46 protein-coding genes and 15 pseudogenes (2 of these 61 cut by a window edge) are annotated in these 57,671 nt (G+C 35.9%); 37 read left to right on the top strand and 24 right to left on the bottom strand.

Annotated elements, in window-relative coordinates:
• Positions 1-3,028: pseudogene (ccsA, locus tag N7U66_RS00595) on the bottom strand (cytochrome c biogenesis protein CcsA); it reaches 303 nt to the left of the window's first position.
• 89 nt (positions 3,029-3,117) lie between these two features.
• On the bottom strand, positions 3,118-3,459 hold the full coding sequence (locus tag N7U66_RS00590; protein WP_267676895.1) for a group III truncated hemoglobin: 342 nt from the start codon (positions 3,457-3,459) through the stop codon (positions 3,118-3,120).
• 125 nt (positions 3,460-3,584) lie between these two features.
• Between N7U66_RS00590 and N7U66_RS00585 the strand changes: the two genes are divergently transcribed.
• The 10 genes and pseudogenes from N7U66_RS00585 to N7U66_RS00540 all read left to right on the top strand — a co-directional run bounded on the left by N7U66_RS00585 (position 3,585) and on the right by N7U66_RS00540 (position 15,310).
• Entirely contained in the window at positions 3,585-4,346 is a 762-nt protein-coding gene (locus N7U66_RS00585) for a Rossmann-like and DUF2520 domain-containing protein (RefSeq protein WP_267676894.1), read from the top strand.
• Positions 4,333-4,864, top strand: a pseudogene (locus tag N7U66_RS00580) (KdsC family phosphatase). Before N7U66_RS00585 ends, N7U66_RS00580 begins: the two are co-directional and overlap by 14 nt.
• A 358-nt stretch (positions 4,865-5,222) precedes the next feature.
• On the top strand, positions 5,223-6,131 hold the full coding sequence (locus N7U66_RS00575; RefSeq protein ID WP_267676893.1) for a geranylgeranylglycerol-phosphate geranylgeranyltransferase: 909 nt from the start codon (positions 5,223-5,225) through the stop codon (positions 6,129-6,131).
• Positions 6,132-6,133: 2 nt separating this feature from the next.
• Positions 6,134-6,728, top strand: a pseudogene (locus tag N7U66_RS00570) (Maf family nucleotide pyrophosphatase).
• Positions 6,729-6,759: 31 nt separating this feature from the next.
• The gene (locus tag N7U66_RS00565; RefSeq protein ID WP_313791352.1) at positions 6,760-7,488 is read left to right on the top strand and encodes a septum formation inhibitor Maf; all 729 of its coding nucleotides are present in this window, start codon (positions 6,760-6,762) and stop codon (positions 7,486-7,488) included.
• A 216-nt stretch (positions 7,489-7,704) separates the two neighbouring features.
• Positions 7,705-8,235 carry a mechanosensitive ion channel domain-containing protein gene (locus N7U66_RS00560; RefSeq protein ID WP_267676892.1) on the top strand — a complete coding sequence of 177 codons (531 nt, stop codon included), beginning with the start codon at positions 7,705-7,707 and terminating at the stop codon, positions 8,233-8,235.
• Between the two features lie 17 nt (positions 8,236-8,252).
• Positions 8,253-9,332, top strand: a pseudogene (corA, locus tag N7U66_RS00555) (magnesium/cobalt transporter CorA).
• A 216-nt stretch (positions 9,333-9,548) separates the two neighbouring features.
• A pseudogene (locus N7U66_RS00550) lies at positions 9,549-12,074 on the top strand (PIG-L family deacetylase).
• A gap of 205 nt (positions 12,075-12,279) precedes the next feature.
• Positions 12,280-13,988: pseudogene (locus tag N7U66_RS00545) on the top strand (sodium:solute symporter).
• 113 nt (positions 13,989-14,101) lie between these two features.
• Positions 14,102-15,310, top strand: a pseudogene (locus tag N7U66_RS00540) (cation:proton antiporter).
• Positions 15,311-15,534: 224 nt separating this feature from the next.
• Here N7U66_RS00540 and N7U66_RS00535 read toward each other — a convergent pair.
• Together N7U66_RS00535 and N7U66_RS00530 are read right to left on the bottom strand one after the other, a co-directional pair.
• Positions 15,535-16,332: a hypothetical protein gene (locus N7U66_RS00535; protein WP_267676890.1), complete on the bottom strand. Its 798-nt coding sequence runs from the start codon at positions 16,330-16,332 to the stop codon at positions 15,535-15,537.
• Positions 16,333-16,345: 13 nt separating this feature from the next.
• The gene (locus N7U66_RS00530; protein WP_267676889.1) at positions 16,346-16,975 is read right to left on the bottom strand and encodes a hypothetical protein; all 630 of its coding nucleotides are present in this window, start codon (positions 16,973-16,975) and stop codon (positions 16,346-16,348) included.
• Between the two features lie 609 nt (positions 16,976-17,584).
• Between N7U66_RS00530 and N7U66_RS00525 the strand changes: the two genes are divergently transcribed.
• The 3 genes from N7U66_RS00525 to N7U66_RS00515 all read left to right on the top strand — a co-directional run bounded on the left by N7U66_RS00525 (position 17,585) and on the right by N7U66_RS00515 (position 18,910).
• The gene (locus N7U66_RS00525) at positions 17,585-17,758 is read left to right on the top strand and encodes a Lacal_2735 family protein (protein ID WP_267678580.1); all 174 of its coding nucleotides are present in this window, start codon (positions 17,585-17,587) and stop codon (positions 17,756-17,758) included.
• Positions 17,759-17,795: 37 nt separating this feature from the next.
• Positions 17,796-18,704 carry an SDR family oxidoreductase gene (locus tag N7U66_RS00520; protein WP_267676888.1) on the top strand — a complete coding sequence of 303 codons (909 nt, stop codon included), beginning with the start codon at positions 17,796-17,798 and terminating at the stop codon, positions 18,702-18,704.
• Between the two features lie 74 nt (positions 18,705-18,778).
• Positions 18,779-18,910: a hypothetical protein gene (locus tag N7U66_RS00515; RefSeq protein WP_267676887.1), complete on the top strand. Its 132-nt coding sequence runs from the start codon at positions 18,779-18,781 to the stop codon at positions 18,908-18,910.
• Here the strand turns inward: N7U66_RS00515 and N7U66_RS00510 are convergent.
• Positions 18,907-19,689 carry an alpha/beta fold hydrolase gene (locus tag N7U66_RS00510; RefSeq protein ID WP_267676886.1) on the bottom strand — a complete coding sequence of 261 codons (783 nt, stop codon included), beginning with the start codon at positions 19,687-19,689 and terminating at the stop codon, positions 18,907-18,909. The genes N7U66_RS00515 and N7U66_RS00510 overlap by 4 nt on opposite strands.
• 78 nt (positions 19,690-19,767) lie before the next feature.
• Positions 19,768-20,909, bottom strand: a pseudogene (locus N7U66_RS00505) (cysteine desulfurase family protein).
• Between the two features lie 169 nt (positions 20,910-21,078).
• Here N7U66_RS00505 and N7U66_RS00500 point away from each other — a divergent pair.
• Positions 21,079-21,888 (top strand): hypothetical protein, encoded by an 810-nt coding sequence (locus N7U66_RS00500; protein ID WP_267676885.1) that lies wholly within the window; start codon positions 21,079-21,081, stop codon positions 21,886-21,888.
• Between the two features lie 126 nt (positions 21,889-22,014).
• On the opposite strand, the gene N7U66_RS00495 is transcribed toward N7U66_RS00500, so the two are convergent.
• Positions 22,015-22,551 carry a DNA mismatch repair protein MutS gene (locus N7U66_RS00495; protein ID WP_313791350.1) on the bottom strand — a complete coding sequence of 179 codons (537 nt, stop codon included), beginning with the start codon at positions 22,549-22,551 and terminating at the stop codon, positions 22,015-22,017.
• 33 nt (positions 22,552-22,584) lie between these two features.
• Positions 22,585-22,782: a hypothetical protein gene (locus tag N7U66_RS00490; protein ID WP_267676884.1), complete on the bottom strand. Its 198-nt coding sequence runs from the start codon at positions 22,780-22,782 to the stop codon at positions 22,585-22,587.
• A 187-nt stretch (positions 22,783-22,969) separates the two neighbouring features.
• Here N7U66_RS00490 and N7U66_RS00485 point away from each other — a divergent pair, with 187 nt between their 5' ends.
• From N7U66_RS00485 to N7U66_RS00475, 4 genes are all read left to right on the top strand, one after another.
• Positions 22,970-24,622 (top strand): hypothetical protein, encoded by a 1,653-nt coding sequence (locus N7U66_RS00485; RefSeq protein WP_267676883.1) that lies wholly within the window; start codon positions 22,970-22,972, stop codon positions 24,620-24,622.
• On the top strand, positions 24,606-24,767 hold the full coding sequence (locus tag N7U66_RS22395; protein WP_390886608.1) for a T9SS type A sorting domain-containing protein: 162 nt from the start codon (positions 24,606-24,608) through the stop codon (positions 24,765-24,767). Before N7U66_RS00485 ends, N7U66_RS22395 begins: the two co-directional genes overlap by 17 nt.
• Before the next feature lie 91 nt (positions 24,768-24,858).
• Complete coding sequence (locus N7U66_RS00480; RefSeq protein ID WP_267676882.1) at positions 24,859-25,143, top strand: DUF2752 domain-containing protein; 285 nt, start codon at positions 24,859-24,861, stop codon at positions 25,141-25,143.
• Complete coding sequence (locus N7U66_RS00475; protein ID WP_267678579.1) at positions 25,143-25,475, top strand: CCC motif membrane protein; 333 nt, start codon at positions 25,143-25,145, stop codon at positions 25,473-25,475. Before N7U66_RS00480 ends, N7U66_RS00475 begins: the two co-directional genes overlap by 1 nt.
• Positions 25,476-25,546: 71 nt before the next feature.
• On the opposite strand, the pseudogene rocD reads toward N7U66_RS00475, so the two are convergent.
• Positions 25,547-26,826 (bottom strand): annotated as a pseudogene (gene rocD, locus N7U66_RS00470) (ornithine--oxo-acid transaminase).
• A 216-nt stretch (positions 26,827-27,042) separates the two neighbouring features.
• Here rocD and rlmD point away from each other — a divergent pair.
• From rlmD to N7U66_RS22390, 3 genes and pseudogenes are all read left to right on the top strand, one after another.
• Positions 27,043-28,456: pseudogene (gene rlmD / locus N7U66_RS00465) on the top strand (23S rRNA (uracil(1939)-C(5))-methyltransferase RlmD).
• Positions 28,457-28,469: 13 nt separating this feature from the next.
• Complete coding sequence (locus N7U66_RS00460) at positions 28,470-29,015, top strand: DUF6452 family protein (RefSeq protein WP_267676881.1); 546 nt, start codon at positions 28,470-28,472, stop codon at positions 29,013-29,015.
• A pseudogene (locus N7U66_RS22390) lies at positions 28,981-29,699 on the top strand (DUF6048 family protein). Before N7U66_RS00460 ends, N7U66_RS22390 begins: the two are co-directional and overlap by 35 nt.
• An 18-nt stretch (positions 29,700-29,717) precedes the next feature.
• Here the strand turns inward: N7U66_RS22390 and N7U66_RS00450 are convergent.
• Complete coding sequence (locus N7U66_RS00450; RefSeq protein ID WP_267676880.1) at positions 29,718-30,878, bottom strand: THUMP domain-containing class I SAM-dependent RNA methyltransferase; 1,161 nt, start codon at positions 30,876-30,878, stop codon at positions 29,718-29,720.
• 90 nt (positions 30,879-30,968) lie between these two features.
• Between N7U66_RS00450 and N7U66_RS00445 the strand changes: the two genes are divergently transcribed.
• The 3 genes from N7U66_RS00445 to N7U66_RS00435 all read left to right on the top strand — a co-directional run bounded on the left by N7U66_RS00445 (position 30,969) and on the right by N7U66_RS00435 (position 32,866).
• Entirely contained in the window at positions 30,969-31,700 is a 732-nt protein-coding gene (locus N7U66_RS00445; protein ID WP_267676879.1) for a class I SAM-dependent methyltransferase, read from the top strand.
• A complete protein-coding gene (locus tag N7U66_RS00440) occupies positions 31,701-32,372 on the top strand; it encodes a ZIP family metal transporter (protein WP_267676878.1) in 672 nt (223 codons plus the stop codon).
• A 65-nt stretch (positions 32,373-32,437) separates the two neighbouring features.
• Positions 32,438-32,866 (top strand): DUF4268 domain-containing protein, encoded by a 429-nt coding sequence (locus N7U66_RS00435; protein ID WP_267676877.1) that lies wholly within the window; start codon positions 32,438-32,440, stop codon positions 32,864-32,866.
• Between the two features lie 352 nt (positions 32,867-33,218).
• Here the strand turns inward: N7U66_RS00435 and trhA are convergent, their stop codons facing one another.
• Positions 33,219-33,845, bottom strand: coding sequence for a PAQR family membrane homeostasis protein TrhA (gene trhA / locus N7U66_RS00430; protein ID WP_267676876.1), 627 nt, complete (start codon positions 33,843-33,845; stop codon positions 33,219-33,221).
• Positions 33,845-34,542 (bottom strand): annotated as a pseudogene (locus N7U66_RS00425) (DUF4294 domain-containing protein). Before N7U66_RS00425 ends, trhA begins: the two are co-directional and overlap by 1 nt.
• A 123-nt stretch (positions 34,543-34,665) precedes the next feature.
• On the opposite strand from N7U66_RS00425, the gene N7U66_RS00420 reads away from it, so the two are divergent.
• From N7U66_RS00420 to N7U66_RS00385, 8 genes are all read left to right on the top strand, one after another.
• Positions 34,666-35,754: a M42 family metallopeptidase gene (locus N7U66_RS00420; RefSeq protein ID WP_267676875.1), complete on the top strand. Its 1,089-nt coding sequence runs from the start codon at positions 34,666-34,668 to the stop codon at positions 35,752-35,754.
• 220 nt (positions 35,755-35,974) lie between these two features.
• Positions 35,975-36,718, top strand: coding sequence for an aminotransferase class V-fold PLP-dependent enzyme (locus tag N7U66_RS00415; protein WP_267676874.1), 744 nt, complete (start codon positions 35,975-35,977; stop codon positions 36,716-36,718).
• On the top strand, positions 36,702-36,866 hold the full coding sequence (locus N7U66_RS00410) for a hypothetical protein (protein WP_267676873.1): 165 nt from the start codon (positions 36,702-36,704) through the stop codon (positions 36,864-36,866). The genes N7U66_RS00415 and N7U66_RS00410 overlap by 17 nt, the downstream gene beginning before the upstream one ends.
• Positions 36,867-36,973: 107 nt before the next feature.
• A complete protein-coding gene (locus N7U66_RS00405) occupies positions 36,974-37,531 on the top strand; it encodes an NUDIX hydrolase (protein ID WP_267676872.1) in 558 nt (185 codons plus the stop codon).
• A gap of 354 nt (positions 37,532-37,885) precedes the next feature.
• Complete coding sequence (locus tag N7U66_RS00400; protein WP_313791347.1) at positions 37,886-38,554, top strand: PrsW family intramembrane metalloprotease; 669 nt, start codon at positions 37,886-37,888, stop codon at positions 38,552-38,554.
• A 90-nt stretch (positions 38,555-38,644) separates the two neighbouring features.
• Entirely contained in the window at positions 38,645-39,130 is a 486-nt protein-coding gene (locus N7U66_RS00395; RefSeq protein ID WP_267676871.1) for an acetyl-CoA carboxylase biotin carboxyl carrier protein subunit, read from the top strand.
• A gap of 98 nt (positions 39,131-39,228) precedes the next feature.
• Positions 39,229-40,668 carry an acetyl-CoA carboxylase biotin carboxylase subunit gene (locus tag N7U66_RS00390; protein WP_267676870.1) on the top strand — a complete coding sequence of 480 codons (1,440 nt, stop codon included), beginning with the start codon at positions 39,229-39,231 and terminating at the stop codon, positions 40,666-40,668.
• A 6-nt stretch (positions 40,669-40,674) separates the two neighbouring features.
• The gene (locus tag N7U66_RS00385; RefSeq protein WP_267676869.1) at positions 40,675-42,216 is read left to right on the top strand and encodes an acyl-CoA carboxylase subunit beta; all 1,542 of its coding nucleotides are present in this window, start codon (positions 40,675-40,677) and stop codon (positions 42,214-42,216) included.
• A 39-nt stretch (positions 42,217-42,255) separates the two neighbouring features.
• Here N7U66_RS00385 and N7U66_RS00380 read toward each other — a convergent pair whose 3' ends face one another.
• From N7U66_RS00380 to N7U66_RS00370, 3 genes and pseudogenes are all read right to left on the bottom strand, one after another.
• Positions 42,256-42,888, bottom strand: coding sequence for a MarC family NAAT transporter (locus N7U66_RS00380; protein ID WP_267676868.1), 633 nt, complete (start codon positions 42,886-42,888; stop codon positions 42,256-42,258).
• An 82-nt stretch (positions 42,889-42,970) separates the two neighbouring features.
• Positions 42,971-43,420: a DinB family protein gene (locus N7U66_RS00375; protein ID WP_267676867.1), complete on the bottom strand. Its 450-nt coding sequence runs from the start codon at positions 43,418-43,420 to the stop codon at positions 42,971-42,973.
• 14 nt (positions 43,421-43,434) lie between these two features.
• Positions 43,435-45,205, bottom strand: a pseudogene (locus N7U66_RS00370) (ABC transporter ATP-binding protein).
• Positions 45,206-45,326: 121 nt separating this feature from the next.
• Between N7U66_RS00370 and N7U66_RS00365 the strand changes: the two are divergent.
• The 5 genes from N7U66_RS00365 to N7U66_RS00345 all read left to right on the top strand — a co-directional run bounded on the left by N7U66_RS00365 (position 45,327) and on the right by N7U66_RS00345 (position 50,237).
• Positions 45,327-46,532 (top strand): multidrug effflux MFS transporter, encoded by a 1,206-nt coding sequence (locus tag N7U66_RS00365; protein ID WP_267676866.1) that lies wholly within the window; start codon positions 45,327-45,329, stop codon positions 46,530-46,532.
• 292 nt (positions 46,533-46,824) lie between these two features.
• Positions 46,825-47,220, top strand: coding sequence for a hypothetical protein (locus N7U66_RS00360; protein ID WP_267676865.1), 396 nt, complete (start codon positions 46,825-46,827; stop codon positions 47,218-47,220).
• On the top strand, positions 47,217-48,350 hold the full coding sequence (locus N7U66_RS00355) for a PhoX family protein (RefSeq protein ID WP_267676864.1): 1,134 nt from the start codon (positions 47,217-47,219) through the stop codon (positions 48,348-48,350). The genes N7U66_RS00360 and N7U66_RS00355 overlap by 4 nt, the downstream gene beginning before the upstream one ends.
• A gap of 72 nt (positions 48,351-48,422) precedes the next feature.
• Positions 48,423-48,686, top strand: coding sequence for a hypothetical protein (locus N7U66_RS00350; protein WP_267676863.1), 264 nt, complete (start codon positions 48,423-48,425; stop codon positions 48,684-48,686).
• A gap of 69 nt (positions 48,687-48,755) precedes the next feature.
• Positions 48,756-50,237 (top strand): cytochrome-c peroxidase, encoded by a 1,482-nt coding sequence (locus N7U66_RS00345; protein WP_267676862.1) that lies wholly within the window; start codon positions 48,756-48,758, stop codon positions 50,235-50,237.
• Between the two features lie 39 nt (positions 50,238-50,276).
• On the opposite strand, the gene N7U66_RS00340 is transcribed toward N7U66_RS00345, so the two are convergent.
• The 9 genes and pseudogenes from N7U66_RS00340 to N7U66_RS00300 all read right to left on the bottom strand — a co-directional run.
• Positions 50,277-50,483 carry a phage tail protein gene (locus tag N7U66_RS00340; RefSeq protein WP_267678578.1) on the bottom strand — a complete coding sequence of 69 codons (207 nt, stop codon included), beginning with the start codon at positions 50,481-50,483 and terminating at the stop codon, positions 50,277-50,279.
• A 182-nt stretch (positions 50,484-50,665) separates the two neighbouring features.
• Positions 50,666-50,968: a GIY-YIG nuclease family protein gene (locus N7U66_RS00335; RefSeq protein ID WP_267676861.1), complete on the bottom strand. Its 303-nt coding sequence runs from the start codon at positions 50,966-50,968 to the stop codon at positions 50,666-50,668.
• A gap of 273 nt (positions 50,969-51,241) precedes the next feature.
• Positions 51,242-52,305: pseudogene (locus tag N7U66_RS00330) on the bottom strand (proline iminopeptidase-family hydrolase).
• An 83-nt stretch (positions 52,306-52,388) separates the two neighbouring features.
• A complete protein-coding gene (locus N7U66_RS00325) occupies positions 52,389-52,748 on the bottom strand; it encodes a hypothetical protein (protein ID WP_267676860.1) in 360 nt (119 codons plus the stop codon).
• A gap of 73 nt (positions 52,749-52,821) precedes the next feature.
• Entirely contained in the window at positions 52,822-52,947 is a 126-nt protein-coding gene (locus tag N7U66_RS00320) for a hypothetical protein (protein WP_267676859.1), read from the bottom strand.
• A gap of 134 nt (positions 52,948-53,081) precedes the next feature.
• A pseudogene (locus N7U66_RS00315) lies at positions 53,082-54,439 on the bottom strand (McrC family protein).
• On the bottom strand, positions 54,432-57,035 hold the full coding sequence (locus N7U66_RS00310) for an McrB family protein (RefSeq protein ID WP_267676858.1): 2,604 nt from the start codon (positions 57,033-57,035) through the stop codon (positions 54,432-54,434). The pseudogene N7U66_RS00315 and the gene N7U66_RS00310 overlap by 8 nt, the downstream one beginning before the upstream one ends.
• Positions 57,036-57,037: 2 nt before the next feature.
• On the bottom strand, positions 57,038-57,508 hold the full coding sequence (locus tag N7U66_RS00305; RefSeq protein ID WP_267676857.1) for a hypothetical protein: 471 nt from the start codon (positions 57,506-57,508) through the stop codon (positions 57,038-57,040).
• Positions 57,509-57,662: 154 nt separating this feature from the next.
• Positions 57,663-57,671 carry the 3' end of a hypothetical protein gene (locus tag N7U66_RS00300; RefSeq protein WP_267676856.1) on the bottom strand. The gene runs 399 nt beyond the window's last position, so only the last 9 of its 408 coding nucleotides appear in the window; its start codon lies off the right edge, out of view; its stop codon occupies positions 57,663-57,665.

Raw genomic sequence — 57,671 nt, 5'->3', positions numbered from 1 at the left:
ACGTCCCCAACTCTCATTGGCCCATTGGCCTCCCGGAAAGTTCCCTATGGTTAACATCACTAAGCCAACGGTTAATGCCATTTCATTTATTATCGTCAACTCTTTGATATTCAAGAGCATTTTTTCTTTATTCTTTTTAGTGGTAAAAATCATCAAAAGCAATACCACAACACCTAAAATCATTCCCAAAGTAAACGGGCCATAACTGGCCACAATAACGGCCACGTGAATCATTAGCCAATAACTGTCTAACACCGGCTGTAAATTTGCGATTGCAGGGTCCATCCAGTTCCAATGCGCAATCATTAAAATCATTGATGTCACAAAAGCTGCTGCGGCAATAGTAAGGTCTGATGTTTTTCGATAAAAAGTATAGGTAAATACACTTAAGAAAGCGGCTAGTATTTTACTCTTTATAGACGTTTTTTTAGCTGCTCCCATTAATAAACCAAAAAGCATGGTTGCCCAAGCGACATAAATCATAGATTCATAAGCATCACTCCAAGGCGCATGCCCTGAAATATACCAGCGTGCAACTAATCCTAAAGTGTGTAGAATGAAAAGCCCTATTATTATTGCTTTTAATAACGTTACTACTATATTTATTTTTTTGCTTTTATCTTTAAATATCTGAACAATTAGAACGACAAAAAGCAAAGCCCCAGCGTACATATACCAACTGAACAACTTCTTAAAAATATCGTATTTATTATAGAGAATTTCGGTTTTAATTTTGTCATCACTTAACATGACGGCGCTGCCTAGACTCTTTTGATTCTTTTTAAACGCGGCTAATAATTTATTAGGTTCCGTATAATCCCCGGACTGCTTAGATGCATTTAGCCGATACAAATACACATCAAAACTTCCCGCTATAAACCCGGCGTAAATAGAATCTGAAATCTTTTCTTTGAAGCCTTTTTTCTTATATTCATCAGCAGAAATCCATTTATTATTTTCGTCTTCAGGTACCGGAAAAATCCTTAACGAAGTCCCTTGTATGGTGTTATATAATAAGTTTACACGCTGATCTGTTTCTTTAAACTCTTTTTGAAATCCAGTAGGTATTTGCGCTTTGTAGGCTTCTTCTAGATAGGGTTGTAATTTGTAATCGCCACGATTAGTGAAAAAATGCCCCAACGTGGCATAATTTTCACTCGCATCTAAGCCAATAATTTTTCTAATGCTATCGGCTTTTTTAGCCTTTAAATAAATAATAGGCACATTATACCAAAGCAGCGGACTTTCTTGTATTGATAAAAACACCTGATCTGCCGTAAAACCTTCATAAGTATCATTTTTACTTAGCTTTCTTAAAAATTCTGAAGCATAGGTATTCACAGGCATCATGCGCCCACCAATATCTTGAATAACCAGTTCGCCAAAGTGCTCAGCCTCTTCTTTAGGCACCACGTTCGCCTTTAAAATAGAGTCCACCTTTATTTTATTTTCAGCAAATGAGAACTCCTGCTCTTCTCTAATATTGACTGTTTCTTCTGTAACCGTTGCATGCGCCGAGTGATCATGTCCATCGCCTTCACTATGCTGTTCTTGAGCAAATCCTGATAAGGTAACCCCTAATACTAAAATGGTGACTAGTTTACTTTTCTTATCCTTTACTTTATCTAATGCACGTTTTAAATCGGCGAAACGTGTGTTCTTATCAAACAAGATGGCCATTAATCCGAAATATAAAAGGAAATACCCGAAATAGGTAAACCAAGTCCCCCAACGGTCATGATTCACAGAAAGAATGGTGCGTTTTTCATTATTGTCGAATCCGGATTGAAAGAAACGGTAGCCACGATGATCTAAAACGTGGTTCATAAAAATTTTATAATCGAAACTCTCTTTTTCTTCATCTACAATAGTGACCTGACTAGAAAACGCAGAATAGCTGTTTTCTGTCCCTGGGTATTTCTCTGCTACGAAATCGTTTAGTTTAATACTAAAAGGCAGTTCTAAAACCTTAGAACCAAATTTTAAATCGAAGGCTAAACCACCCACAGTCACTTTTTTCCATTGGTTGTTAGTCCCAACACCACCAAGCAAATTCACTTTCTTGCTTTCGCCGTTAGCAGTGACATTAACCACGATGCCATCTTCATCACTCTTCAATAGTTTTGATTTTTTTACCACATCAAAGTAGCCTTTAACAACAGGTTTAGGGAATACCATTTGCATATTTCCAATAACATAACGTGAGCGTAAGACTAAAGGTTGAAGACTGTCTTTAACCAACTTCCCTTGTTGCATCGTTGCCATAGTAAGGTATTCTCCTTCAAAAGGAGACTTTATATTTAACGAATCCCCTTGGTAAGTAATATTTATGGCTCCCTCTGTGGGCTTATTTAAAGCGATTAAAACATTATGAATACTCTGTAACTCCCCTACTTTAAGAAAATGATTGTGTGGTGCCCCATCGCCGGCCTCTACAATTTTTAAATACCCATCACCAGTGTCATCCGGAATGATGTCTTCTTCAGCGTTAGACACAAACTTATCTAAGGTAATGCTTACTGGTGTATCCCCATATTTAGTATGAAGATTTAGTGTATTGTCTATGCGTTCAGAAAAATCTACTTTTTCTTCAACACGCAAGCGTTGTGGCACGCCATCAATTTCATAATCCCCATTGATTAATGCAGAAACGTATGTTTTCTCTGAGAGAAACGTGTTTTCAGTCTCCCCTTCAAAAATGGGCATTTTACCTTCATAACCAATATATCTCGGTAATAAAGGCTCCTAGTAATATAAAAATAAAAGCCAAGTGCAAAGTTAACGTGGCCCACTTTGCTTTTTTATATAAGCGGAATCTAAAAATGTTTCCAAGAAAGTTAATCACAAAAAAAGCCATAATGGCTTCAAACCATAAGGTATTATAAATCCAATACCGCGAAAATGGTGTTGGAGAAGTATCTTGTCCGGCATCCATAAAAGTCCCAACACCCATAGCGAGGGCAAAAAGAAAAAATAAAATGGCTGTTAAACGTGTAGAAAAGAGGATGTTTGCGAGTTTATTTTGCATAATAATCAAGGCTGTATTTAGCTCGGGCAAAGATAGCGGTTTTTGTTTGTTTTTAAAGACAGGAGTTGGCGTAAATAAGTGTTAAAATTCTATTTGTTTTTTGCTCTCGCTTCAAAAATTTTTAAATACATAAAAGTTCCCATTTTTCGAGCTCTTCGTTTAGCATTATCGGCGACGTCTCCCATAAATAAAACATCTATAGTCTGTATCCAATAATTCAACCAAATACCAAAATGTAACTCGGTAATACTATGGTTATTTTCTTTATCTACCGTCACGTGTACTTCTAACGGATTTCCTAAATACTTTTTCTCTAGTTTTCCGGACATAAATAAACTAGATTCCCAAAATGTAGTTAGGTGCTGTAAATGCGCTTCCCAATCGTGTATTTTACCATTAAAGAAAGGACCAAGAACACTATCTTTTCTCACTTTTGTGTAAAACAGAGACACCAATTGATAAATATCTTCCCGAGATTGTATGTCTTTTTTTCCATTGTTTACAAAGATAGCTTAAACGTCTTTTATATGACTACAGAGATACTTATTTTAGCGGCATGATTTCAGTAGTACTTTTAGGCGCAGGAAATGTGGCCACTCATTTATATAAGGCATTTTCCACTTCGGGAGATGTGAACATAAAACAATGGTATAATCGCCATTTAAAAACGATTGATCATTATAAAAATGACGTCTCCGTTACCGATGATTTATCACAACTAATGGCCGCAGATGTTTATATTTTAGCCGTTAGTGATGACGCTATTGAAACACTTTCAGAGCATTTACCTTTTGAGAACAGATTGGTCGTTCATACCTCCGGAAGCACGAGTTTATATGCTGTTGACAAAAAGCAAAAACGCGGGGTCTTTTATCCGCTACAAACGTTTTCTAAAGACGCGGCAGTCGATTTTACTAAAATACCATTGTGTATAGAAACCTTACAAAAAGAAGACTTGTCTACTCTAAAAGCTTTAGCAAAGGCTATTGGTAGTAAAAGCCACAAAGTAAATAGCGACCAACGCCAAGGGCTTCATTTAGCAGCTGTTTTTGTAAATAATTTCACCAATCAATTATACCGTTTGGCGCACGAAATTACTGAGGCCAATGGTGCCGAATTTGATATTTTAAAGCCTTTAATTCAAGAAACAGCTAAAAAGATTGAAACGCTTTCCCCCTATATGGCTCAAACCGGACCCGCCTTACGTGATGATAAAAAAACCATTAAAAGACATTTAAAACAACTGGAAAGTGAGCATCATAAAGCGGTTTACGAGTTGTTAACCAAATCTATTCAAAAAACACATGGCAGACGATAAAAGCTACAAAGAATCCTTAGAACATATTACTACTTTTATATTTGATGTAGATGGCGTTTTAACAGATGGCTCACTTCTTATTACTACAACGGGCGACATGCTACGTAGTATGAATGTAAAAGATGGGTATGCCTTAAAACAAGCACTAAATAAAAAGTATAATATTTGTATTATTTACGGTGGTACAAACGAAGGGGTTCGTGAGCGTTTAAAGCATTTAGGCATACAAACCATCTATTTGGGAGCGCACAATAAGAAGGATCAATTTCTAGAATATATAAAAACACAAAACATCAGCCCGGAGCATATTTTATATATGGGAGACGATATTCCGAGATGTTCCTGTTATGCAATTGGTAGGCTTGGCCGCTTGCCCGCAAGACGCAGTTCCCGAAATAAAAGCACTGTCGCACTATATTTCACATAAAAGTGGTGGTAAAGGCTGTGTGCGGGATGTTATTGAGCAGGTTCTAAAAGTTCGTGGAGACTGGGATGGTGGTTATGATGCATCACTTTAGATTTTAATTGTTCTTTTTTGATGAATAATTATTAATTTTGACAAGATACCAACCGCAAGTTAACACGGGATTTAATGATATGGATTTAGGCATAATGCTTTCGTTTTTATTCAAACACTAGAAAAGGGTGTTTATAAAAAAAACACGCCATAACACACTAGAAGCAAGGTGGCTTTTATGATTAAATTCCAAGCAAAACGGGAGGGGCTATCAAAATAAACAAAAACAAAAGACAACAACCGTCATAATTAAGAATACTATTGTAAAACGCCTTTCAATTTTACTTTTAAAACCTATTATTTTAGTAATAAAAGCTATTTTTGAAAGACTATTTATTTAACTAATAAACCAACACACTTTGAGCATACTTAAACTTATCCGCTGGAAAAACCTAATAATGATTGCCGTTGTGCAACTTTTAATAAAATACGCTTTGTTTCCGGCGTTTGCTATCGACACCACCTTAAATGCTTTAGGTTTTACCTTTCTCATTCCGGCAACACTATTTATAGCAGCCGGTGGTTACGTGATTAATGATATTTATGATATGGAGACCGATGCGGTAAATAAGCCCGAGAAAGTGATTGTGGGTAAACATATTACAGAAAAAACAGCAAATTACCTCTATATTATTTTTACTGTTATTGGCGTTTTTTGTGGCTTTTATCTCTCGCATTCGGTCGGTAAACCTGAATTTTTTGTCACCTTTGTAATCATTTCAGCAGCCCTTTACGTCTATGCCTCTTATTTAAAACAAGTGGCTGTTGCTGGTAATATATTGGTCTCGCTTTTAGTTTCGGTAAGCTTGATGATTGTAGGTATGTTTGAATTGCTGCCTGCGATAACCCCTCAAAATCAAAGTGTACAATCTACCATGTTTGAAGTATTGGCCGACTTTGCCATTTTTGCCTTTTTTATAAACTTCATTCGTGAGATAGTTAAAGATATCCAAGATGTAGATGGAGATCATAAAGTAGGTATGCAGACGCTTCCTATCGTTTTTGGTAAACTACGAACAGCAAAAATTGCTTTTGGTTTAACTTGTATTACTATTTTAATCATCATTTATTATATAGGAACCTTCCTTTATATGCACACCGATGCTATTATTTATTTCTTAGTGGCTGTTGTGGGGCCGCTAATTTATATTGCTATAAAATTATTTTCAGCAGAAAAAAAACAGCAGTTTAAGCACATCAGTTTAGTACTAAAACTTGTTATGATTACAGGCATGCTTTCAATGGTACTGTATTATTTTATTTTTTAAATATGCTAAACGAAAAACTCAAAAATTATAATATTATCTTGGCCTCTCGGCTCACCACGACGGCACCAGTTTTTTAGAGATTTAGGTTTAGATTTTGAAATCAGACTAAAAGAAATAAAAGAAGATTATCCGCCAAAACTCCTACATTTTGAGATTACAGATTATTTAGCGCAATTAAAATCTTTACCTTTTTTAGAGGAATTAAAAGAAAACGACATTCTAATCACGAGTGACACCATTGTTTGGTATAAAGGTGCTGCTATTGGAAAACCTAGAAACAAAGATGAAGCCTTTGCCATTTTAAAATCGCTAAGTGATGCCACTCATGAGGTTATCACCTCGGTGTGCATACGCACTAAAGTCTTTCAAAAAACAGTAAATGCAGTGACACACGTCACCTTTAAAGCATTTACAAATCAAGAAATATGGCATTATATTAACACGTATTCTCCTTTAGATAAGGCTGGGGCTTATGGCATTCAGGAGTGGATTGGACTTATTGGAGTCACCAAATTAGAAGGTTCCTATTTTAATGTTATGGGTTTACCTACACATTTAGTTTACAAAACGTTAAAGGATTTTGTAGACGGACTTTAGAATTGTAAGTTTATAACTGAAACCTTCGGTTATGAAAAAAACAATTGCAGTCTTTGGTGTATTGGCTCTTCTTCTATTTCAATCTTGTGAAAAAAAAGGCCGAGCCGTTTTTGCTGAAAACATATTGAAAACAACTTCAACAGAAAAAAACTCAGCCGATACTACCGCTGCTTTAAATCAAGTTTTTAAAGAGTATTGGTATGCTGGCGAGGCCGAAATTTCGTCCTATGAGCTACAGCAAATGCGTTATGGAGAACAAAGAACTGGTAAAGCGGTACTCGTTTACGTCACTGAGCCTTTTTTAGCAACGGCGCAAGTGAAAGCTAATGAGAATACCGCCTCTAATCATCTTGTATTAAAATTAAATAGCACTAAAAATTTCAATACTGGCATTTACCCATATTCTATTATGCAAAGCACGTTTTACCCGGTAAGTAACAACCAACATGCCATTAAAGTGAGCTGTTCTGTTCAAGAATGGTGTGGCCATGTTTACACGCAGCTCAATAATAGAGAACGTTTTGATATTGCTTCACATTCTTATTTTGAAGGCGAGGCAGATGAGCATTTTAGCATAGAAAAAACACCATTAGAAAATGAGATCTGGACCCAATTGCGCATCAATCCGCAATCGCTTCCTTTAGGTGACTTTAAAATGATCCCCGCTTTAGAATATATTCGATTAAAACATATAACTCTAAAAGGGTATGCTGCTCATGGAAAAATAAAAGATAATAATTATACTTTAACTTATCCGTAATTAAACCGCACGCTCAAAATAACTTTCAACCCGCATTTTCCTTTCGATATTTTAAGTTGGCAGGAGACCATCGATGAAAAGATAACAACTGCCACCAAAATAAAAACGATTAAATCGGCCTATTGGAATAAAAACAAAAATACAGATGAAGTCTTACGTAAAACACTACACTTAGAATAAAAACTCCTTTATCTTTGTTGCAAATTGAATCTAAATATGTTCTTAGAACTTTATAAAATCAAACTTATAAATACAGCGGTCGTATTAGCTGTTGTTATTATTGTTCGCATTTTGGGAAAAATAACCATTCGAAAAATTGGTCAAAAAAGTGGGGTTAATGATGCACGTATTAAGTTAATATCACGCTATTATACCGTGACCTTATTCCTTATTTTTGTTTTTGTAGAAGCCTTCGTACTTGGTACAGATATTAAAGATATTTCCTTGATGTTTTCTTCAGTATTTGCTGTTATTGGTATTGGTCTATTTGCCATTTGGTCTATTTTAAGTAACGTCACGTCCGGTATTATCATGTTCTTTTCATTTCCTTATAAAGTAGGAGATAAAATAAAAATTCATGATAAAGACTACCCTATTGAAGCTGTTATAGAAGACATAAGAGCCTTTCAACTCCATCTGCGCGTTGAAAACGGAGACTTAGTAACCTATCCTAACAATTTAATTTTACAAAAAGCGGTAACTTTAGTCGAGAAAGATGCGATTGAAGATTTCGGCGATTTTCATTAACACATTGATTTTATTTCATGGCTAGACGCAAACCAAAAAAACGTACTCAAGAATATAAAAAACAGGTAGGTCAGGTTCCTGGAGCGATTATCTATACGGGCGTTAAAGACACCCAAGCTTTGTTTATAGAGTCTTTTGATTACAATTTAGAATATTATGATGAAAAAGTACTTAAAACCGTTGAAGAAGTATTTGGTTATAAAACTACAGATTCTATTTCTTGGATTAATATTAACGGACTTAATAATGTTGATGAGATTGAAAAAATAGGAAATCATTACCTTTTGCACCCCCTAGTTTTAGAAGATATTGTAAGCACCAACCAGCGACCAAAAATTGATGAGTATGATGACTATATGTTTTTGGTTTTAAAAATGATGTATTATGATGCCGAAGAAAATATCGTTTCAGAGCAGGTCAGTTTTGTTTTAGGATCAAATTATGTGCTTTCCTTTCAAGAAGCAGAAGGAGATGTTTTTGATGCGCTTCGCGAACGTATTCGACAGTCTAAAGGGCGTGTTCGTGGTTTAGGTTCAGATTACTTATTATATGCTTTAATAGATTCCATCGTGGATCATTATTATGCCATTATTGAAACCATGGGAAATAAAATTGAAGACCTAGAAGATAATTTATTTGAAGGGCTTACTAAGGATGAAATTTCTACCGAAATTCAATCACTTAAGCGGGAAGTTCTAAAAGTACGCCGTGCGATATTTCCCCTGCGTGAAATTATTAGCCGAGTGGACAAAAGTGAAAACAAACTCATAGACCAAAAAACACTGCATTATTTTGCAGATGTTTATGATCATATCATTCAAGTGTCTGACACCATAGACATTTATCGCGAAATGATTTGGGGCTTGATGGATATGTACATGACCACCATTAGTAATCGTATGAATGAGGTCATGAAAGTCCTCACTATTATAGCCACTATTTTTATTCCGCTAACCTTTATTGCTGGTGTTTACGGGATGAATTTTGATAACATCCCGTAATTACATTATAAATATGGATATCACACCGTATGGGGCGTGATGATTGTTGTTTTTATTGGAATGATGTATTATTTCAAGCGAAAAAAGTGGCTATAGAAACCCTTTCAGAAAACAACTATAGGTAGCAGATTAATACTAAAATTAAAACAATTCATTTCATAGACTTATATTAAGGTGTTCTCTAAACCTTTAATAACAGCTGTACCTCTCACTCACCTATAACGTTAAAGAAATCTAAAAATACCATATTAAAAAAGCGTTTGTTTATATTTGAAAACCCCCAAATTTTCGGGTCAAATTGAAATCAAGCACATGCAAAAAATAATTGCTACACTCCTATTATCAAGTCTATTTCTATTCAATAGTCACGCACAACAACCAAAAAAGCCAAACGCTTCAGAAATTTATGATGCCATAGAAAAGTTGAATTTTCTAGGATCTGTTTTATATGTTGCGGCGCATCCCGATGATGAAAACACCCGCTTGATTTCCTATATGGCAAACCATGTAAAAGCGCGAACAGCCTATTTGTCTTTAACGCGTGGTGATGGCGGTCAAAATTTGGTGGGGCCGGAAATTAGAGAGCTTTTAGGGGTGATTCGTACACAAGAATTACTGGCTGCAAGACGCATAGATGGTGGTGAGCAACGCTTTACACGCGCCAACGATTTTGGCTACTCTAAACATCCGAGATGAAACCTTGGCGATTTGGAATAAAGAAGAAGTACTGAGCGATGTGGTTTTAGCCATTCGACAATTTAAACCAGATATTATTATTAACCGTTTCGACCATAGAAGTCCAGGGTCTACTCATGGGCATCATACCAGTTCAGCGATGCTAAGTGTAGAGGCCTTTGATTTGGCCAGTGACCCAATAGCCTATCCCAAACAAGTAAAGCAATACGGTACTTGGAAACCCCAACGAGAATTTTTCAATACCTCATGGTGGTTTTATGGATCTCAAGAAAAATTTGATGCCGCAGACAAAACCAATTTATTAAACTTTGATGTGGGGGTCTATTACCCTTCAAAAGGCCTAAGTAACACTGAAATTGCTGCATTGAGCCGGAGTCAGCACAAATCTCAAGGTTTTGGAAACACGGGAACACGAGGCGAACAACAAGAATATATCGAACTCATTAAAGGCGATTTGCCGCAAGACAAATCGAATATTTTTGATGGTATTGACACCAGTTGGAACCGTGTTGTAGGCGGTAAAGCTATTGGTACCCTTCTAGAAAAAGTTCAGCGCGATTATGATTTTACAAACCCTTCTGCCTCGGTACCTGCATTGGTTCAAGTATATTCGTTGATACAGAATTTGGAAGATGAACACTGGAAGGCGTATAAAACCAAAGAAATAAAAGATATCATAGCTGCTTGTACTGGTTTGTATTTAGAAGCCGTTGCAGACACCAATCACGCAACCCCTGGTGAAGACATCAAACTAAAAATTGAAGCGATAAACAGAAGCCCTTCAAATATCATCATAGAAACTATTGCGTATCCTACCTTAAAGGGTAACAAAGCCCCGCTCGCTTTACAACAAAATATAGAACATGAAGTGGACTTTACTTTGAAAATTCCTACTACAGAGAAAGAGTCTACGCCCTACTGGTTAACCGAAAAAGGCAGTTTAGGCATGTACAATGTTGCCAATAAAGCACAAATTGGATTACCAGAAACACCTAGAAATCTTAATGTTATTTTCAATCTTACCATTGAAGGTCAAACCATACCATTTACGAGAGCGATAATCTACAAAAGCAATGATCCTGTAAAAGGGGAAGTTTACAAACCCTTTGAAATCATTCCTGAAGCCTCTGTAAAAATCGCTGAAAAAGTTATCATTTTTGAAAATGAGCAACAAAAAGAGATTCCAGTACTCGTAAAAGCAGGTCGAGATGATTTACAAGGCATTGTAACCTTGGCACATCCAAAAGATTGGCAAGTATTCCCAAAGCAACAAATAGTAGCTATTGCGCATAAAGGTCAAGAACAAACACTTACGTTTACTGTGATTCCTCCAAAAAACCAAAGTGAGGGCTTATTAACCCCCGAGTTACTGTAGGAGATAAAAGCTATTCTAAAGAATTGATAGAAATCGATTATGACCACATTCCCTTTCAGACAGTATTACTACCTAGTGAAAGTAAAGTGGTACGATTAGATATAAAAAAACGAGGTGAAAATATAGCATACATTGAAGGCGCTGGTGATGTGGTTCCGGAAAGTTTAAAACAAATTGGCTACCAGGTCGCTCTGTTAAAACCTCAAGACATTACACCGGAAAATTTAAGCCACTTTGATGCAGTTGTTATTGGTATTCGTGCCTACAACACTGTAGAAGCCTTAAATTATAAACAAGACATTTTATTCGATTTTGTTAAGAATGGTGGCAACATGATTGTGCAATACAATACCAGACATCAAATTAAGGTAGACCAAATTGCGCCCTACGCTATTACTTTATCTCGTGACAGAGTTACCGATGAGTTTGCTGAAGTCACTTTTTTACAGCCCAATCATGAATTGTTGAATACACCCAATAAAATCACCCGGAAAGATTTTGAAGGCTGGACACAAGAACGTGGCTTATACTTCCCTAGCGAGTGGTCCAACGCATTCACGCCATTATTTTCTATGAACGATAAAGGTGAAACACCAAAAACGGGAAGTTTATTAATTGCAAAACATGGCAAAGGCTACTACATCTATACGGGCTTAAGCTTTTTTAGAGAGTTTCCAGCCGGTGTTTCCGGTGCTTATAGATTATTTGCTAATATGCTGTCTATTGGTAAAAATCAGATCAGTAATTCTGATGAAATAAAAAAATAACCGCATTTAGTCAAGCTGTGCCACTATCAATGTAAAGTAGTTCTTTGCAATACTATAGAATGTAACACATAGCGTCCTGATTAAAACAAACGATAAATCGAACCCCATGGAAAAATACAAATGGAATAAACTCTACACACTCATTCTAGTAGCAAACGTTGTTTACATTATAATTTTCTATTTAATAATGAACGCCTTTTAAATTATGCAAACACTTGATTGGATTGTCTTAATAGGCACACTTTTAACCATTGTTATCTATGGTACGTTACAAACCAGGAGGCAGTAAAAATGTAGAGGATTACTTGAAAGGAGGGAGCACCTCAAAGTGGTGGACCATTGGTCTGTCTGTCATGGCTACACAAGCCAGCGCGATTACCTTCCTCTCTACTCCAGGACAAGCCTTTAATGATGGTATGGGATTTGTCCAGTTTTATTTTGGATTACCCATAGCTATGGTCGTTATATGCATGGTTTTCATTCCCTTATACCACCGATTAAAAGTCTATACTGCTTACGAATTTTTAGAAAATAGATTCGATAGAAAAACGCGAACGCTTACCGCTATTTTGTTTTTGATTCAGCGTGGCCTAGCCGCCGGAATCACCATTTTTGCACCCGCCATTATTCTATCTGCAGTTTTAGGTTGGAATCTTTTATTACTTAATGTAATTATTGGCTTATTAGTCATTATCTACACCGTTTACGGTGGTACAAAGGCCGTAAGTGTGACTCAAAAACATCAAATGATTGTCATTTTTACGGGCATGATTATCGCTTTTATACTCATTTTGAACAAATTACCCGATAACATCACCTTTTCTAATGCTTTAGATATTGCTGGCGCGAGCGGAAAAATGGAAATTCTTGATTTTTCCTTCAATTTGAATAATAGGTATACCGTTTGGTCGCGGCTTAATAGGCGGCACCTTTTTAATGCTGGCCTATTTTGGAACAGACCAAAGCCAAGTGCAACGCTACCTCTCAGGGAAATCGGTACGTGAAATGCAGTTAGGTTTAGTATTCAATGGCCTTCTAAAAGTGCCGATGCAGTTTTTTATTCTCCTCGTGGGTGTGATGGTTTTTGTGTTTTATCAGTTTAATCAAGCACCTGTCAATTTTAATCCCACAGCCACTGAAGTGGTTTTAAATTCTGAATACAGTGACGCGTATAAAGCCATTCAAAAGGAACAAAAGGTCTTATTTCTTGAGAAAAAAGAATCCATAGAACGTTTCGTTCAAGAGAAAAATAGTACGAGTATTAGTACCATTGAAGCGAATGACTTAAGATACCGAGAGTTGCGCATTAAAGGTCAAGAGTTGATTGATAAAGCAGGTGAAGCAAAACGTATTAAAGTAGAAAGCAATGACAAAGATTATGTATTCATCCATTTCATCCTCAATAATTTACCAAAGGGACTCATTGGCTTGTTATTGGCCGTTATTTTAAGCGCTGCCATGTCGAGTACTTCCAGCGAATTAAATGCATTAGCCAGTACCACTACCATGGATTTATACAAACAGCAAGTGGGAGAAAAAACCGAAGAAGAGATGTTGAAAGCCTCTAAATGGTTCACTTTGCTTTGGGGCATTATGGCTATAGGTGTGGCCTGTGTTGCTAATCTCGCTGAGAATTTGATACAATTGGTAAATATTATTGGTTCTATATTTTATGGTAACGTATTGGGCATTTTTCTCCTCGCCTTTTTCTTTAAGTTTGTTAAAGCCAATGCTGTTTTTGCAGCAGCTTTTATTACTCAGGCGATTGTCATTACTCTTTTTCTTTTAAATGAATTCGACATTATTAATTTACCCTTTTTATGGTTAAATTTTGTGGGCTGTGTGGTGGTTATTGCAATTGCAAGTATATTGCAGCTCATGACACCAACTAAAAACGCACGCCCTATTAATTGAAACTAAATGTTATTTTCTCAAGTGATATAGATCTATAAAGCATTATATTTATTGTGATGTAGGCCGTTACTATAAAGGTATAAAATGAGAAACTAATCTTTATTACTTTTAAAATGAATTTTGAACTCCCCTTTTTCACCAACTTACTTATCCTGTTAGTAACGGCTAAGGTTTTTGGGGAGCTTTTTGAACGTTTTAAACAACCCGCAATGATTGGAGAAATCATCGCCGGTATCCTTTTAGGACCAAGCCTTTTAGGTCTTATTCATCCTACAGCAGATATCAAAGTAATTTCAGAGTTAGGGATTTTCCTTTTAGTGATTCTTACAGGTCTTGAAATTAATATCGACGACATCCTTAAATCACTTAAAGGCAGGCGCTTAATAATTTCAATTATGGCTTTTTTCATTCCACTATTCTGTGGTTTTGCCGTTGGTCATTTTTTTGGATTAAAAATGATGACAACCATGTTTATTGGGCTTTGTATTGCGATTACAGCCTTACCGGTGAGTATTAGAATACTCATGGATTTGGGTAAATTAAATTCGGAGGTTGGTCAAAAAATTATTTCCGTAGCTATTTTTGATGACATTGCTGCGTTGTCGGTTTTAGGTGTTTTACTCAATCTCAAAGACACGAATATTACCATTGCATCGGTTGCCAAAGTCGCTTCCATGTCACTTTTAAAATTAGTTGTTTTTATCGCTTTATTAGCGTTTAGCTATTACATTACCAAGAGACTCTCAAGAAAAGGCGATTTTGTTGAAAACGCACTCAGTAAATTACTTGCAGTAATAAAAGGAAAAGAGCCCCTTTTCGCCATTTTTTTTGCATTTATCTTACTTTTTTCATCTGTAACTGAAGCCTTGGGGTTTCATTTTATAATAGGCGCTTTTTGTTCTTCTATGCTGTTAAGTGACTCCATACTTGGAAAAGAAAATTTGAAAACTATAGAATAAACCACGAGTAGTTTAACTATTGGATTTTTAGCTCCTATTTTTTTCGCAAGTATCGGCCTTGAATTTGAACTGTCTGCCATTCATAATATATCGCTTTTAGTTGCAATAGTCTTGGTCTCGTATGTGTCAAAAATAATTGGGGGTTATTATGGAAGTCGGTTTGCTGGATTGGATCATAAAGTAGCGCTTGTTATGGGGTTTGGTTTAAATGCGAGAGGCATCATGGAATTAGTAATCGCAAATATTGCTTTTAAAGCTGGTTTAATTACGAGTGAAATATTTTCGATCTTAGTCATTATGGGAGTGTTAACAACCATTACAACCCCAATGATGCTAAAATGGGGCTTTAAAAAAATGGAATAAAACTTTTGTTGGTGTCTAAAAATTAATGAATCTTATGTAGGACACTTTTTCTATTTCCTTTATAAGCAAACGCTGTGTTTGATTAAAAAAATCAAGATCGAAACCTAAAAAATACTTCCTACCATGATTTGTAGTGGTTACATTACCATTAACTATCTCATCTATGTTAATATACCTTAACCATTCGGTTTAGCAATGAAATTAAAAAACAGCAACATCCTCTCTTATTTTATAGTCAAGTTCTCAGAAAAAACGACTAAGGTATCATTTCCACTCCCCGTTAACCTTTCAGCAAATACCTCAATATAGTCACCGCTAATTAAGTTTAAATTAGTATTTATAGAGATGTTTTGAATTTGTACATCGCTGGCGATATAAGCTATAGAATTTGATTCTGTTACGACCGTGCCATTTTTCGCTATCAGAAAAGCATAAAAATTACCAACAGCACTATCGACTCTAATTGAGAGAGAGGCGTTTATTTGGAATGAATGCTCCTCGATGCCATCATAAACCAGTCTGTTACCTCCACCTGCACTAGTAAATCTAAATAAATTACTAGTCGTAAAAGTACCATCCCCCTGAATTTCTACCGCGGCTCCACTACTTATGGTGCGGGTAAAGCCAGTGGTTAAAGGACCATCATAATAAAAATTTCCAGCTGCTACTGCGTCTGTTTCAACGGCTATGCCGGGACTGTTAACTTTCCAGTCATTCGTGAAATTATATCCTGCATAAGGTGAACTTCCATTAATATAGTTACCGCCTCCAAAAAAATCGACAACATTAAGACCAGCACTTCCTGAAACAGAAGTCACTCCTGTTACATCTATTGCAGCTGTAGCCGTAACAACTTTACAATATCCTCCTTGCTTTGATATAATATCAAAATCACCAACATAAGTTTCGTAAATACCTTCATTATTTCCGTCCCACGCTGTAGTATTCAATAGCAACTGCTTAATATCAGTATAGATAACGCCCGTGGTGTTACCTACAAACTGAATGACATCTAAAAACACAATATTATAATTATTAATTGTTCCTACTGATCCGAGAATTTACAACCGCACAATCTCTCCAAATAATATTCTCGGTACCGTCGCCTGTCATGTTAAATACACTACCCCCTGGAGCAGTAAGCGTCACACCTTTTATGCCCCCTCCTTTAACACCACTAAAAATAACTCCACCAGCTCTTACCAAAACATCCTCATTACCATCTGCTCCAAACACATAGGCTCCATTGATGTCAATGGATGCTGCTAAAAAAATGGTGCCATTTATTTCATACAGCGTATTCTCATCCAAAAGGTAAGAACTTCCACCGCCAGCAGCTAGCTCATCAGCCAGGTCTACGTCCGATTGAACTAATTTATAATTGTTTCGTTTTACTCCTCCTTCTACAGCTATCCAGTTTGCACCGTCATAAAAATAAAATGCATCATTATCAATGTCAAAAACCAATAGTCCCTTAGCTGGCGAAACTATGGCCGTTCGCTCTGTGGTGGTCATTCTAGGCGCCAATAAGCCTTGTGTGGTAGAGGAGATGTCTAATGCAGAAGACGCATCAGGACTAGTTGTACCAACACCCACTTGTGCCAATGCTGTTGTTGTAATAAAAAGTATTACAATACCGATTAAAGTTAGTTTGTTTGATTTCATAGTGTTAAGGGATTCTTATTATTCGCAACTATCATATATGACAAATGCAAATAGCATTATAATATTTTACGAATGTAGTAAAAAAAATAGACAAACTGTTATAATACTTCGATGAAGTGCAATAAATCGTGATTTCACTCCGAAATTGCAATGTAATAAGGTTTAATGGTTTGACTCTTTTTCTTTAAATAGTATGCGTGATTCTATTTACATGATTACTAAACACTTGATAGACACTTAAGTCAAAATAATAATTCTACGAAGCACCAATTTGCTTTGGCAAGCTTTTTAAACAGAGTAATACAATAATTTCCACATTTAGATCAATGTTAGGATATTGTGTTCAATAAGAATGAGTACACCTGTGATACCATAGACAACTTAAAAAGTTATTTATGTTTAATAAAAGGACCATGCTATAATAATTAGTACTTAACATTTTATGCCCTTTTAATTTTGAAAGAGACGCAATTAGCCTTAATTAATAGTACACTCTAATTAGATGCGAGTCCTGATAAAATATAATTTTTAAATTATTAAACCGATTACAATTAACAAAACCTTACCAAAAACAAACGCATTCGAGCCGTATCTTTAATAAAAAAAATGATGTTCGGATTATTTAAAAAGAAAAGCAAGCTAGAGAAACTACAAGAGCAATACAAAAAACTATTAGAGGAATCTTATAAATTATCTACTACTAATCGCAGTGAAAGTGATAAGAAGCAAGCCGAAGCGCAAGCGATTTTAGATCAAATTGATATTTTGAAGCAGGGGGAGTAAATTTAGATTAAATTTACATTCTAATATTTAAAATGTTATGAGCTGTTTGCTTACTGGTGGTACTGGAATTGTTGGAAGCCACATTATTTTCGATTGGCTAAAAAAAGCACTAGTAGACCAAACGGTTAATCATTTGTATGTGGTGATACGCAATAGTTCTATAGCTGCACAAGACCGCCTGCTACAGATTTTAAATGATGCCTCTCGTCCTAATTATCTTAATCCGTTTAGTATTGAAGAGTGTTTGTCAAAAATCACAGTCATTTCTGAAGACTTAATCGCGATTACTAAAAAGACTTTGGAAGTGCACCCATTTGATACTGTTATTCATTGTGCCGGTTCTACAAACCTTTCTCATGCAAGCGATACTAAGACACAGGTGCACGAGCAAAATTTTTTAGCCACCAAACAATTGCTTGATAACTTACCCACTCGAGTTAATCGGTTTATTTACATTAGTACGGCGTATTCATACGGCATTCAAAAAGAAAAAGTAAACGATTCTATTGCCAATTATCGTGTGGATGATTTTAGGAATCCCTATGAGCAATCTAAGTATGAAACAGAACGTTTTGTTAAAAAAACCTGTGAAGAGAAGCACATAAACGCCCAAATTTTAAGACCTAGTATTATTTGTGGTCGCCTCATTGATAAACCTTTTTTTGAAACACCAAAATTTGATGTCTTTTACGCCTGGGCCATTTTTTTAGACAAATATGCACCAAAATTTAAAAATGCTTTTAGAATATGGATCGACAAAGAAAGCGGTCTCAATATTGTCCCTGTAGATTTTGTATCGAAAGCCATTTTGTATGCCTTTTTAAATCCCGATATTAAGGAACTCAATATCGTGAACCCGAAACAGATTCTGCACAAGGACTATGTAGGTGAAGTTCGGAATCTTTTGCCATTAATGATTATGAATATGCTTCGGAAAAACCTGTAAACCTCAATGGTTTTGAACAATTATATTATAAAACGATTGGTTCCGTTTTTGAGAAATATGTTTCTGTTCCAGATTTGCAGTTCGATGCCAAACGCATTCAAAAACTAATTGAACACTTAAAGTTAGATGCGACTCTAGGGGTGCATGAGAATTTCATGAATCTTATCGATTTTTCTGTAGAAAAAAAGTTTAGAAAAAGCTATTAAGCCAACCCTTTTATAAATTGAATGGTTCTATTATTGAATAATTCCGGCTGTTCAACATTGACCACATGTCCGCAATTTTCCACTATAAATAAGGTAGATTGTATATGTTTAGACACTACATTTTTTATGGAAGGTAAAAACAAATGATCTTCGTCTCCCATGACATATAATGTAGGAATTTTGATGTCTTTGGCCCTAAAAAAACGTAATAATGGGTTAATTTCTGATGTTAATTTAAACCAGCGCACAAATTCCTTTTGATACAGTTTCTTAGCTTCATTCACAAAAAGGAGGCGAGAACTTTTATGGTTTTTTCCGGGCATGATTATAAAGGCAAAAAACTTATATAACAGCATGTAAGGGACTACAGATTTAAAAATGACGCCCAATTTTATTAAAATTTGAGAGCGGACATTTAATTTCATAATGGCACCACCCATAATCATACTCTTAACACGCTCGGGATACTTTTCTGCAAGATTTCGTATTAAAATAGTACCTAATGAAATCCCAACAAAATGAGAACGTTCAATTTTTAAATGATTAATTACTTCTACAATATCATGAGTTATAGAATCGAAAGTATACTTTTTATTAAAGGCATCTTTAAGGGCTGGCTTAGAATTGCCATGACCTCGCAAATCTAAAATAAGCACATTAAACTGTGCGCCAAAACTACGTATTTGCTTAAACCAAATAGATGAACTTCCTCCTGCGCCATGTACAAACGTGACCCATTCGGTTGCTGTTTTATGTAAATATGTTGAGTAGTTTAGCACCTGTTTATTTTTATGTAAAAGTAAGGCATTACCGCTTATAAATTCCAAATAAAAAAATCAAAATCGCTTGGTATCCTTTTAGTTAACAAATTCTTTCAAGACGTCTACAACATAGTCAATCTCTTCTTTAGTATTGTATTTGCAAAATGAAAAGCGTAGCGAAGGTTTTTGCAAATCGGCATCAGATAAAATTTGTGATAACACATGTGATCCTTTGTTACTACCGCTTTGACAAGCACTTCCTTTTGAACACGCAATACCTTTTAAATCTAATTGAAACAATAAAATCAAGGCCTTTTCGGCCGGTATAGGCAAACAAACATTGATTAAAGTATAGGTGCTTTTTTCTAAATTAGCACAGTGACCATTAAAGGTTGCTTTTGGAAAAGCCTCCGATATTTTTTTTATAAAATAGGCTTTTAATGTGGTGACATAGGCCCGTTCTTCAATTAAATTTGCATAAGATAATTTGAGTGCTTCTTCAAGACCCACAATATTATGTACCGCTTCGGTTCCTGCACGATGCCCACGCTCCTGCTCTCCTCCAAAAATAAGAGGCTTTAGGCCTGAATGCTTTCTTATAAAAGCAAAGCCCACCCCTTTTGGACCATGAAACTTATGTGCACTTACGGCCATAAAGTCAATATTTAGGTCTTGTAAATCCATTTCGTAATGGCCAACGGACTGCACGGTATCACTGTGAAATAGAGCATCGTAGGTTTTACATAACGCACCCACTTTTTTAATATCGAGGAGGTTTCCAATTTCATTGTTAACATGCATCAAGCTTACCAACTGTTTTTTATCGGCTTGTAATAACGCCTCCAAATGTTGATAATCTATAGTACCATGCTCATCTAAATCAACATATTTAATAGAAATACCATATTCTTGTTCTAATTGAGTAGCCGTGTATAATACGGCATGATGCTCTATTCTAGAAGTAATGATTTCTTTAACCCCTAAATCGCGCACCGCACTGCGTAACACCAAATTGTCTGCTTCTGTACCTCCGAAGTAAAAATAATCTCTGAGGGCGATACATTTAGTAATTTAGCGACTGTTTTACGTGCATTTTCAATGCATGATTTTGAGGTACGACCAAAACTATGCGTTGATGAGGCATTACCATAACACGTTTTTAAAGAATCTGTCATTTTTACAATCACTTCATCTCTTAATTGTGTTGTTGCTGCACTATCAAAATAGACTTGTTTCATTCTTTTGGGAAAACTTTAATATTCATTTAGCTTTTTACTCATACTGTAGCTTTACAGCGAGAAAACGGCTCTTTTGAGAGCACAAAAATAAGTCAAATAAAATTAATGCGGGTTCATGGCGTTAGGATTAACACAATTCTACTATTTTTGTGAAATAATCTACTTTTCTATGAGAACTTTTTTTTCTGTACTAGTTGCCGCTTTTGTATTAATTTCTTGTGACGACGGTGACGTGCTCACTGTAGAACTTGATTTTGACGATACCTATCAAGCATGTGGTGATTTAGTTCTTTTTAAAACAAAAACGAGTCCCAATGAATCACTTTCTCTTCAATTAGAAAGTGTAGATCTAGAAACCTTTTTTGAAACCGAGCCTATTGAAGCAGGGTCTTTACTTGTGGATCTGGTTAATCTCAACCAATCGTATACAATTAACGGAAGTACTAATCGTTTTAATTATAGAACCTATAGCTCTGAGCCCGTTAACGTATTTTGTAATGATGTGCCATCTGCGAATTTGGATGTCATTAATGACTATAGTTCTAACAGTGGTAATGCATTATTTACCATTAACTTAGTTGAAGATGACAATGATGGCATCCCCGCCGCTTTAGAGGATGAAAATTTAGACGGTGATAATGATCCTTCCACCATGCCTACCGATACCGATGGTGATGGCTTGCCGAACTATTTAGATCAGGATGATGATGGTGACAATGTATTTACATCTGCTGAAAAACCAAATTATTCCGTAGAATTAGGATTAACAGCTGCTCAGGATACCGATGGTGATGGCACACCGGATTATTTGGATACTGATGATGATGGTGACGGCGTGTTTACTAGAGATGAAGAAAGTAATTCGGCAAATAGCAATCCTACAGATGACATCACTAATAGTGCTGTTGGTCCAGATTTTTTAAATCCGAGAAATAGTAGCGAGCGTTCCAGCTACAGCCTTTCGCATACATTCCATTAAACAAGAGTTTTCAGTTAACTTATTTATTACAGGTATTGTTTTACCTATTTTAATACAAGAAACGCTTGATTTTGGATTTCTAGATAGTAGCATTACTTCAAAGACACGAACCGTAACACCTCCATTTTAGTAAGTAGCATCACTCCCTTTTTTGTTTTGATAAATGTAAACTTCTGTAGCCCCTTGACCATATTTTTTATAATCGGCTTCGTAAAACTTAACATTATCATAGCGTCCAAACAAATATTCAAGCTCGATTTTTAAAGTCCCTTCACCTACTCCGTGTATGAATACTATTTTTGGTATGTTCTTTCTCATCGCGAATTCCAACTTATGTTTGGCGGTATCTAATTGTAGCATTTTTTTATCATGGCTACTCATCCCGCGTTCGCTTTTTACTAATTGATGAATGTGTAAATCTACTTCCATAGTGGGCTGAAAGCGCTCTTTAGGTTTTACTTTTGGAGCAGTTCTACGCTTTTCAGGTGTTTTTTCTAGAACTATTTGGGAAATGCTTTTACCCGAAAAAGCCTCTCGTTTTAACGAATCATCCTGTTGTTTTACAATTTCAGACGTCTCAAAAATGAGTTCAAATCCATCGGTATCTTCAATAGTGACCTTGTTTCCAATAATTTTAATAATTTCTCCGAGAAAGATTTTCATCCGTAACGAATACGCGGTCTCCTACTTTAAAATTCATTCTTCTTCTTGATTATTTTTTTTAGACGCTTCAACAGACTTGCTTGTCAATTTTCTATTCAATCCGTAGATCCCAATCATTAAGGTAACTATACCAACAATAAGTAATAGGACATTTTGTTTTTCATTGGCATTGGCATAGATGGCAATAGCCCCTCCAATAGCAATTAAAAGATAACTAATTATGTTTTTCATGTTGCTTAATTTCATTACAAAAATATTAAATTAAAACAAGAATACATTTTAATAAAACCACTGTTATAAAATTTTCGTATGTCTTAGTAAATAAAAACTATACAAATTATATTTTTACTTACAAACTAAATCCCTATCTTTGTGATTGCTATTAAATCTCATGTAACAAACTTAAACCTACTCTCCTATGAAATCTCCTAATTGGTTTATTATCTTTTTTTTCCTGTCTTGTGCCAGTTTCGCACAGCTAACGGTACGTAATGACGCTTACCTCTTTGTTAAGGACACCTATGTATATGTCGAAGACGACGTTAATTTAAAGGAACCTAATTCCACGCTTTACTTGCGCAGTGACGGTCAATTGTTGCAAGGCGGTGGTACCACTGGTAATGCGGGCTTAGGAAAAGTAAGTGTTTACCAAGAAGGATCGGTTCACAATTATGCCTATAATTACTGGGCGTCACCCGTGGGTAATGTAAATACAGATGTCAATGGTAATAATACATTTAAATCTGATGCCTCAATTTTAACAGACGCTACCGGTTTAACCACCAGTACTCCAGCAACCATGATTGGTGGATATGATGGCACAGCTTCACCTTTAGGAATAGCCAAGTATTGGTTATATGGTTATTCTCCAGGAACTTTATATGCAGAATGGGATCACATAGGAAACGGTGCAGACTTACAACCGGGATATGGGTTTACAATGAAAGGCTCTACTGGCTCTGCAAGCCAACGTTATGACTTTAGAGGAAAACCAAATTCCGGAACTATAAATACTGCGGTTCTTACTGGGAATTACACCCTAGTAGGGAATCCTTATCCATCAGCATTGGATGCTGCTGCATACATTCATGATGCCAATAACGCCAGTATTATTACTGGAACTTTATTTTTCCGGGAACAAGACACTGCTGTTATGTCTCATAATTTATCACAGTACGTTGGTGGTTATGCGACTTACACTATTGCTTCCGATGGTTCCATGGAAAATTTTGTCCCTGCAGTATTTACAACGTTGGGGCCTGATGGTTACCCGAATTCTACAGGTTCTACCTCTACAAGCGGAAAATCGGTAAAACGATATATTCCTGTAGGCCAAGGCTTCATGATTGAAGGTGCCGTCGATGGCGATGCCCAAGCAAAAAATGAACACAGAGTGTATTATAAAGAAAGTGACACCAATAGTGAATTCTTTAAGGACACGGCCAGTAGCGATAAAAAAACATCGACTCCGGTAGGTGCTGTGAATGAATTTCAATATGACGACAATGGATTACAAATCTTACCAGATTTGCCAGGTTTAAGACGTTTTAGACTAAATGTAGATTTTAATGATCAACATACAAGACAATTATTACATAACTTCCATCCCGATGCTACCGATGGTTTTGATTATGGATTAGAGTCTAATAATTTAGAACCAAATGACAGAGATGCTTACTTTATTTTAGGCGATATGCCTTACATAACACAAGCTCACAACTTTGATGTAAATTTAAAAATACCATTAGTCATTACGTTAGATGCTAATACACCTGTAAGAGTGCGTATTTTCGATGTACAACATTTTGATTCAGAGCCCATATACATACACGATAAAGTCACTGATATATACTACGACCTAACAGCCCGTAATTTTGAAGCTAATTTAGAGACAGGAACCTATGCAGATCGTTTTGAGATTACTTTTACTAATGGTGTTACTTTGAGTACTACAGAATTTGAAGACAACGACTTTTCTGTATTTCAGAACAACACCTTTTCACAATTAGTGATCGCCAATCCTAAGGCGCTTGACATTGCATCTGTTTCCTTAATTGATATCTCTCGGTAAACAAATCTTTAATAAAATAGATTTAGATAATAAGGCACGTCATGAGTTTTCAACGAAAAATTTAAGTGATGGCGTTTATATTGTAACGGTTACTTTAGATAATACTAATGTTTTGAGTAAGAAAATCATTGTTTCGAATAAATAATATTTGAAATTCATTATAAATACTTATGCTGCTATTTAAAAATAGCAGCATTTTTTTATGTTATTTTTTTACATTTACAAAAAACAACAAGATGTATTCACCAGAAGATTATATGCTTCCCTGTTTAAATAAGAAACTGTTTGGCTTTGATTGCTTAGGCTGTGGTTTGCAACGCGGATTAAGTCATTTATTCCATGGTGAATTGATCGCTGCTTTTAAAATGTATCCAGCCGTTTATACTTTAGTACCTTTAGGTTTATTAATCCTCACTTCTCTTTTTTACAAGTTTAAACACCTTAATAAAATTATTAACGGGCTAGCTATTGCCTCTGTTTTAATTATTATTATTAGTTTTACAATGAAATTTTTTAATTAATAAAACCAACTTATGAAAAAAAGCTTAACCCAACGTTAGTTTATGTATTATCCATTATTGGCCTTTTATGCTGCTGTTTTGGTGGTTTAGGAGTCTTATTATCAGCACCAGCCTACTTTATAGCTGGAAGTAAAATAAAAGCAGCTCAATTAAATCCTGACGATTACGAAGGGGATATTAAAGCCATGAATACGGCGAAAATAGTAGCCTTGGTAATTACAATTATTAATGCTATATATTTAATATATAACATCTACTATATTTCAACTGGAGGTTGGGAAGAAAGTATGATGCGTTACCAAGAGATAATGGAACAAATGCAACAAAATTAATTATCTCAAATATTATAAAGAAAAAAGCGACCCTAGGGTCGCTTTTTTCTTTATAATAAAACGAAGTCAATCTATTTTTCAAATTGCTTTAACGTTTTAGTAATAATAGTTACACAATCTAATAATTGTTCTTTCGTCATTACTAGAGGGGGTGCAAAACGAATAATGTTTCCATGTGTAGGTTTTGCCAATAACCCGTTATCACGTAAGGCAATACAAATATTCCATGCCGTCTCACTGTCTTCACTATCGTTAATTAAAATCGCATTTAATAAACCTTTTCCTCTTACACCGTTAACGATGTTCGAGGTGTCAATAAACTTTTGTAATTCGGCTCTAAACAATTCACCTAATTCCTGTGCGTTTTCTGCTAATTTTTCATCTTTAATAACTTCTAAAGCAGCCATACCTACAGCAGCAGCCACCGGATTTCCTCCAAAGGTACTCCCATGGTTTCCTGGTTTTATAACATTCATGATGTTATTATTAGCTAAAACAGCAGACACCGGATACGCACCTCCTGATAAGGCTTTTCCTAGAATTAAAATATCGGCCTTTACTTCGGTGTGCCTGAACAATGTTTATCCACACAAGAGCAGTTACCACATGTCGCTAATAAACGACCTGTTCTTCCTATTCCTGTTTGTACCTCGTCTGCAATAAATAAGACATTATGTTTTTCACACAACGCTTTTGCTGCTGCCAAATACCCTTCACTAGGCACATAAACACCCGCTTCACCTTGAATAGGCTCAACTAGGAACCCTGCAACATTCTTATTACTATTTAATACGTCTTCTAAAGCCTTAAGATTATCGTATTCAATTTTTATAAACCCTTTAGTGTAGGGACCAAAGTTTTTGCGTGCCACAGCATCGTTAGAAAATGAAATGATCGTCGTCGTTCTTCCATGGAAATTGTTTTCACATACAATTATTTCAGCTTCATTTTCATCAATACCTTTCACTTCATACGCCCATTTTCTACATAGTTTTAAAGCGGTTTCCACAGCTTCGGCACCAGTATTCATGGGTAATAACTTATCAAAATGAAACGTTTCCGTCGCATATTTTTCAAACTTCCCCAACATATCATTATAAAATGCTCTTGAAGTTAAAGTAAGGGTTTGTGCTTGTTGGGTCATGGCCCCAACAATTTTTGGGTGACAATGTCCTTGGTTAACCGCAGAGTATGCCGATAAAAAATCGTAATACTTTTTACCTTCTACATCCCATACATACACCCCATCACCTTTACTCAATACTACAGGAAGTGGATGGTAATTGTGTGCTCCGTATTTGTTTTCTAAATCCATCGCCTGTTGCGATGTTAAGTGTTCTAAAACAGCCATTTTTTTATTAATTTTAAAGTTATAAAGTAGCCATTCCTTCTGTACCTTTTTCCTTTCGAAGTCTAAACTCACCATAATTTTATTGCAGGCGAGAATCGAAAATTCAGCGTGGGAGAGAAATCATCCCTAAGAGTTTGCAAATTACTAAATATAAGGTTGAATTAAAATATTTGGATAGTGTTTTTTGTGACTAAAAAAGAAACTATTTTTGCACTTATGGCAAGAAGTAAAAATAAAAAGCAAATCTTCACAAATGTTGAAGTAATAGATGCTGCTGCAAAAGGAAAAACAGTAGCAAAGGCACCAGATGGAAAAGTAATTTTCTTACCAAACGCAGTACCAGGTGATGTCGTAGATGTACAAACCTTTAAAAAACGTAAGGCTTATTATGAAGGTAAAGCTACCGTTTTTCATACCTTGAGTGACAAACGTACAGAACCGGAATGTCAACATTTTGGAGTCTGTGGAGGCTGTAAGTGGCAAAATATGGCCTATGAGCATCAATTGTTCTATAAGCAAAAGGAAGTGACTAACAACCTAACACGAATTGGCCATATCGAATTACCGAAGTCACGCCTATTCTTGGTTCTAGCGAGCAGTACTTTTACAGAAATAAAATGGAATTTTCATTTAGTGATTCCCGTTGGTTAACTTTAGAAGAAATACAAAGTGATCAAGATTTTGGAGATAGAAATGCACTTGGCTTTCATATTCCTGGGATGTGGGATAAAATTCTAGACATCAAAAAATGTCATTTGCAAGCAGATCCATCCAACGCCATTAGAAATGGGGTAAAAACATTTGCTGTAGAAAATGGTTTGGCGTTTTTTAATACCAGAAATCAAACTGGATTGTTACGTACTTTAATGATTCGAACGGCGTCAACGGGAGACCTCATGGTTTTGGTTCAGTTTTTTAAAGAAGACAAACAACAACGTGAGTTATTACTCGATTATATTGCCGAAACATTTCCGGAAGTCACCTCGCTTCAATATGTTATAAACGGCAAAGCGAATGACACCATTTACGATCAAGAAGTGGTTTGTTATAAAGGTAAAGACCATATTTTTGAAGAAATGGAAGGCTTGAAATTTAAGATTAATGCAAAATCTTTCTACCGGACCAATTCTGCTCAGGCCTATGAATTATATAAATTAACCCGTACGTTCGCCGATTTAAAAGGTGATGAATTGGTTTACGATTTGTACACGGGTACGGGAACTATTGCTCAATTTGTTGCCAAACAAGCTAAAAAGGTGGTAGGTGTAGAATCTGTACCTGATGCCATTACTGCTGCAAAAGAAAATGCACAATTAAATGGCATTGATAACGTTGAATTCTTTGTTGGTGACATGAAAAACGTATTTAATGAGCAATTTATAGCGGCACATGGTCATCCGAGATGTCATTATTACCGATCCACCTCGTGATGGAATGCATAAAGATGTTGTTAAACAAATACTAAACATTGCGCCAGTAAAAGGTAGTTTATGTAAGTTGCAACAGCGCCACACAAGCGAGAGACTTAGAACTCTTGGATGCGTTGTATAAAGTCACTAAAGTACAAGCTGTAGATATGTTCCCGCAAACGTTTCATGTAGAAAATATTGTACTTTTAGAAAAGCGTTAGAATAGAAACTAAAATGAAAAACCTCAAAATAATGGTGTTTGCTGTATGCGCTTTTTCGCTATTTACCTGCGAAAAAGATGACTTATGTGATGAAAACACCCCTGTAACACCACGAATGATCTTTGAGTTTAGGGATTTGGCCAATCCGGAAAGTACAAAAAACGTTGCTGGCTTAAGAGTTGAAGATCCGGACGATAGTTCTCGCTTTTTGGAAGCCTATAGTGGCAGTAGTAGTGAATTACAAATGATTTTACCTCTCAAAACAGATAGAATTGAAGTGGAAGAGGAAGGCGAAATCGAATATGTAGGTGAAACAAAGTTCGTTGTCTATAAAGAGTATGTTGATGATATGACAACTGGCAATGCAGATACCATAACTATTACCTATAAAATTAAGGACCTTTATGTGTCCCGCGCCTGTGGTTATAAAACGACTTATGAAAACGTCTCTGTAACTATTGAACCCGATGGTGATAACTGGATGCTATTTGAAGACGCAACAAACGAAAATCAATCTGTATTGAATGAAGATGAAACACACTGGACTATACGTCATTAGCAGCCTTATCCTATTATGTGGTCTTACTGTTAACGCTCAGGATAAAAAAACAACAGTTACAGACTCCATAAAATACACTCAAAAATATGGACTACGTGTTGGTGCCGATTTGAGTAAGTTAATCCGTACTGCTATCGATGAAGATTATAAGGGTTTTGAATTAAACGGCGATTTTAGACTAACACAAAGCTGGTATATTGCAGCAGAGTTGGGTAATGAAGAAAAAACAAGCACTACCGATTTTTTAAATGTTACCGCTTCGGAAGTTACTTTAAAGGCGGCTTAGATTATAACATGTATACCAACTGGCTAGGCATGGAGAATATGATTTACTCAGGCTTTAGAGGGGGTATTAGCACGTTTTCTCAAACCAGAAACAGTTATACCGTATATGTTGAAGATCAATACTGGGCACCACAATTTACAAATACGGAATCTAAAGAATTCAGTGGCCTTTCAGCCCTTTGGGTAGAATTTGTAATTGGTATTAAAGCTGAAGTACTCAATAATCTCTTTGTAGGTTTAAATGCGCAACTTAAAGGTTTAATATCTGACGATCACCCTGAAAATTTTGACAATTTGTATATCCCTGGTTTTAACAAAACCTATGATAGCAGTAAGTTTGGCGCGGGGTATAGTTATACCATCTCTTATTTAATTCCCATTTTTAAAAAGAATAAGTAAAAGAAGCATTCCTAAGAATTAGTTATTCATATACTTCCCTTTCTTACTCCCAGCATAGATGTCATACTTCACTAAACGCGACTCTAGTTTGGCATTCATGAGATGTATTTTTCTAGAAGGACGCAAGCCCACGTGTTTTAATGCCTCCAAATTTGAAGTAATAAACCAAGCCTCGGTATTGGGGTAATTTTGTTTTAAGGTATCTCCAATATTCGCATAAAAGCTTTCCATATCGATATCTAAACGTTCGCCATACGGTGGATTAAACACCATATGTAGTTTATCGTCTCCTCCTTTTTGGGTTTTAAAAAAATCTTCATGTTTAATGGTCACGAATTCATCTAAATGGGCATTTTTTAAATTCTCAATCGCTTTTGTTACAGCGCTGGGTGATTTGTCAAAACCTATCAACTTATGGTGGAAATCACGTGTTTTCTTCAGCAACGATTCCTCAATCTTTTCAAATAACTCCACATCCCAATCCGTCCAACGCTCAAAAGCAAATTCTTTACGCATTAAATTAGGGGGTATATTACAAGCAATCATCGCTGCTTCAGCTAAAAGCGTACCACTACCACACATAGGGTCCATAAAATCACTCTGTCCGTCCCAACCGGACAACATAATCAATCCCGCGGCTAATACTTCATTTATAGGAGCTATGTTCGTTGCCGATTTATAGCCTCTTTTATGCAAAGAATCCCCGGAAGAATCTAAAGAAATATTACACGTTTCTCTATCTATATGGACATTTACCTTTAGATCTGGAAACTTTAAGTCCACATTGGGACGTTCTCCGGTTTCATCTCTAAATTTATCAACAATAGCATCTTTCGTTTTTTGAGAAATATATAACGAATGATTAAAAACTTCAGAATTCACAGTAGAATCAATAGCTAAAGTACCAGAAGGTTTTAGATACTTACTCCAATCCATTTTGTACACTTGATCATACAAATCTTTCTCGCTCCTAATTCTAAACGTATTAATCGGTTTTAATATTTTAGTTGCTGTACGTAGCCCTAAATTAGCCTTATACATAAACCCTTTATCCCCAACAAAACTCACGTTACGCACACCCGTTTTCACTTCTCGTGCACCTAGTTGTATTAATTCTTTTGCTAGTAACTCTTCAAAGCCAAATAAGGTTTTGGCAACCATTTTGAAATTATCTTCCATTATTTTCATCCAATAGAAAGCAAAAATACTCTATTTTTGTGCTAACGTGAAATAAACTAAATCGAGATTCCCGATTTTATGGGAAATATTATGATAAAAGACAACACTACTTGGTACGCGTCATGGTTTGATACACCATTTTACCATATATTATATAAGGACAGAGATTACGAAGAAGCTGAAACTTTCATGACGAATCTCACCAATTACTTAAACATTCCTGAACACGGAAAAATATTAGATTTAGCGTGTGGTAAGGGACGGCATGCTGTGTATTTAAATGAAATAGGTTACCATGTCACTGGTGTCGACTTGTCTGAAAACAGTATTGAATATGCCAAACAATTTGAAAACGAGACCTTAAATTTTGAGGTTCATGATATGTGTAAACCATATCCTGAGACTTTTGATGCCGTTTTTAATCTCTTTACCAGTTTTGGCTATTTTGATAATGAAGAAGATAACCTCAATACCATTAAAGCGATAAAAGCCAATTTAAGCGAGACGGGCTTTGGTGTTATAGATTTTCTAAATAGCGAATACATTATTGAAAATCTTGTTTCGGAAAACTCAAAAACCGTGGAAGGCATCACCTTTCATCAAAAACGTTACGTAGATAATGGCTACCTTATTAAAGACATTTCATTTACTGTAGACGGAGAGGATTTTGAATTTCAGGAACGCGTAAAAGCGCTAACATTAAAAGATTTTGAAGCGCTTTTTGAAAAAGCTGGCGTCTATTTACTAGATGTTTTTGGCGATCATAAATTAAATAAATACCATAGAAAACAATCTGAACGTTTAATTCTCATTTTCAAATAAATGCTGAATCTTTTATTACCCGTAGCGACTGTCGTTTTAGGTTTTCTCATTGTCGTGGTTTTAAAACCTAAACAACCTAAAAACTTAAAATTACTACTTGCTTTTAGTGGGGCCTTCCTCCTATCTATTACTGTTTTTAGTTTTTTACCGGAAGTTTACCATACAGAAAACAAAAACGTGGGGTTGTTTATTATGGTTGGTATTTTATTGCAAATCGTTTTAGAGTTCTTTTCTAAAGGGGCAGAGCACGGACATGTACATATTAACAAGAACGCCACCGCTTTTCCTTGGTTATTATTTGTAAGTTTAAGTATTCACAGTGTTCTAGAAGGGATCCCCATTCATGCACATGGGAGTTTAATTTATGGTGTTATCGTTCACAAACTACCTGTGGCAGTCATTTTAACCACCTTTTTTTTAGCCTCTAAAATGCCTAAGAGAAAATCATTATTATTTATGATGCTCTTTGCTTTTATGACACCATTGGGGGTGTATCTGTCTGAAAATTTCACTTTTTTTGAAACCTACTTTTTAGAAATTTCGGCGATTGTTATTGGTATTTTTTTACACATATCTACTACGATTCTATTTGAAAGTAATGAAGATCATAAATTTAATATCACAAAATTAGCAACCATCGTATTGGCTGTTGTTATTGCTTATTTTATCTAAAGAAAGAAAAGAGTGTTGGTTTAAAAGGTAATGCGCCATTTACTTATAATTAAAAATTTGAAAACGTGTTTTCACAAGAAGAATCGAAACAACTAAAACAAGAGTTCTGGACCAGCTTTGGGAAATCTTTTCCAAGAAAATGGCTGTTATACCATACAAAAATAAAGGGCTTTAGTTTCAAGTTTCAATTTGATAATAAACAAGCTGCAGTGGTGTTGGACCTGGAAGACGATTTAGAAAATCGTATTACCTACTGGGAAAAGCTCCAATCTTTAGAAACTATACTTAAAACCGATTTTTTGCCGGATGCTATTTTTGAAGAAGCATATTTTTTAGAAAACGGTAAAGAAATCTCTAGAGTCTCGGTGGTATTGGATCAAAAAGTCTCCATTCATAATAAAAACACCTGGCAAGACGTTATGTTATTTTTCAATGAACACATGGCTTTGTTTGAAGCGTTCTTTTATGAGTATGAAGATTTTATTAAGGCCTAACCACTCGACTTTATAAAAAGATTCAACATACGAGATTCAATTATAGGCGGATTATATGAAGATAAGCAGGGAAATATTTGCTTTGCTGCTGAAAATAATGGTGTGTACCGTTATAACGGCGTATCATTTACTCATTTAAAGACCAGTGAAGGTGCGGATATTAAGTGTTTTTGAAGATCGTGAAAATCGATTTTGGTTTGGCGGTTGGAAAGGGCTTTTTCGCTACGATGGAAACGCTTTTATTCCTGTAATAAAAGAGGGGCCTTGGGACAAATAGCGTAAAGGGGCAAATGACAGTTTTGTTTTAATCTGAAGATGACATTAATAAATTTAAAGCCGCCACATGCCCTATCTATATCACGTAAAAATAAATCATTAAAAAGTGACATACGGCACCAGCTAACACGAATAAATGCCAAATAACATGAAAAAAAGGTTGCTTGTCTATGGCATAAAACACTATCCCAACAGTATACAACAACCCACCAAGCATGAGTAAAATAATACCTCCAGCATCCATGATGGTATTTAGGTTTGAAAAATCAAATACAATCAACCAACCCATAACTAAATACAGCAGTGTAGAAAACACATTAAACCGTCCTGTAAAAAACAGTTTTAAAACAACACCAAACGCAGCGATACCCCACACCACATAAAAAAGCGTCCACCCCAAGCTTTGTTCCAAACTAATTAATAAAACCGGCGTATAAGTACCTGCGATAAGTAAGTAAATACTAATATGATCTACAATACGAAAATAATGTTTCTTCTTTTCACTAGAAACAGAATGATACAAGGTAGAGGCTGCAAATAGAATCACGATAGACACCCCATAAACAATAACGCTAAATAGACTCCAACTTGTTTTTTGGGTATTATTGAAGACTAAAAAGAGTAAACCAATAATCCCTAAAACAGCTCCAATACCGTGCGTTATCGCATTCCACAATTCTTCCTTTTTCGTTTGTATTCTCATTAAGATTTAGGATAGTTATTAGTAGTTCTATCTTCTTTTTTAAACCATTTATTGGTCAATTCCAGGAAATCAAATTCGATAGCAGATTTCTGTTCTTTTAAAACTCCCGATTGAAAATTGCGTTGCAGGATGTCTTCAATTAAATAATCTTCCTTTACATGTTCGGATCAAACTCGCGTTTTAAAGAAATATCGAACAAACTCGCTGTGTTATTAAACCAAAACGCACGCCAGCCATTTCTCAACGTTTTAATCAACTCAAAAGTAGTTTTTCCTGTTTGTCTATGAATAAGTTTAATCAATATTTGACCTTCCGTTCGCGTTAGTTTTTTCAGTTCTCCCGAAAATTCTTCTTCTATATATTGCTGTACTCTTCTAGCGTATTGTCTTTGCTTGCGCTTAGACTCTAAACTTCCTATTCTTTGGGTTAGAGAATCTAGTCGTTCGCTGGCTAACTTAGCATAAGGATATACTTTTAACGTCTTTCGTCTTAAAATATAGTAACGTCTTTGATCTTGCTTACTGTCAAAATTTAGTTTGTGCAATAGTATGACTTCTTCTAAGTCAATAGTTTCACGCGGAATAGAATCCCCTTCAATAATAATATATTGAACCTCTGTAGCGTCTTGCTCATACGCATCCACCTGAGCAAAATTCAGAATAGGAAACAATAAAAAAAAGTATATCAAATATTTCATATCAATAATAGCTGCTAAAATCATTCCAAATATAGAATTTTAGAGAGACAAAATTACTAATTAACTTAATGCTAACTTCCAATTCCACTTGAATATTGTTATTTTAGACAAAAATTAAAAATAATGGCAAAAAAGAGCATACTTAACAAAAAGTCTATGGACTTTTTAGAAAAATATTTAAACAATGCCGCACCAACGGGATACGAGTGGGACGGTCAAAAAATCCGGATGGACTACCTTAAACCTTATGTAGATGAGTTTATTACAGACACCTATGGTACTGCTGTAGGCGTGATTAATCCCGAAGCAAAATATAAGGTTGTCATTGAAGGTCATGCCGATGAAATTTCTTGGTATGTTAATTATATAAGCGACAATGGCCTTGTATATGTTATAAGAAACGGGGGTAGTGATCACCAGATTGCTCCAAGTAAAATTGTAAATATTCATACTAAAAAAGGCATTGTAAAAGGGGTTTTTGGATGGCCTGCTATTCACACTCGTGACAAATCTAAAGAAGAAGCACCTAAACCAGATAATATTTTTATTGATTGTGGTTGTGAAACAAAAGAAGAGGTAGAGAAATTGGGTGTGCATGTAGGCTGTGTGATTACGTATCCGGACACCTTCCATGTGCTTAATAACGATAAATTTGTTTGTCGTGCCTTAGATAACAGAATGGGTGGTTTTATGATTGCTGAAGTCGCGCGTTTATTAAAAGAAAACAAAAAAACCTTACCTTTTGGTTTATACGTTACCAATTCTGTACAGGAAGAAATTGGATTGCGTGGTGCCGAAATGATAGCACACCGTATTAAACCAAATGTGGCTATAGTAACAGATGTGACGCATGACACGACCACGCCCATGATAGAACAGAAAAAGCAAGGTGCTTTAGAAATGGGTAAAGGACCTGTAGTTGCCTATGCCCCTGCTGTACAACAAAAATTACGTGATTTAATTACAGACACTGCCGAAGCTAATAAAATACCGTTTCAACGTTCTGCCTTGTCAAGAGCCACTGGCACAGATACCGATGCTTTTGCCTACAGCAATGGCGGGGTGGCCTCTGCCTTAATTTCGTTACCGTTGCGCTACATGCATACCACTGTAGAAATGGTGCATCGTGAGGATGTTGAAAATGTAATAAAAATGATTTACGAAACCCTTCTTAATATTAAAGAAGGCGAAACGTTCTCTTATTTTGAATAGTATACCTATTAAGCCTCTTTATTGAGGCTTTTTTTATTCTCAAACACGACATGGATTTACAGAACAAAAAGCATTTATTCGACATTCCGAAGCGATTACCTATTTAAACACCGCAAGCCAATCACCCGCTTTTAAAGCCATTTACGAGGCTGGTTTAGAAGGGTTAAAACAAAAAAACAGGCCTCATACCATTACAGGTCCAGATTATTTTGAACCGGTAATGACACTAAAAAAACTGTTTGCAAAATTGGTAGCTGTTGCTGACCCTGATCGCATTGCAACTATTCCTTCCGTCTCGTATGGGATGGCTACGGTTGCAAATAATATTGTTTTAAAAGAAAATGATGACATTTTAATCATAGACGAACAGTTTCCAAGCAACTATTATTCCTGGCAAAAATTAGCAGATAAATATCAGGCAACAATCAAAACCATTGCTGCTCCTAATGTAACCACCGACAAAGTTAAACTTTGGAACGAAGCTATTTTAGAGGCCATTACAGATCAAACAGCTGTGGTTGCCATGGGAAATATCCATTGGTCTAATGGTAGTTTATTCGATTTAAAAGCCATTAGAGCGAAAAGTAGACAGCATGGTGCTTTACTCATCATTGATGGCAGTCAATCGGTGGGCGCATTACCGTTTTCGGTACAAGAGATTCAACCCGATGCCCTTATTTGTGCAGGTTATAAATGGTTATTTGGTCCCTATGGTTGTGCTTATGCTTATTATGGTGCCTATTTTGATCACGGCGCACCCATTGAAGAAAACTGGACGAATCGATTAAACAGTGAAAATTTTGCCGGATTAACTCATTACCAACCGGAATACAAACCCTTAGCAAACCGATATTGTGTTGGTGAAAGCGGCAATTTTATTTATGTAAAAATGCAGATCGAAGCTTTAAAACAAATTATAGAATGGACACCGAAGCCATTCAAACTTATTGCCGAACATTTCTAAAGCGGCTGTTGAAGCATTAGAAGCCTTAGGTTGCGAGATTGAGGATGCTAATTACAGAACACATCATTTATTTGGTATTAAATTACCTAAAAACCTAGAGGTAACGGCCCTTAAAACGGCATTAAAATCAGAAAACATATTCGTGTAGTTTAGAGGGAATTACATCAGGATTTCGTGTCATTTATTTAATACTACTGAAGATTTTAGCAAGCTTGTAAAATGTCTGACTTCAGTTTTAAAAAAAACGAATTAATTTTGGAAGAATATATTGATATAGTCACTAAATCAGGAGCACCCACTGGAACATCAGCTTTAAAATCTGAAATTCATAGTAAGGGCTATTACCATAACACCGTACATATTTGGTTTTATACTGCTGAAGGCCACATACTGCTCCAGCAACGCGCAGCTACAAAAGCCATTTGCCCGTTACTTTGGGATGTTAGCGTCGCTGGTCATATTGATGCCGGTGAGACCTTAACCCACGGTGCTGTAAGAGAAATTGAAGAAGAAATCGGGCTGACAATTTTAGAAACCGATTTACATAAAATTGGCGTTTTCGAATGTTTTCAAACCTATCCCAATGGCATTATTGATAATGAATTTCATCATACGTTTATTGCGGAATTAAAAGTTGATATTCATGCGTTAGTGCTTCAAAATGAAGAAGTGGAAGCTATAAAACTGGTTTCCATAGCAACGTTTAAAGACTTACTACAACATTCTGAAACGAATGGGCATTTTGTAGCAAGTAATAGAAAATATTATGAATTCGTTTTAGAGCGTATTCAGAAAAGAATAGCGTCATTTTAAACTCCTCTTTCTTCTGATTTTAACTCCTCTTTCTTCTGATTTTTTAAGAAAAATCTGAATTCATTCTCCTCTTTAAAAAAAAGAGGAGAGCACCACTCTGCTTTGCTTACTCAATCTCACTTACACCACTTTGCTTACTGAATACTACTCATTTACTATAGATAGTTAAGACTATTTGCTTTTTTTTTACTGGATTCCTTATTATTTGCTTTCATTCTTTAATTATTCAAATTTAATTATTTAATCAGCTAGCAATAAAGTTTAATCATTCTGCTCCTACCTTTTAAAAAAGGGCGATATGATTTCTGAAAAGGAAATTAGGAGGGTTCTTTTTATTTTTCATACTTTCGTTTTATGGATTTAATTGTCTTTGCGCTTGCACCTATATTTACAGTTATCGTTTATATTTATTTAAAAGATAAATACGAAAAAGAGCCCACAGGTTTACTCTTCGTTTCTTTTCTCTTGGGCGCAGTGGTTAGTATCATTATCACCACACTTCTTTATAGTGTTTTTCATGTAGTGGCCCCACTAACCAACGGTTTAAGTGTGCTACAACAATTCGTACAGGCCTTTTTTGTTGTAGGTTTTAGTGAAGAATTAAGCAAATACCTTATCGTTTTATTATTTGCACAACGCAGAGTCGCGTTTAATGAGCCTTTTGATGGTATCGTATATGCCGTGATGGTTTCTATGGGATTTGCAGCGACAGAAAACATTATGTATGTCTTAGAAAGCGGGCCGTCCACTGCCTTATTAAGGGCTTTTACTGCGGTGCCTGCCCATGCCACTTTTGGAATTTTAATGGGCTATTTTATGGGAAAAGCCAAGTTCTCGAATAACAGAATAAAGCTAAATCTCGCCGGGTTATTGTTAGCCATCTTGTTTCATGGTACTTATGATTTCTTTTTGTTCATCGATTTTATTCCTGGTATTTGGGTTGGTGCTTTTATCTCTTTATTTATTGGTGTTTTCTTATCCGAGAAAAGCCATACGAAAACATCAAATGGCGTCTCATTTTAAAACCCCATAATTTTTTACTCAAACGAATAAACTATTAGATCAAAAGCCTATTTTTATAACTCATTATAATGACCTTTCAAACACCAATTTATGACTACGATTTATAAAGTTAACGTCAATGGATCTTCCGAATTTGATATTACAGAGGACCAGGTTTCTAGCTTAGATGCCATAAAAATTTCAAACACCAAAAGCCACATTCTACAAGACCATAGTCCGTTTCAAACGGAAATTACCGCGGCCAATTTCAACAACAAAGAATACACTGTAAAAGTGAACAACAATACATACACCGTGGCCATTTCAGATGCCTTAGATGTACTCATAAAAGACATGGGGTTTGCTGTAGGTGCCTCAAAACTAGTCAATTCAATAAAAGCACCAATGCCCGGCTTAATTTTAGATATTAGTGTTGCCGTTGGAGACACTATTGAGGAAAACCACCCTTTATTAATCCTTGAAGCCATGAAAATGGAGAATAGTATCCTTTCTCCTAGAGATGGCGTTATTAAATCTATTGCTGTGACCAAGGGTGCAGCGGTTGAGAAAGGTGTTTTATTGATCGAATTCGAATAATCGAATAACTGCTTGTCCTGCAAGGTTTCCAAAACCTTGTAGGTATTAAAAAAAATTAAAGTTAAATTAATAAGATACCCGCATTCGCGGGCATGACTATGAAAAAATTATTAGTTGCTAATAGAGGAGAGATTGCTATTCGCGTGATGCGAACTGCAAAAAAAATGGGCATTAAAACGGTTGCTGTTTATTCGACTATCGATAGAAATGCACCACACGTGAAATATGCCGATGAGGCGGTTTTCATTGGGGAATCCCCTTCCAATCAATCCTATTTATTAGGAGATAAAATAATAGAAGTCGCAAAACAGTTACACGTAGATGCCATTCACCCTGGGTATGGGTTTTTAAGTGAAAATGCCGATTTTGCTGAAAAAGTAGAACAAAACAACCTCATTTTTATAGGCCCTAAGTCGAAGGCTATAAAAATGATGGGAAGTAAATTAGCGGCTAAAGAAGCTGTGAAAGCCTATAATATCCCAATGGTTCCTGGAACCGATGAAGCGATTACAGATATTGCTGAAGCGAAAACTATAGCGACACAAATTGGATTTCCAATACTCATTAAAGCCTCGGCTGGTGGCGGTGGAAAAGGCATGCGTGTCGTTGAAAAAGAAGCCGATTTTGAAGCTCAAATGGATAGGGCCATCAGTGAAGCGGTTAACGCTTTTGGTGATGGGTCTGTGTTTATCGAAAAATATGTAGCCTCTCCGCGTCATATAGAAATTCAAGTCATGGCAGATACGCACGGTAATGTTATTCATCTTTTTGAAAGAGAATGTAGCATCCGGAGGCGGCATCAAAAAGTCGTTGAAGAAGCCCCATCCTCGGTCTTAACTCCAGCATTACGTGATACCATGGGAGAAGCGGCTATAAAAGTAGCTAAAGCTTGTGATTATGTTGGTGCTGGAACGGTTGAATTTCTTTTAGACGATGCCCACAACTTCTACTTTCCGGAAATGAATACCAGGCTACAAGTGGAGCACCCCGTTACCGAATTAATTTCTAACACCGATTTAGTCGAACTTCAAATCCGAGTGGCACGTGGTGAAGTATTGCCTTTAAAACAAGACGATTTAAAAATCACAGGACACGCTCTAGAATTGCGCGTTTATGCCGAAGATCCTTTAAACGATTTTTTACCCAGTGTGGGGCATTTAAATGTTTACCAATTGCCTGTTGGCGACAATATTCGTGTCGATAATGGCTTTGAAGAAGGCATGGATATTCCCATTTACTATGATCCCATGCTTTCTAAGTTAATCACGTATGGAAAAACGAGAGATGAAGCCATTCAACTCATGCTAAAAGCCATTCATGATTATAAAATTGAAGGCGTGAGCACGACATTGGCGTTCGGAAGCTTTGTTTTTGAACACGAGGCCTTCCGTTCGGGACACTTCAATACGCATTTTGTGAAACAATACTATTCCCCTGAAGCCTTAAAGGCAAAACAAGAAGAAGAGGCGAAAATTGCAGCCTTAGTGGCTGTAAAACAATATATGGAAGATCAAAAACGATTACGTTTACCAAACTAGACTATCATGGATTCTAAAATAAAAGACTTAAACGAAAAATTAGCACAGGCCTATTTAGGTGGTGGGCAAAATAGAATTGACAAACAACACGAGAAAAAGAAATTAACCGCGCGCGAGCGTGTTAATTACCTGTTAGACGAAGGGTCTTTTGAAGAAATTGGTGCTTTAGTAACCCATAGAACCAAAGACTTCGGCATGGAAAAGCAGCAGTTTTATGGCGATGGTGTGGTTACTGGCTACGGTACCATAAACGGCAGATTGGTGTATGTTTTTGCTCAGGATTTTACGGTGTTTGGTGGTTCTTTATCTGAAACCCACGCCGAAAAAATTTGTAAGGTTATGGATTTGGCTGTAAAAGTTGGCGCCCCTATTATTGGCCTAAACGATTCCGGTGGGGCCCGAATTCAAGAAGGCGTACGCTCTCTTGGTGGCTATGCGGATATCTTTTATAAAAACGTACAAGCCTCAGGGGTTATTCCGCAAATTTCTGCTATTATGGGGCCCTGTGCAGGAGGCGCGGTGTATTCACCAGCCATGACCGATTTTACCTTAATGGTGGAAGACACCAGTTATATGTTTGTTACCGGTCCTAACGTGGTTAAAACCGTTACTAATGAAACGGTAACTTCAGAAGAACTTGGTGGTGCCAGCACGCACTCTACAAAATCTGGTGTGACTCACAAAACATCTGCTAATGACATTGCCTGTTTAGAAGACATAAAAAAACTACTAAGCTATTTGCCACAAAACAATACAACATCCCCACCCCTATTGCCTTTTGAGCTTAAAGAAGAGCTTAGAGACGCATTGTCTCACATCATTCCCGACAATGCAAACAAGCCTTATGACATGCATCTGGTGATTAGCGGTATTATTGACGCCGATTCTTTTTATGAAATCCATAAAGATTATGCCGAAAATATTATTGTTGGTTTTGCACGTCTTGGTGGAAGAAGTATCGGTATTGTTGCCAATCAGCCACAGTTTTTAGCGGGTGTTTTAGATGTTAACAGTTCTAAAAAAGCTGCGCGTTTTGTAAGATTCTGTGATGCCTTCAATATTCCTTTGTTGGTATTAGAAGATGTCCCAGGCTTTTTACCAGGAACAGACCAAGAGTGGAACGGGATCATTGTACATGGTGCCAAACTGTTATATGCGTTTAGCGAAGCAACAGTACCCCGAGTGACTGTTATTACGCGTAAAGCCTATGGTGGTGCTTACGATGTTATGAACTCTAAGCACATTGGAGCAGACATGAATTTTGCATGGCCTAGTGCCGAAATTGCGGTTATGGGTGCCAAGGGTGCCGCTGAAATTATTTTTAAAAACGAAATTAAATCGGCCGACAATCCCGAACAAAAGTGGAAAGAAAAAGAAGCCGAATACGCCGAGTTATTTGCGAACCCCTACAGTGCTTCAGAGCGTGGTTTTATTGATGAAGTGATCTTACCAAAAGACACGAGACGAAAACTCATCAAGGCTTTTTCTATGCTGGAAAACAAGGAAGTCGATAGACCAAAACGAAAACACGGAAACATTCCGTTATAAAAACAAAAAGCCACTCCGGATAGAGTGTCTTTTTGTTTTTTAAAAGGGCATATGAGACAGGATATCAACCACCGAGGCAATAATGTATTCCACCCCAATAGCGATAACGATAAAACCAATAATTCTAGACAAGGCATTAATACCGGAGGCTCCTAAAAATCTTACAATAAAATGGGCACTTTTTAATATTAAATAAATGGTTAACGCTGCTAATACTAATGCCCCGACAATCGTTAAAACATCTACAGTACTTTGGTAGTCTTGCTTGTAGCTAATCAGTAAAGAAATGGTTCCCGGACCAGCCAACATAGGTATGGCTAAAGGGGTTAGTGAGATGGCATCACGAGAATGAATATCGTCTTGTACTCTTTGTAATTTCATCCCTTTATGCTCTCTAAATTTACCAGTAAGCAAAGCAAATCCTGAGGAAGCAATAATGAGACCTCCTGCGATTTTTAAAGCATTTAAACTGATCCCGAAAAAAGACAAGATATAATTCCCTGCAAAAAAGGACAATAATAGGATGACCGGAACATCTATAGCCGTCCAAAAGGCGGTGATGGCCCGTTCTTTTTTACTGTGTTCTTCTGTTAATCCCACAAAAACAGGCACGGTTCCTAAAGGATTCATAATCGAGAATAAGGCCCCAAAGGCGACTAAAAATAACTCCATTGTTTTTTTAGCAAAGGGACGCTTCTTTTTAGAGGTATTGGTTAAAATAATCTTATGGAAAAGTTACCAAATTGTAAAATTTTTAATGAGAATCCAATAGCCGTCTGTGATAATTTATTTGACCTAAATGGTAGGCCAAGTGCATGGCTAAATGCATTAAAAAATATTCGGTGGTCATGGCATCTTCATCTGCGCGACGCCGGTAATCTTTTTGTAGATCCTCAGGGGTTAATGTCTTTAAAGTGTTTTCAACAATAACCATGACTTGATCGACTTGTTGAATTAATTCAGCTCCGGGAACCTGTTTTAAAGAAAACTCTAAGTCGCGTTGTCTTACGTAACCCGTGTTACCAAATTCGGCACCAATAAAATGATTGAGGTTCCCCACAATATGCAAACACAGGTTCCCTGTAGAATTAGAGATCCCATCTGTAACGCCCCACAAAAGCGCTTCATTGGTATAGCACTCCAATTCCTGCTTTAGCTTTGTTAAATCCTTATGAAATAGTTTTATTAAGCTCGTAGTCATCATAAGCAATACTCAAATTATATTTTTGCCTGATAAGTATACAGGTCATAATACCGGCCTTCGGCAGCAATTAGGGCGTCATGATTCCCACGTTCTACAATACGACCATTCTCAATCACTAAAATTTGATCGGCTTTACGAATGGTACTCAAACGGTGGGCAATCACTATCGTCGTTCTGTTTTTCGTTAATTCAGCCAAACTCTTCTGAATCAAACCTTCACTTTCTGTATCTAAATTAGAGGTGGCTTCGTCTAAGATTATAATTTTAGGGTCGGCCAAAATAGCTCTTGCAATGGCGATACGTTGGCGTTGTCCACCAGACAATTTTACGCCTCTTTCTCCAATTAAGGTTTCTAAACCAGCATCAAAACGGTCTGTAAACTCATTCACATAGGCGGCTTTTACAGCGGCCTGCACTTGTGCTTCGGAAGCATTAGGTCTCGGAAACATAATGTTCTCTCTAATGGTGCCTTCAAACAAAAATTCATCTTGTAATACCACGCCTAAATGTTTTCTGAAGCTTTTCAATTTCACTTGCGATAAATCTTCACCATCAATAGTAATGGTTCCTGTTTTCGGATTTAAGAACGTCGCAGATAATCCTGCAATGGTCGATTTTCCGAACCCGAACTACCAACTAAGGCAATGACCGAACCCGAATCTGCCTTAAAGCTAATGTTGTGCAACACCGGCTTACCCGCTTCATATTCAAAAGACACGTCATTAAACACCATATCGCCTTTTAAGGTTTTAAGTGCAATGGTTCTGTTGGTATCGTCTTCTTCGGTAGCCATATTCATTAACTCTTCGGTACGATCTAAACCGGCTAAAGCTTCTGTTAACTGACTGCCAATATTACTCATTTGTACAATAGGGGCTATCATAAAGCCTAAAACCAAAGTAAAGAACAGAAAATCTCCTGTAGTCATTTCACCTATCATCATATAATAACCACCAATACCCATGATTCCAGTAGTGGCGACTCCTATTAAAAAAGTGGAAGAACTGGTCATTAACGCGGTTGCCGTTAAGCTCTTTTTTACATTTTGATAGAGTCTATCGACCCCTTTTTCGAAAATTTTATTTTCCTGTTCTTCGGCATTAAAGGCTTTAATCACCCGAACGCCGAGACAGTGTTTCTGTTAAACGCCCCGTAACCTCAGCATTAATTTTGCCTCGGGTTCTAAAAATAGGACGAATGTATTTGAAGGCTTTTAATGCGATAATTCCGAAAATGGATAGGGGCACAAACACGAAGAGTGTCATCCAAGCATTCAGTTTTATCAAAATAATTAAAGACACGATAGCCGTAAACGAACCGCCCACCAATTGCACTAAACCTGTACCAATTAAGTTTCTTACGCCTTCAACATCTGTCATAATACGTGATACTAAAGCGCCCGATTTTGTATTGTCGAAAAAACGAATGGGTAACGATAAAACCTTCTTTTGTACTTGAGCACGCAATTCAGAAATTAAATACTGCGCTTGAACACTTAATATTTTTGTGAGTAAAAACGAAGTGACTGCCTGAATAGTAATCGCAACAATAACGATTACAATGAGTGTCCATAATTTACTAGTGTCATTACTGGGCACCACATCATCCAATAATACTTTACTCTGCCAAGGCAAGACCAATCCAGACAAACTGCGAATGACAATAAGCACTAAGCCTATAAAAACAAGTTTTCGTCTCGGGCGAGATGATTGTTTTAAAGGCCTGTTTTAAGGTCACTTTTGGTTTTCCTTTCTCTTTTTTATCTGACGATTTAAAATGCTGCATACTCTAAAATTTGAATCACAAAGATACGTTTGAAACGCCTCATATTTTATTCCAAAAGTCAATGTTTTGTTAATTAAAGTGATTGTTATTTTTATGTTTCCTTTTACACTATTTTTGCAGCATGCAAAATCAACCTGTAAAAGCTGAGTTTGTTGCTTTAATGGCAGCACTTATGTCCCTAGTCGCCCTCTCTATAGATGCCTTATTACCGGCATTGCCTGAGATTGGTGATCATATTGGTGTTACAGACCCGGCAAACAATCAATTATTGATTACCATGATCTTTTTAGGTTTAGGGTTTGGTCAGCTTATTTTCGGACCCTTGTCTGATAGTTTTGGTCGGAAACCAATGGTGTATTTTGGCTTTGCTATTTTTGTAATCGCCAGCATCGTTTGTGTGACCACTAAAAGTTTCGAAATGATGATCATTGGGCGTATTCTCCAAGGTGTTGGCCTATCGTCTCCGCGTACTATAGCCATTGCTATGATTCGCGATAGTTACAGCGGCGATCATATGGCAAAAATTTTATCGATCGTAGTCATGTTTTTTATTCTTATACCCGTCGTTGCCCCCACTTTAGGGCAGTTTTTATTACATGTCGCTAACTGGCAAGCTATTTTTAATGTGAATGTTATTGTTGGCTTATTAGTTATTGTGTGGTTTTGGAGACGACAACCCGAAACCCTTCACAAGGAATATCAAACTAAATTTTCATTAAAACGCTATGCCATTAGTGCCAGAGAATTTTTTAAACATAAGGAGTCTGTTGCTTTTACCTTAGTGTCCGGCTTTATAACCGGTTCTTTTATGGTGTACCTCAGTACTTCGCAACAAATATTTCAAGACCAATATGGTTTAGGGGACTTGTTTCCGTACTTTTTTGCCACATCTGCCCTTGCAGTAGGGTCTTCTACCTTTATGAACAGCCGTTTGGTTATGAGATTTGGATCTATGCGCATTGCTTATATTGCCACCATCGCCTATATGATGATCTCCATGCTTTATATTCTTATCTTTTTTAATGGGAACAACCCGAGTATTTATGTGCTGATTGGTTTCTTTATGTTCCAATTTTTTGCTGTAGGCTTACTTTTTGGAAATTTACGTGCCTTGGCCATGGAACCCTTGGGCCATATTGCCGGCATGGGCTCTGCTATTAATGGTTTTATTTCCACAGTTATGGCAGTACCTATTGCGAATTTTATTGGGAGTTATGTAAAGACTTCGGTGTTACCCCTTTTTATAGGCTTTTCGTTTTTTGGTTTGTTGTCTTTCCTCGTTTTTATATATGTTAGAAGGCAGCAGGCAGCTGTTGCTAAGGCCTAAACAAAACTACTTTTACACCCCAATTTTCTAAAAAATATTTCTAGAAGAGAAAAACCAAACACAAGAGATTTCTCTTAACTTCAATATTTGAAATATGGTTATGCCTTCAAAAATCATCTATAAAATATTGAATTTAAATGCGGTATTTACATCAAATACTCAAATTTCACAATTAAATAACTTAGTAACATTCGCGTAAGGTTTTTTTAAAACAAGCATCATTTTTTGTTAACATCATTAAGAGGTGGTAAGACTAATTTTGGAACAATTAATCTAACAACCTAAAAAAACGATGAACACATTAAAACAACTTTTATTATTAGTCTTACTGTTTTGCTCCATAGGATTTCTTGCCATGTCATGCGAGGATGGCAAAGATGGTCTTAACGGGCAAGATGGAACCGATGGACAAAATGGAACCGATGGATCAGACGGTGATGATTTCACGCCTTCGCCTTTATTATTTTCAAACAAATCCCTATTGAGTCCGTTAGTAAACATACACTCCAATTTTAATTCGGTCACTGCTTATTCTTTAATAAGTTCTACAGATGTGCTGTCCAATGGGTTCCGTCTGGTGGGTGCTCAAGACGGTGCTGGATTGTTAAAAGATGGCGACGAATACATCTATATTGTAAATGCTGAAGATGACTATAGTGTTTCCGAATTCGTTTTGATGAAAACATGAACCCCATTAAAGGGGAATGGTTACTAAATGCTGGTGTTGCAGATTATGCCGGACAATGTTCGGGTACCATGTGGGAGGCTGCCATTCATGGGGGCTCGCAAGATCTCTTTTTATCAGCGTCTGAAAGTATTGCCTACGACGTAAAAGCTATTGATCCTTGGGTGACCATACCTACTCCAACAGCCGATTTTGGCTTAGACGCCCTTGGTGAATTTTCTTGGGAAAATGCTGTGCCCTTACCTAAAACTGCCTATTCGGGTAAAACAGTAATTATTGGTGGTGATGATGATTCCAGTGGCTCTGAAGGTCAGCTTATCATGTATTTATCTGAGAATGGCGATGCCGATTTAGACAATGGGAAAATCTATGTTTTAAGATTTCAACAGGTCTCAAATGGCACCAATGGGGTACAAAATGTGGCGCCCAATACAGTTTATAATGAAAGCAGTTTAGATTTTCAATCGTCTTACGCCGTAGAATTTGTAGAGATCGTTAATGGCAGTAGCTTCACTAAAAACGAAATGGAAACCGCCTGTACCAACGTTTTTGCATCTCAATTCATGCGTGTAGAAGATGTAGATTATCAAAAAGGCAGTGATGCCAATGCAAGAAATGTGTTCTTCGCCGTAACTGGTAGAGGTCCTGGTCAAGGTACTTATAATGATTGGGGAACGATTTATAAATTAGTATTAGACCCAGTAAACCCTTTGCAAGGCACCTTAAAGCAAATCGTGAGTGGCAATACAGATACAAACAATATGGATGGTAATTTAAGTGCTTTACAAAGTCCAGATAATATTTGCGTCACAGAAAACTATATCTACATACAAGAAGACCCAAATTCTTTTAGTCGTGGGCATGCCGCACAAATCTATCAGACCGATTTAAATGGAAACAATGCCGCTGTTGTTTTAGAACTCAAAACAGAAAGTAATCTTGATCCTTCGGGAAGCACTGCTTATTCAGGAGAATTTGGAGCGCTTATTGACGTTTCAGATAAATTGGGACAACCGGATACGTTTATGCTAAACTTGCAACCACATTACTGGAAAAGTGATGAATTTGCCTCTGCAAATCAGCCTCACAATCAAGGGGGACAAATTCTTTTATTGCAAGGTTTACCAAGATAATTTAAAAATAATCGCTATACAATGAATCTCCATAACCTATGGGGATTCATTTGTTTATTAACATATAAAAATATGAACAGAATCGTATCAATAATAGGCTTCCTTTTCATCACAATGTGTCTCTCCTCTTGTAAAGGGAATGCACCAAAAACTGAAGCCGTTATACAGTGGTCCTTTGCTCAGCAATATTATTTGGATAACATGAGTACAGCCATGGCTTACCTAGACAGTTTAAAACAGGAAGGCATGAAGGGTAAAAAATCTAAATTCTATTTTGAGCGCACGCGAGAGGCTTTTAAAAAAGCTGAGCCGTATGCGTCCTACTTAAATCCGTAAGTAGGTCATCGCGCGAATGGACCAGCGTTACCCATTTATAAAGAAGATACAGGCAAAATTTTAAACCCTGTGGGTTTACAAAAAATTGAAGAAAGTATTTATGAAGAAGCGACATCCTTAACCGATTTTGAACAAGAACTCTACGTCACAAAAGGCTTATTTTCTGTATTACTAAGCAATATAGAACAACGTCCTGTGACAATACAACGTTTTTTTATCGCCACACACCAACAACTGTTTCGTATTATAAGTTTAGCCATCACGGGTTTCGACACACCAGTAAGTCATTTAGGACTTGAGGAATCTAAATCGTCCTTAGAAAGTTTGGTATTTATCTATGACCACTCTTTAGCGCCCATCATAAAAGCACAAAATGAAGTTTTAGATATTCGATTTCGAAAAACGATAACACAAGCGACGAGCTATCTTGAGAATCATACCGATTTTGATACGTTCGATCGCTTTGTTTTCATTCGGGATTATATGAATCCCATTACCGGACACTGGGTGAAAATAAGGCAGCAATCTCAGCTTTGGGAGCCCGTAACTAGCGAACCTTTCAATTTTGACGCACCCACCTTTTTTGAAGATAATAGTTTTAATATCGGGTACTTCACGCCTGCTACCAATCTCAATCCCACAAGAAAGCAAATCGCTTTAGGAAAAAAACTGTTTTTTGATAAAAGATTGTCGACAAGCAATAGTATGTCTTGCGCCACTTGCCATATTCCTGAAAAAGGATATGCCGACGGGATGGCTCTAAATCCGGATAATAAAGGACGTCCTTTACAACGCAATACCCCAACGTTAATTAACAGCGTGTTTCAACAATCGTTTTTTTGGGACGGGCGTTCAGAAAGCATTATTGATCAAATTTCCTCTGTATTTACAAACGACAAAGAATTTGCAAGTAACGTGCATGAGTTTTCAGAGGCTATTTTAGAAGATCCCACTTATGTTTCAGAATTTAAGACTGCATTTGGAAAAACACCCACGAAGAATACGGAATTAATAAAAGCGATTTCCTCTTATATATCTACGTTAAATGGGTTTAACTCTAAATTTGATAGAAATATTAGAGGAGAAGAAAACACATTTACCGCTGAAGAAACGTTAGGCTTAAACTTATTTATGGGAAAAGCTTTGTGTGCAACTTGCCATTTTATGCCCTTAACCAATGGCACTGTTCCGCCTTTTTTTAAAGAAACTGAAAGAGAAGTGATAGGCACCCCTAAAACGGCCGATAATAAAACATTAGATGATGATTTAGGGTTTTATTGGAAATACCAAGAACCACTGCATAAAGGCCTATTTAAAACACCTACGCTTAGAAACGTGGCATTAACAGCGCCATATATGCACAACGGTGTATACAGCACGTTAGAAGAGGTATTGAATTTCTACAATCTTGGTGGTGGCTCGGGTATGGGGTTTGATTTAAAATACCAAACGTTACCCTTTAGCGCGTTAAACCTTACTGAAGCAGAGCAAAAAGCAATCATAGCCTATTTAAAGACTTTAAATGATTCGGAAGTGGAAACGCCGTATTAAAAACGTCATTCTAACCGAAGGAACCACTTTTTCAAACGCCTAACTACCATTTGTAATAATGAGTTGTTCGTGAGCCATTTCAAGTGTATCCACAGCCACTTCATTACCATCAGATTTTAAATCGGTACTGGTAATTTTAGTCGGCCAGGTATTTTTGAGTTCCCATTGCATGGCGACCTGGCCACCTTCAACTAGCTTTTTACTACATGTGAAGACACAACAACATAAATGGTGGTATTGTTTTATTTGCCATAAATTACACGTGAGCGGTCTTCATTTTATACTTGTTACTCCTGTTCAACAGATTGCCACGTCACTCCTAACGTCACTCCTCGCAATGACCGTAATGTTCGTCATTGCGAGCGGAGCGCGGCACATGCGTAGCATTCATGAACTCCAATTTAATACATTATTATGCGTGAATAATCTCATGAATCAAAATTAAACAACCAACCATCAGATAAATCGTTCCATTCAGGATTCATTGTCGCAATGAGTTTCTCCTTATTTTTCCGATTCCCTTTCTTAATTTGTTTTTCTCTAGCTATAGCTTCTACTATAGAGTCATAAGCTTCGAAATAGACTAATTTATCGCAGTTGTATCTTGAAGTAAACCCTTTATATATTTTGTTTTTATGCTGATACACTCTTTTTACTAAATATGAAGACACACCAACATAAATGGTGGTATTGTTTTTATTCGCCATAAAATACACGTGAGCGGTCTTCATTGTTTTTTATGTTTTCGTCATTGCGAGCGTAGCGCGGCAACCTTATGATAGCATCGTCATTGCGAGACCTTTGGTCGTGGCAATCTTTTGAATTGAGATACGATTATACTCATTACTCCTATTCAACAGATTGCCACGTCGCTCCTACCGTCGTTCCTCGTAATGACAGTAATGATCGTCATTGCGAGCGTAGCGCGGCAATCTGTTTGTAGTTAGGCTCCTATTCATGAGATTACCACATCGCTCCTACCGTCGCTCCTCGTAATGACACGATTATGACTTCCCAAAACGTCCAGCATCCACATCCTTTATAAACGCGATTAACCCTTTAAAAACACCTTCTGATCATCAAACTGAGATAAATGACTCCCATTAGGGCACAGTAAAAAGCGCCCCTGTTGCACCTCGGTAGAGATCCATTCCATATGCTTCGGGTCCATGGTATCGTGTGTCGCCCCAATAGTTAAAGTTGGTACTGTAATTTCTTTTAGTCGGTCTTTTACATCCCAGTTCTTGAGTGTTGCATCACCCTTAATTCCAAATTCACTTGGGCCTTGCATAGTGACATACACCTCCGGATTGAGGTGTTTAAACGCACGGTTAATAGGTTCTCGGCCATTGGTCGACAGGCATTCTAATCACATGCTCGGTATAGTAGTTGTTGACAATGAGTTCCATATACCTGGGGTTAGAATAGTCTTCTGCATCTTCGTATTTTAAAATCTCTGCTAACACCTCCGGATCCATTTTTGGGGCTAATACAGTATCGCTATACTCTTGATATTCGGAATAGACGCCACCATATTAGAAATTATCAAGCCTTTTAAATGCGCTTGGTATTTTAAAGCATATTGCATGCCTAATATGCCACCCCAACTTTGTCCGTAGAGGTAAAAATTATCTTTATCTAAACCTAACGCAATGCGCACCTGCTCGACTTCTTCTACAAAACGGTCGAGGTCCCAAAGACTCAAATCTTTAGGTTGGTCGCTGTAATACGAACCCAACTGGTCGTAGTAATAGTATTCTATATTTTCCTGTGGGAAGTAGCCATCAAAACACTCGTAAATTTCGTGCGTCATGCCGGGACCGCCATGTAATAATAAGACTTTCATGGTGGGATTGTTGCCTATGCGCTTGGTCCACACCTTGAAGTCCCCTATTGGCGTGGTGATGGGAATCATTTTAATGCCACCTAGGAACTGGTCGTCTTCTTGGGGTTGTAAATACCGTTCTGCCGTTGTGGTTTCTTCGTACTTGTAAGTGTCTTTGGTTTCTTCTTTACAGGTGAAGAGTACTACTGTTATTAAACTAAGGATTAGGAATTTGGTTTTCATAATGCTGGAAGGGTTTAGACTATAAAGTTAGGGAAAAAAGTATTACCGTCATTGCGAGCACAGCGAAGCCTCTGCTTCTAGCCTTAATTAATTGCCTCCCTTTGCGCGCCAACCCTAAAGCAACGCTCTGCTCCCAAAAACAATGGATTTCCATGTTTCTCAGACCAGAAACCCTCTAATATATCCTGGGTTAGGCATTTATAAACCGCCACACCTTTATAAACAGCGTCGTCATCACCCTTATAATTAAAATTAATAACCAAGATATTATCTTTAAAAAAACCGGTTTCCAACTGCTCTTGGTTATTGTTAATTAACCATTTGGCAATAATCCTGTTGTTGGCGTCTAGAGTAAGGGCTAGTGTACCTTTATAGGCTACTCCTGCTTCGTCTTGGTTGCTTCCTACAATGTTGTAAGTTCCTGGTAGTTGCTTAATGGTCATTTGGTGATTGGTCTATTCTTGATTAGCAAAATTACTTATTTATTTTTTTTCCAATCATAATTACCTCCTCTATTCAAAACTTAAACAAATTATAATCCAATGCTTTAATAGTGTGTTCTATGCCGACCCCCAATATGGGTTTAATATAATGATGTTTACCTCGTGCATCATCAAAATATTGTCCGGTAGGATCTATCATTACCTAACTTTCTTTAATTCCATCATTGGACTCTAAGTCTTCCAACAAGTCATACTCATTGATATACGAGAGGAGATTTGGCTTTCTTGGAGATAAATTGGAATGGAAAGTGGAAATAGGTGAATTAAATGTTATTATATATTTAAAGATTTTTTAATACCCTTTACCAAATCCTTTTTAAGATCATTAAAATCTAATTCTAATGTTTTTTTTCTTTCATAATCTTTATCAAAAAGGTCGAAATTTATAATAGGTAGTTGAAATGATCTTATTAAAACTTTTTTATCATCTGCCAGTTCATCAACAATGGACAACTCAGAATCATTAGTTTCTTGCTCATTTATTGTATTTGGATAATATAATACAATCTCATTAACTTTAAATCTAACAGCATACGCTAACATTTGATATAAATCTGTTTGTACAATTCCTTTTTTTGGATCGTTGGCATCCCCATACACAATTTTATACTTTGTATCTGCAACAATATTTCTATCATTAATTTTCAAATATAAATCGGCTTTAGCGCAAAATTCTTTTCTTCATCTAAATGCTTAGAGCCAACTTGTGCTTTAGCTTTTATTTCATCAATCTCTTTATCTATAAATCCGTAAATAAAATCCTCAAAGACATATTCCATTGGCAGTAAAAATGCAAATAGCTTTAATGAATTTTTATAGTTAAACGACACACTATTATCTAAAAACAAAACACAGTAATCACGTATAGTTTCGAAGTCTGAAAACATAGGATTAAAGCTCATCCGTTTCATTTTGTCTGCTGAAACATTGACATCTTTAACCTCATCGAGTATAAACAAAATATCACTTAAAAATCGTTTACTTTGGGGCTCTTTAGCGATAGAAAACAACAGTTTGGAAACAAATTTTACGCATCTATTAAATTCATTATCCATCTCAAAAGCATCAAACTCACAACTGATTTTATGATGTCTTCCATTACTCAAATTATTTTGGATATAGCCATTAAAATCAATCCGTCCTTTTACAAAAGACAATTCCTTATTAACTTCTGTATAGGTTTGATAGATAGACGAATTTAAAAGCTCTCGTGTATATTTACTAAACAAGTAAATTAAGATTTCGAAAAAATCAGCTTTGTCTGTATTTAAGCCTGATAGATAATTTGGGAATTTTAATTTTCTACAATAACTTAACCACCAAAGTACATGCTTATTTATTGCTTTTACGTGTGCTTCTTTTGGATCTTCTCCTTTATAAAATATCTTTGGCAACAAGTTTATGGTTTTACCTTCAAAATGAATAACACCAACATACTTATTAGACTTTAAGGTATTATTCTTATGTAAGAATTGAATGAAGCGTTGTTGTTCTACCCTATTGTCCTCTTCATTAAAATAGTAACTAGATTTTTCTCGTTTAGACCAAATATCATCCAAAAACACTTCCAAATCATCAAAATGATGTTTTGGAAATTCTTCCTTATTTTGATATTCAAAAAGGTTAACCATTCCTGATTACTTCTAAAGGCCAGTTATCTACTTTCAACCCTTGCTCTTTTAAAGCCTCATCTAATATTTTTTTCACTTCCTGATCGTCATTCATATAATATTCTAATAGTAACGGAATTACTTTATTATTGATCGTACTTTCAAAATCAAATGTTTCATTATCGTCACACATAAAGTAAGCATGTCCAATTGTAAAATCGTGTCCTTTTCCAGATTTTACAATTAACCCATTTAATGATTTTAGAAATTCTGATTTATAGATTGTTTTATTTTCAATTTCATATTTAGGGTACATTGCTTTAAACTCAAAACGACGTCGCAAAGCAATATCTAAAAGGGCAATAGACTTATCTGCTGTATTCATGGTACCAATAATATATAAGTTTGATGGTACAATAAATGGTTCTCCTGAAGGTAATGTGGCAGTTAATGGTATATTACCACCATAGCGTTTATCCTTCTCTATTAAAGTAATAAGTTCACCAAAAACGCGAGAAATATTAGCTCGATTTATTTCATCAATAATAATTACGTAATTTTTCTTGATGATGCGTTCTGTTTCTTCCAGTTTACCGATTTTTAGCAGTTCAGTTAACAATGGGCGATAATAAGATGATAAACCTTGAATATCTTTTGTGCTTTCTTCTTCGTACATTTCTCTCAATGTTCCAATTCTAAGTGTATGATCTGTACCCCCACTCATTTTTCTAAACTCAATTGACTTATCTTTTATATTGGTAATATAAAAGGAAACTTTCTTCATTTTAATTTCAATTTCATCAATATCTCCTTCTATTAATGGAAAAACGAAATCTTCAAAAACTTCTGTAAAGGACTTTTTCTTTTGAACTTCGGTATTAGACTCTTTGAAATTCTTTAATGCACGATCTGCAATTTTCTTAAAAACCCCATCACTCTTAAAAAATGACAATTCCCCGTTTGATTCTGTATCAGGACGCAAGCCTTGAATAAAATCTTCATAACTATAATTTTGATGAAAGGTTATAAACTCAATTTGTTTTCCTAAGTGCTCATTAAATGTAATTTGTGAATCTGTATAGGTAATAGTTTCATCTTGAGTAATAATTTTAGCTGCTTCTAAAATGGTGTTGTAAGTTTTACCTGTTCCTGGTGGACCATAGAAGATTTGATTCAGTGGAGCGTTATAATTTTCTTCCATTTGATTTTCATTTTTATCAATGTAATTAATCTTTGACATTGTCTTGATAATATCTATTTCAGGCTCAGATTGTAATGGAGTTAAATTATCTTGAGTTGGGTAGGAGTAAGTTTTAAAAATTTCAAAATCATTTTTATTAATCGGCTTAATCTTATTAAAGCTTTCACATAAAAAAACAATACTTGCTTTTTTGTTGCCATCATTATATTCTGAAAACGAATTATTAAATCCAAATATATTTTTATGTGATTTTTTCCAGTTTTTATTTATATAATCTTGATTATTCTCAGCAAAATCAATGATTTTTGCTACATAATTTATTTTGTTGTTACTTGTGTAGTAGAGGTTAAAACTGCCTTCTTCAGTTATAACACTTCTTAAGACTTTTAAAGTTGCATTTGTTCCGGAAGGTTTCTTACTATTCCATACAATTGAATAATTATGTTTATTTGATTCTTTCAAATAGTTCTCAAACCAACCAGTTGAATCAGATGCCATTAAGCCTACAATACTACTCATCCATATTTTTTTTAATTCAGAGTTATAAAGTAAGTGTGAAATAATTACACCTCTATTTAATTCGCTTTTTAAATCTTTGAGCTCATTTGAAAATAAATTTATAATCTCACTAGCGCTACCTAGATTAAAGTAGTTAACTATGTCTTTTCTGTGGTTTTTAGAGACAATATTTACGTGTTGTTCAGGTTGATTAATGAAATTTATGGAATGTTTAAAAGCTTCGGCAGCTTCTTCTTGAAGATAATCATCTCTAAAGTCTAACAATTTATATTTTAATAAGTTTCCTGTCCAATATTTTTGAGACAACATAGAACGAGAAACTACACGTTTGTCTTGATATGGATTCCATGCTTTTTTTTTGTAGCCTTTCTCATCAAATAATGAAATAAGTTTACCAATAAGGAACAAAAAACTATTAAAGTCACCAGTTGAACTATCTAATAATTCTTGAAAATTAAAATCTTTTGGTTCATTGTTTAAGTACGATTCTAAATCTGTTTTTATTAATTCTATATCAAAATCTTTATATTGATTAAACAGTTTAGAAAGTTCAGAGAAATAAAAAGTTTCACTTGCTAATAAATCTTGAAAATGAGGAGTTTCTATTAGTGTTTTTATTTTTTCAATCATCTTTATTTTTTCTTTTTCAATGACCTTAAAACCAAACTTTTCTATAAACTTATTAGTTGATTTTCCTCCGCTAGGTTTGGGTATAACTATTTTAGGATAATTTTCTTCAATAAAATCTGCTGCTAATCTAAAAACTTCCTTAGGAGGATAATGTTTCCCTTTATGTTCTACATCGTAAGCAGTGCTTTTATTTATATCCATTTCATCCATAAGATTTAGGATATTAAAAGCATTGATTATTGCTTCTCTCCAGTATTCATATTCCATATTTAACTTTGTATTAATCCCATTTGTTTGCAAATGTCTCTTTTCATTTTTCCCATTTCAAAATCATTTATTTGTTTTGCTTCTATAGGAACTCCTTGACTTTTTAATAAAGTTCTATTAATATTATCCAATTTCCCGAAAAGACCACTAAATTGCTGAAGTAAAGACTTTTGTATAACAGGGCTTCTATTTTTTATTCCTTCCACTAAATTGAATACTTTCACTTTCGTATTTTGGTCATTATATCGTTCTTCTATCTTAAAATCATTTATAGAACTACGAGAATACATTTTAATATTTTCTATTACAATAGAGACATCAGTTTTTGAACTAAATACAATATCTTTCAATCTAAATTGAAAATAATCATCAAACTTTGTTTGAAAAGGATTAATATGTGTGCTAACAGTAAAATGTTTTTCTCCTTTTAAGTGAGCATTACAAGGTGAGCAACCAGGTGTTAGATTGAACAAAGAAATAGATAAATATGGATATCTTGATTGTGGGTAAAAATGATCAAGTTGATATAATGCTGAAATACGCTGTACTTCATTTAAACCATCAGTATCTTTTAACTGTTCAAGTTTATGAATGTTGCAATAAGGACAGTAATTTAAATTATACTGATCAACATTT

Source organism: Lacinutrix neustonica (genome assembly GCF_026625145.1).
GTDB classification, from domain to species: domain Bacteria; phylum Bacteroidota; class Bacteroidia; order Flavobacteriales; family Flavobacteriaceae; genus Lacinutrix; species Lacinutrix neustonica.
This window is presented reverse-complemented; position numbering and strand designations above follow the sequence as displayed.

Excerpts from the sequence above, each read along its gene's own strand:
- N7U66_RS00415 (WP_267676874.1), top strand. The coding sequence starts at position 35,975 with ATGACACTAAAAAAACTGTTTGCAAAATTGGTAGCTGTTGCTGACCCT.
- N7U66_RS00445 (WP_267676879.1), top strand. The coding sequence starts at position 30,969 with ATGATAAAAGACAACACTACTTGGTACGCGTCATGGTTTGATACACCA.
- N7U66_RS00390 (WP_267676870.1), top strand. The coding sequence starts at position 39,229 with ATGAAAAAATTATTAGTTGCTAATAGAGGAGAGATTGCTATTCGCGTG.
- N7U66_RS00485 (WP_267676883.1), top strand. The coding sequence starts at position 22,970 with ATGAAATCTCCTAATTGGTTTATTATCTTTTTTTTCCTGTCTTGTGCC.
- N7U66_RS00360 (WP_267676865.1), top strand. The coding sequence starts at position 46,825 with ATGAACACATTAAAACAACTTTTATTATTAGTCTTACTGTTTTGCTCC.
- N7U66_RS00490 (WP_267676884.1), bottom strand. The coding sequence starts at position 22,782 with ATGAAAAACATAATTAGTTATCTTTTAATTGCTATTGGAGGGGCTATT.
- N7U66_RS00480 (WP_267676882.1), top strand. The coding sequence starts at position 24,859 with ATGTATTCACCAGAAGATTATATGCTTCCCTGTTTAAATAAGAAACTG.
- N7U66_RS00375 (WP_267676867.1), bottom strand. The coding sequence starts at position 43,420 with ATGATGACTACGAGCTTAATAAAACTATTTCATAAGGATTTAACAAAG.
- N7U66_RS00320 (WP_267676859.1), bottom strand. The coding sequence starts at position 52,947 with ATGATAGATCCTACCGGACAATATTTTGATGATGCACGAGGTAAACAT.
- N7U66_RS00440 (WP_267676878.1), top strand. The coding sequence starts at position 31,701 with ATGCTGAATCTTTTATTACCCGTAGCGACTGTCGTTTTAGGTTTTCTC.
- N7U66_RS00450 (WP_267676880.1), bottom strand. The coding sequence starts at position 30,878 with ATGGAAGATAATTTCAAAATGGTTGCCAAAACCTTATTTGGCTTTGAA.
- trhA (WP_267676876.1), bottom strand. The coding sequence starts at position 33,845 with ATGAGAATACAAACGAAAAAGGAAGAATTGTGGAATGCGATAACGCAC.
- N7U66_RS00350 (WP_267676863.1), top strand. The coding sequence starts at position 48,423 with ATGAACAGAATCGTATCAATAATAGGCTTCCTTTTCATCACAATGTGT.
- N7U66_RS00530 (WP_267676889.1), bottom strand. The coding sequence starts at position 16,975 with ATGAAATCAAACAAACTAACTTTAATCGGTATTGTAATACTTTTTATT.
- N7U66_RS00325 (WP_267676860.1), bottom strand. The coding sequence starts at position 52,748 with ATGACCATTAAGCAACTACCAGGAACTTACAACATTGTAGGAAGCAAC.
- N7U66_RS00395 (WP_267676871.1), top strand. The coding sequence starts at position 38,645 with ATGACTACGATTTATAAAGTTAACGTCAATGGATCTTCCGAATTTGAT.
- N7U66_RS00310 (WP_267676858.1), bottom strand. The coding sequence starts at position 57,035 with ATGGAATATGAATACTGGAGAGAAGCAATAATCAATGCTTTTAATATC.
- N7U66_RS00560 (WP_267676892.1), top strand. The coding sequence starts at position 7,705 with ATGTTCTTAGAACTTTATAAAATCAAACTTATAAATACAGCGGTCGTA.
- N7U66_RS00500 (WP_267676885.1), top strand. The coding sequence starts at position 21,079 with ATGAGAACTTTTTTTTCTGTACTAGTTGCCGCTTTTGTATTAATTTCT.
- N7U66_RS00520 (WP_267676888.1), top strand. The coding sequence starts at position 17,796 with ATGAGCTGTTTGCTTACTGGTGGTACTGGAATTGTTGGAAGCCACATT.
- N7U66_RS00495 (WP_313791350.1), bottom strand. The coding sequence starts at position 22,551 with ATGAAAATCTTTCTCGGAGAAATTATTAAAATTATTGGAAACAAGGTC.
- N7U66_RS00460 (WP_267676881.1), top strand. The coding sequence starts at position 28,470 with ATGAAAAACCTCAAAATAATGGTGTTTGCTGTATGCGCTTTTTCGCTA.
- N7U66_RS00380 (WP_267676868.1), bottom strand. The coding sequence starts at position 42,888 with ATGGAGTTATTTTTAGTCGCCTTTGGGGCCTTATTCTCGATTATGAAT.
- N7U66_RS00355 (WP_267676864.1), top strand. The coding sequence starts at position 47,217 with ATGAACCCCATTAAAGGGGAATGGTTACTAAATGCTGGTGTTGCAGAT.
- N7U66_RS00400 (WP_313791347.1), top strand. The coding sequence starts at position 37,886 with ATGGATTTAATTGTCTTTGCGCTTGCACCTATATTTACAGTTATCGTT.
- N7U66_RS00365 (WP_267676866.1), top strand. The coding sequence starts at position 45,327 with ATGCAAAATCAACCTGTAAAAGCTGAGTTTGTTGCTTTAATGGCAGCA.
- N7U66_RS00525 (WP_267678580.1), top strand. The coding sequence starts at position 17,585 with ATGTTCGGATTATTTAAAAAGAAAAGCAAGCTAGAGAAACTACAAGAG.
- N7U66_RS00565 (WP_313791352.1), top strand. The coding sequence starts at position 6,760 with ATGAAAAAAACAATTGCAGTCTTTGGTGTATTGGCTCTTCTTCTATTT.
- N7U66_RS00385 (WP_267676869.1), top strand. The coding sequence starts at position 40,675 with ATGGATTCTAAAATAAAAGACTTAAACGAAAAATTAGCACAGGCCTAT.
- N7U66_RS00585 (WP_267676894.1), top strand. The coding sequence starts at position 3,585 with ATGATTTCAGTAGTACTTTTAGGCGCAGGAAATGTGGCCACTCATTTA.
- N7U66_RS00420 (WP_267676875.1), top strand. The coding sequence starts at position 34,666 with ATGGCAAAAAAGAGCATACTTAACAAAAAGTCTATGGACTTTTTAGAA.
- N7U66_RS00335 (WP_267676861.1), bottom strand. The coding sequence starts at position 50,968 with ATGAAGACCGCTCACGTGTATTTTATGGCGAATAAAAACAATACCACC.